The sequence below is a fragment of the Streptomyces sp. NPDC055966 genome, assembly GCF_042269865.1.
In the GTDB taxonomy this organism is placed as follows: domain Bacteria; phylum Actinomycetota; class Actinomycetes; order Streptomycetales; family Streptomycetaceae; genus Streptomyces.
Genome location: NZ_JBHJYK010000020.1, coordinates 115,344 through 172,052 on the forward strand (window position 1 = coordinate 115,344; position 56,709 = coordinate 172,052).

48 protein-coding genes and 1 pseudogene are annotated in these 56,709 nt (G+C 73.3%); 26 read left to right on the top strand and 23 right to left on the bottom strand.

The window, feature by feature from the left end; all coding sequences use genetic code 11:
* Window positions 1–181 precede the first annotated feature (181 nt).
* Together ACFC8N_RS35390 and ACFC8N_RS35395 are read left to right on the top strand one after the other, a co-directional pair.
* The gene (locus tag ACFC8N_RS35390; protein ID WP_376292938.1) at window positions 182–607 is read left to right on the top strand and encodes an ATP-binding protein; all 426 of its coding nucleotides are present in this window, start codon (window positions 182–184) and stop codon (window positions 605–607) included.
* A 139-nt stretch (window positions 608–746) separates the two neighbouring features.
* Window positions 747–1,790 (top strand): PP2C family protein-serine/threonine phosphatase, encoded by a 1,044-nt coding sequence (locus tag ACFC8N_RS35395; RefSeq protein WP_376292939.1) that lies wholly within the window; start codon window positions 747–749, stop codon window positions 1,788–1,790.
* Window positions 1,791–2,518: 728 nt separating this feature from the next.
* Here ACFC8N_RS35395 and ACFC8N_RS35400 read toward each other — a convergent pair.
* The 4 genes from ACFC8N_RS35400 to ACFC8N_RS35415 all read right to left on the bottom strand — a co-directional run bounded on the left by ACFC8N_RS35400 (window position 2,519) and on the right by ACFC8N_RS35415 (window position 7,228).
* A complete protein-coding gene (locus ACFC8N_RS35400) occupies window positions 2,519–3,484 on the bottom strand; it encodes a pirin family protein (RefSeq protein ID WP_376292942.1) in 966 nt (321 codons plus the stop codon).
* 479 nt (window positions 3,485–3,963) lie between these two features.
* Entirely contained in the window at window positions 3,964–4,947 is a 984-nt protein-coding gene (locus tag ACFC8N_RS35405) for a pyridoxal-phosphate dependent enzyme (RefSeq protein ID WP_356032936.1), read from the bottom strand.
* Between the two features lie 68 nt (window positions 4,948–5,015).
* Window positions 5,016–6,317, bottom strand: coding sequence for a VWA domain-containing protein (locus ACFC8N_RS35410; protein WP_376293049.1), 1,302 nt, complete (start codon window positions 6,315–6,317; stop codon window positions 5,016–5,018).
* Window positions 6,318–6,370: 53 nt separating this feature from the next.
* Window positions 6,371–7,228, bottom strand: a complete 858-nt coding sequence (locus ACFC8N_RS35415) for a MoxR family ATPase (protein ID WP_356032934.1) — start codon at window positions 7,226–7,228, stop codon at window positions 6,371–6,373.
* A 121-nt stretch (window positions 7,229–7,349) separates the two neighbouring features.
* On the opposite strand from ACFC8N_RS35415, the gene ACFC8N_RS35420 reads away from it, so the two are divergent.
* From ACFC8N_RS35420 to ACFC8N_RS35435, 4 genes are all read left to right on the top strand, one after another.
* A complete protein-coding gene (locus ACFC8N_RS35420) occupies window positions 7,350–7,925 on the top strand; it encodes a TetR/AcrR family transcriptional regulator (protein ID WP_356032932.1) in 576 nt (191 codons plus the stop codon).
* A 109-nt stretch (window positions 7,926–8,034) separates the two neighbouring features.
* Complete coding sequence (locus tag ACFC8N_RS35425) at window positions 8,035–8,778, top strand: ABC transporter permease (RefSeq protein WP_376292947.1); 744 nt, start codon at window positions 8,035–8,037, stop codon at window positions 8,776–8,778.
* 22 nt (window positions 8,779–8,800) lie between these two features.
* Window positions 8,801–9,472 (top strand): ABC transporter permease, encoded by a 672-nt coding sequence (locus tag ACFC8N_RS35430; RefSeq protein ID WP_356032928.1) that lies wholly within the window; start codon window positions 8,801–8,803, stop codon window positions 9,470–9,472.
* Window positions 9,469–10,404, top strand: coding sequence for an ABC transporter substrate-binding protein (locus ACFC8N_RS35435; protein WP_376292949.1), 936 nt, complete (start codon window positions 9,469–9,471; stop codon window positions 10,402–10,404). Before ACFC8N_RS35430 ends, ACFC8N_RS35435 begins: the two co-directional genes overlap by 4 nt.
* A gap of 38 nt (window positions 10,405–10,442) precedes the next feature.
* Here ACFC8N_RS35435 and ACFC8N_RS35440 read toward each other — a convergent pair whose 3' ends face one another.
* From ACFC8N_RS35440 to rhaI, 7 genes are all read right to left on the bottom strand, one after another.
* A complete protein-coding gene (locus ACFC8N_RS35440; RefSeq protein WP_376292951.1) occupies window positions 10,443–11,597 on the bottom strand; it encodes an ABC transporter ATP-binding protein in 1,155 nt (384 codons plus the stop codon).
* Between the two features lie 61 nt (window positions 11,598–11,658).
* Window positions 11,659–12,300, bottom strand: a complete 642-nt coding sequence (locus ACFC8N_RS35445; protein ID WP_376292954.1) for a lactate utilization protein C — start codon at window positions 12,298–12,300, stop codon at window positions 11,659–11,661.
* The gene (locus ACFC8N_RS35450; protein WP_376292956.1) at window positions 12,297–13,808 is read right to left on the bottom strand and encodes a LutB/LldF family L-lactate oxidation iron-sulfur protein; all 1,512 of its coding nucleotides are present in this window, start codon (window positions 13,806–13,808) and stop codon (window positions 12,297–12,299) included. The genes ACFC8N_RS35445 and ACFC8N_RS35450 overlap by 4 nt, the downstream gene beginning before the upstream one ends.
* Window positions 13,805–14,560 carry a (Fe-S)-binding protein gene (locus ACFC8N_RS35455; RefSeq protein ID WP_356032919.1) on the bottom strand — a complete coding sequence of 252 codons (756 nt, stop codon included), beginning with the start codon at window positions 14,558–14,560 and terminating at the stop codon, window positions 13,805–13,807. Before ACFC8N_RS35455 ends, ACFC8N_RS35450 begins: the two co-directional genes overlap by 4 nt.
* A 118-nt stretch (window positions 14,561–14,678) precedes the next feature.
* On the bottom strand, window positions 14,679–16,127 hold the full coding sequence (locus tag ACFC8N_RS35460; RefSeq protein ID WP_376292958.1) for a rhamnulokinase family protein: 1,449 nt from the start codon (window positions 16,125–16,127) through the stop codon (window positions 14,679–14,681).
* Window positions 16,124–18,163: a bifunctional aldolase/short-chain dehydrogenase gene (locus tag ACFC8N_RS35465; protein ID WP_376292960.1), complete on the bottom strand. Its 2,040-nt coding sequence runs from the start codon at window positions 18,161–18,163 to the stop codon at window positions 16,124–16,126. The genes ACFC8N_RS35460 and ACFC8N_RS35465 overlap by 4 nt, the downstream gene beginning before the upstream one ends.
* A 134-nt stretch (window positions 18,164–18,297) precedes the next feature.
* Complete coding sequence (rhaI, locus tag ACFC8N_RS35470) at window positions 18,298–19,464, bottom strand: L-rhamnose isomerase (RefSeq protein WP_376292962.1); 1,167 nt, start codon at window positions 19,462–19,464, stop codon at window positions 18,298–18,300.
* 275 nt (window positions 19,465–19,739) lie between these two features.
* On the opposite strand from rhaI, the gene ACFC8N_RS35475 reads away from it, so the two are divergent.
* The 9 genes from ACFC8N_RS35475 (at window position 19,740) to ACFC8N_RS35515 (ending at window position 29,511) form a co-directional block, all read left to right on the top strand.
* A complete protein-coding gene (locus ACFC8N_RS35475) occupies window positions 19,740–21,257 on the top strand; it encodes a sugar ABC transporter ATP-binding protein (RefSeq protein WP_376292964.1) in 1,518 nt (505 codons plus the stop codon).
* On the top strand, window positions 21,254–22,324 hold the full coding sequence (locus ACFC8N_RS35480; RefSeq protein ID WP_376292966.1) for an ABC transporter permease: 1,071 nt from the start codon (window positions 21,254–21,256) through the stop codon (window positions 22,322–22,324). Before ACFC8N_RS35475 ends, ACFC8N_RS35480 begins: the two co-directional genes overlap by 4 nt.
* Complete coding sequence (locus ACFC8N_RS35485; RefSeq protein WP_356032907.1) at window positions 22,317–23,306, top strand: ABC transporter permease; 990 nt, start codon at window positions 22,317–22,319, stop codon at window positions 23,304–23,306. The genes ACFC8N_RS35480 and ACFC8N_RS35485 overlap by 8 nt, the downstream gene beginning before the upstream one ends.
* Window positions 23,307–23,343: 37 nt before the next feature.
* Window positions 23,344–24,420 carry a rhamnose ABC transporter substrate-binding protein gene (rhaS, locus tag ACFC8N_RS35490; RefSeq protein ID WP_376292968.1) on the top strand — a complete coding sequence of 359 codons (1,077 nt, stop codon included), beginning with the start codon at window positions 23,344–23,346 and terminating at the stop codon, window positions 24,418–24,420.
* Window positions 24,421–24,437: 17 nt separating this feature from the next.
* On the top strand, window positions 24,438–24,758 hold the full coding sequence (locus ACFC8N_RS35495; protein WP_356032903.1) for an L-rhamnose mutarotase: 321 nt from the start codon (window positions 24,438–24,440) through the stop codon (window positions 24,756–24,758).
* Window positions 24,755–26,116, top strand: coding sequence for a BNR repeat-containing protein (locus ACFC8N_RS35500; RefSeq protein WP_376292970.1), 1,362 nt, complete (start codon window positions 24,755–24,757; stop codon window positions 26,114–26,116). The genes ACFC8N_RS35495 and ACFC8N_RS35500 overlap by 4 nt, the downstream gene beginning before the upstream one ends.
* Before the next feature lie 57 nt (window positions 26,117–26,173).
* Window positions 26,174–27,199 (top strand): LacI family DNA-binding transcriptional regulator, encoded by a 1,026-nt coding sequence (locus ACFC8N_RS35505; protein WP_356032897.1) that lies wholly within the window; start codon window positions 26,174–26,176, stop codon window positions 27,197–27,199.
* Between the two features lie 98 nt (window positions 27,200–27,297).
* The gene (locus ACFC8N_RS35510; protein ID WP_376292972.1) at window positions 27,298–28,599 is read left to right on the top strand and encodes an alpha/beta fold hydrolase; all 1,302 of its coding nucleotides are present in this window, start codon (window positions 27,298–27,300) and stop codon (window positions 28,597–28,599) included.
* A 36-nt stretch (window positions 28,600–28,635) separates the two neighbouring features.
* Entirely contained in the window at window positions 28,636–29,511 is an 876-nt protein-coding gene (locus ACFC8N_RS35515) for a pentapeptide repeat-containing protein (RefSeq protein WP_356032892.1), read from the top strand.
* On the opposite strand, the gene ACFC8N_RS35520 is transcribed toward ACFC8N_RS35515, so the two are convergent.
* A complete protein-coding gene (locus ACFC8N_RS35520; RefSeq protein ID WP_356032889.1) occupies window positions 29,473–31,071 on the bottom strand; it encodes a cytochrome P450 in 1,599 nt (532 codons plus the stop codon). The two genes, ACFC8N_RS35515 and ACFC8N_RS35520, sit on opposite strands and share 39 nt — an antisense overlap.
* Before the next feature lie 142 nt (window positions 31,072–31,213).
* On the opposite strand from ACFC8N_RS35520, the gene ACFC8N_RS35525 reads away from it, so the two are divergent.
* Window positions 31,214–31,819, top strand: coding sequence for a TetR/AcrR family transcriptional regulator (locus ACFC8N_RS35525; protein ID WP_356032887.1), 606 nt, complete (start codon window positions 31,214–31,216; stop codon window positions 31,817–31,819).
* Window positions 31,820–31,900: 81 nt separating this feature from the next.
* Complete coding sequence (locus ACFC8N_RS35530; RefSeq protein WP_376292975.1) at window positions 31,901–32,626, top strand: DUF2470 domain-containing protein; 726 nt, start codon at window positions 31,901–31,903, stop codon at window positions 32,624–32,626.
* On the opposite strand, the gene ACFC8N_RS35535 is transcribed toward ACFC8N_RS35530, so the two are convergent.
* The 4 genes from ACFC8N_RS35535 to ACFC8N_RS35550 all read right to left on the bottom strand — a co-directional run bounded on the left by ACFC8N_RS35535 (window position 32,594) and on the right by ACFC8N_RS35550 (window position 36,826).
* The gene (locus tag ACFC8N_RS35535) at window positions 32,594–33,796 is read right to left on the bottom strand and encodes a lactonase family protein (RefSeq protein WP_376292977.1); all 1,203 of its coding nucleotides are present in this window, start codon (window positions 33,794–33,796) and stop codon (window positions 32,594–32,596) included. The genes ACFC8N_RS35530 and ACFC8N_RS35535 overlap by 33 nt on opposite strands.
* A 109-nt stretch (window positions 33,797–33,905) precedes the next feature.
* Window positions 33,906–34,931, bottom strand: a complete 1,026-nt coding sequence (locus tag ACFC8N_RS35540) for a hypothetical protein (RefSeq protein ID WP_376292980.1) — start codon at window positions 34,929–34,931, stop codon at window positions 33,906–33,908.
* A 71-nt stretch (window positions 34,932–35,002) separates the two neighbouring features.
* Window positions 35,003–36,256 (bottom strand): aromatic acid exporter family protein, encoded by a 1,254-nt coding sequence (locus ACFC8N_RS35545; protein ID WP_356032876.1) that lies wholly within the window; start codon window positions 36,254–36,256, stop codon window positions 35,003–35,005.
* Between the two features lie 75 nt (window positions 36,257–36,331).
* On the bottom strand, window positions 36,332–36,826 hold the full coding sequence (locus tag ACFC8N_RS35550) for an FBP domain-containing protein (RefSeq protein WP_356032873.1): 495 nt from the start codon (window positions 36,824–36,826) through the stop codon (window positions 36,332–36,334).
* 81 nt (window positions 36,827–36,907) lie between these two features.
* On the opposite strand from ACFC8N_RS35550, the gene ACFC8N_RS35555 reads away from it, so the two are divergent.
* Window positions 36,908–37,711, top strand: a complete 804-nt coding sequence (locus ACFC8N_RS35555; RefSeq protein ID WP_376292982.1) for a DUF3626 domain-containing protein — start codon at window positions 36,908–36,910, stop codon at window positions 37,709–37,711.
* Here the strand turns inward: ACFC8N_RS35555 and ACFC8N_RS35560 are convergent.
* On the bottom strand, window positions 37,671–38,303 hold the full coding sequence (locus tag ACFC8N_RS35560) for a PAS domain-containing protein (RefSeq protein WP_376292984.1): 633 nt from the start codon (window positions 38,301–38,303) through the stop codon (window positions 37,671–37,673). The two genes, ACFC8N_RS35555 and ACFC8N_RS35560, sit on opposite strands and share 41 nt — an antisense overlap.
* A 260-nt stretch (window positions 38,304–38,563) precedes the next feature.
* Here ACFC8N_RS35560 and ACFC8N_RS35565 point away from each other — a divergent pair, with 260 nt between their 5' ends.
* The 4 genes from ACFC8N_RS35565 to ACFC8N_RS35580 all read left to right on the top strand — a co-directional run bounded on the left by ACFC8N_RS35565 (window position 38,564) and on the right by ACFC8N_RS35580 (window position 44,749).
* The gene (locus ACFC8N_RS35565; RefSeq protein WP_376292987.1) at window positions 38,564–41,743 is read left to right on the top strand and encodes a cytochrome P450; all 3,180 of its coding nucleotides are present in this window, start codon (window positions 38,564–38,566) and stop codon (window positions 41,741–41,743) included.
* Between the two features lie 66 nt (window positions 41,744–41,809).
* The gene (locus tag ACFC8N_RS35570; protein WP_376292989.1) at window positions 41,810–42,361 is read left to right on the top strand and encodes a hypothetical protein; all 552 of its coding nucleotides are present in this window, start codon (window positions 41,810–41,812) and stop codon (window positions 42,359–42,361) included.
* A gap of 75 nt (window positions 42,362–42,436) precedes the next feature.
* Entirely contained in the window at window positions 42,437–43,726 is a 1,290-nt protein-coding gene (locus tag ACFC8N_RS35575) for an ROK family protein (protein WP_376292991.1), read from the top strand.
* A 141-nt stretch (window positions 43,727–43,867) separates the two neighbouring features.
* On the top strand, window positions 43,868–44,749 hold the full coding sequence (locus ACFC8N_RS35580; protein WP_356029414.1) for an alpha/beta hydrolase: 882 nt from the start codon (window positions 43,868–43,870) through the stop codon (window positions 44,747–44,749).
* Between the two features lie 160 nt (window positions 44,750–44,909).
* On the opposite strand, the gene ACFC8N_RS35585 is transcribed toward ACFC8N_RS35580, so the two are convergent.
* On the bottom strand, window positions 44,910–45,944 hold the full coding sequence (locus ACFC8N_RS35585; RefSeq protein ID WP_376292995.1) for a PHP domain-containing protein: 1,035 nt from the start codon (window positions 45,942–45,944) through the stop codon (window positions 44,910–44,912).
* 125 nt (window positions 45,945–46,069) lie between these two features.
* On the opposite strand from ACFC8N_RS35585, the gene ACFC8N_RS35590 reads away from it, so the two are divergent.
* Window positions 46,070–46,315, top strand: coding sequence for a hypothetical protein (locus tag ACFC8N_RS35590; protein ID WP_356029418.1), 246 nt, complete (start codon window positions 46,070–46,072; stop codon window positions 46,313–46,315).
* An 18-nt stretch (window positions 46,316–46,333) separates the two neighbouring features.
* Here the strand turns inward: ACFC8N_RS35590 and ACFC8N_RS35595 are convergent.
* A pseudogene (locus ACFC8N_RS35595) lies at window positions 46,334–47,182 on the bottom strand (family 16 glycosylhydrolase); the annotation flags it as partial.
* Window positions 47,183–47,442: 260 nt separating this feature from the next.
* Between ACFC8N_RS35595 and ACFC8N_RS35600 the strand changes: the two are divergent.
* Window positions 47,443–49,899, top strand: a complete 2,457-nt coding sequence (locus ACFC8N_RS35600; RefSeq protein ID WP_376292997.1) for an ArnT family glycosyltransferase — start codon at window positions 47,443–47,445, stop codon at window positions 49,897–49,899.
* A 42-nt stretch (window positions 49,900–49,941) separates the two neighbouring features.
* Window positions 49,942–50,886 carry a ribose-phosphate pyrophosphokinase gene (locus tag ACFC8N_RS35605; RefSeq protein WP_362819453.1) on the top strand — a complete coding sequence of 315 codons (945 nt, stop codon included), beginning with the start codon at window positions 49,942–49,944 and terminating at the stop codon, window positions 50,884–50,886.
* Window positions 50,887–50,919: 33 nt separating this feature from the next.
* On the opposite strand, the gene ACFC8N_RS35610 is transcribed toward ACFC8N_RS35605, so the two are convergent.
* Both ACFC8N_RS35610 and ACFC8N_RS35615 read right to left on the bottom strand, forming a co-directional pair.
* Window positions 50,920–51,300 carry an anti-sigma factor antagonist gene (locus tag ACFC8N_RS35610; protein ID WP_356029426.1) on the bottom strand — a complete coding sequence of 127 codons (381 nt, stop codon included), beginning with the start codon at window positions 51,298–51,300 and terminating at the stop codon, window positions 50,920–50,922.
* Window positions 51,301–51,457: 157 nt separating this feature from the next.
* On the bottom strand, window positions 51,458–52,408 hold the full coding sequence (locus ACFC8N_RS35615) for an NADP-dependent oxidoreductase (RefSeq protein WP_376293000.1): 951 nt from the start codon (window positions 52,406–52,408) through the stop codon (window positions 51,458–51,460).
* Between the two features lie 71 nt (window positions 52,409–52,479).
* Here ACFC8N_RS35615 and ACFC8N_RS35620 point away from each other — a divergent pair, with 71 nt between their 5' ends.
* Window positions 52,480–53,448, top strand: a complete 969-nt coding sequence (locus ACFC8N_RS35620; RefSeq protein ID WP_376293002.1) for a GlxA family transcriptional regulator — start codon at window positions 52,480–52,482, stop codon at window positions 53,446–53,448.
* Window position 53,449: 1 nt separating this feature from the next.
* Here ACFC8N_RS35620 and ACFC8N_RS35625 read toward each other — a convergent pair whose 3' ends face one another.
* On the bottom strand, window positions 53,450–55,075 hold the full coding sequence (locus ACFC8N_RS35625; RefSeq protein ID WP_376293005.1) for an amidohydrolase: 1,626 nt from the start codon (window positions 55,073–55,075) through the stop codon (window positions 53,450–53,452).
* A gap of 33 nt (window positions 55,076–55,108) precedes the next feature.
* Complete coding sequence (locus ACFC8N_RS35630; RefSeq protein ID WP_356029436.1) at window positions 55,109–56,620, bottom strand: APC family permease; 1,512 nt, start codon at window positions 56,618–56,620, stop codon at window positions 55,109–55,111.
* Window positions 56,621–56,709: the final 89 nt, after the last annotated feature.

The following is a 56,709-nucleotide window of genomic DNA, read 5'->3' on the forward strand; positions in this document are numbered from 1 at the left end:
TTACCGCTTCGGGGGCTTCGCCGTACGGGCGGGCCGGGCCCCGTAGGCCCCGGGAGATCCGCGTTCGGTAATGCCGACCGCCGTTCATTGACCTGTCCGAATTGTCTCCGTAACTTGCTGCTCAGCCGGTATGCGCCGGGACACGGCGTCGCACCGGTCGCTCACATCACCGGGAGAGACCATGGCGGCACAGCTCAACACGCTGCTTCGGGCGGCCTACCACCACGTGTGTCCGGTACCGCCCGTCGCCGGCGCCGTCACCGCCGTACGCCGGTCCACGGCGGCGGTCCTCGCCGACTGGAGCCTGCCCCCGGGCGTCGTCGAGGACGCGCTCCTCGTGGTGTCCGAGCTGGTCACCAACGCGATCATCCACGCCCGCCCGCCGGCCGTGCTGCGGGTGTCCTGGAGCCCGGACGACGGCGACCGCACGATGAGCATCGCGGTCACCGACGCGGGACCCGACCTCGCGACGGGCCGTTCCCTCGCCGGGGTCGATCCGGACGAGCACGGCCGGGGCGAGACGATCGTCCACGCCCTCGCCACGCGGCACGGCATACGCGTCCATCCCGGCGGGGTCACCCGCTGGGCCGATCTCGCGACCGGTTAGAACGGGGCCTCCGCAGGCCGCGGCCGGGGGCTGTCGCTGATCCGTCGGAGCGCTATGCCCGGAATGCGTAGATATTCTGTGGGGTGTGATCGAGCTTGGGCGGCCGCGGCCCCGCCACCGCCGCGGCCGGGGGAGTTTTGTGCGGCTGTCGCCGGTCGTCCTGACCGTCGTCATCGCAAGCCTGGCCTATTCCACCCCTCCGGACATGGCCTTCAGCCGCCTCCTGCCCGCGGCGCCGGCCCTCGCCGCCTCCATGTGGCCGGTGCTCCCCACCGTCCTGCTGGGCACCGTCTGCCTCTTTCTGATGATCGGGCTCAGTCTGGTGTTCCCCGGACTGGGGACGTGGTGGACGGCCGCGGGGATCATCGCGGTCACCGTGGCGGCCGCGTACGGCAGCCACGTCCGGCTCCAGCGGGAGCGGACCCTCTTCCAGGTGCGGCTCGTCGCCGACGCGGCCCAGCAGGTGGTGCTCAGCCCCATGCCGCACCGCCTCGGAGGCGTCGAGATCGAGTCGCTGTATCTCGCGGCCGCGGCGGAGGCCCGCATCGGCGGGGACTTCTACGAGGTGGTCGACACGCGCTTCGGGGTCAGGCTGCTCATCGGTGACGTCCGGGGCAAGGGCCTGCCGGCGGTGGGGGCGGCCGCGGCGATCGTCAACGCGTTCCGGGAGGCAGCCTACGGCGAGGCCGACATGGTCGGCGTCGCGCGCCGGCTGGACGCCAGCAGCACCCGGTACAACGCCGCCTTTCCCTCCGAGGGGCCGACCGAGCGCTTCGCCACCGCCCTGCTCGTCGAGATCCCGCACGGGGGCGGGCGCATCGGGATCCTCAACTGCGGACACCCCCCGCCGCTGCTCCTGAACCACGGCGAACTCCGCGCCCTCGAACCCACCGCCCCCTCGCCGCTGCTCAACCTCGCGGACCTGATCGGCGATCACTACCACGTCGACACGTACGACTTCGTCCCCGGCGACCTGCTGCTCCTCTACACCGACGGGGTCGCCGAGGCCCGCGCCCACGACGGCGAGTTCTTCCCGCTGGCGGCCTGGATGAGCCGGCAGCCCCCGACACCGCCGCACGAACTGCTCACGGCGCTGCACCGCGACCTCCTGCGCTACAGCAGAGGACGCCTCGACGACGACATCGCCGCCCTCGCCGTGCGCCTGTGCGAACCCTCGGAGTGAGCCCGGTCCCCGGCTCGCGGTCTCGGCGGTGAAGGTCACCGGGGCCGGGAATCGGCGATACCGGCGTCAGGAACCAGGCGACCAGGCAGTCGTCGAAGAACGCACGCCGAACCGCGCCGAGTTGTAGGTGTCGACCAGATTGAGGCTCAGGTCGGCGAGCGGCGCCGTCACATCCCGCGTGGCGCGACCGGTCCCGGCTCCGGACACACGGCGCCGGGACCCGGGCGGCGAGGCGACGTCACGCCGGGCCCCGCTTGGGCCGACGGCATCGACGTGCACGGGATCGGGGCCGCGCCGGATATGGATCACAGACCTGCCGCGGCGCTGTGGGGGTTCCTGGCGGCCAGGGCGAGCCCCTCGCTCCGGGGTCGATCTCGGCGAGGGCGCACGTCGACGGCGGCCAGGACGTCATCGCCACGGCCCGGCGCCGCGGTTACCGCGCCGCCATGCGCCGGGACGGAATGGCCGACCGCGTCCGAGTCCTCGCCGGGGACAGGACCGAGGCGGCCGGCGAACGCGCCGCCCGTGATCTCCTCGACGGCCCCGGCTGCCCAGCGCGGTCGTCGCCTTCAACGACCGGTGCGCCATCGGTGTCCCGGCCGCGCTGACCCGCGCCGGGGTCGCCGTCCCGGGCGAGGTGTCCGTGGCCGGCTATGACGACGACACGCTGTCCCGGCTGAGCTGCTTCGCTACAGTCAACAGAGGTACGTGTCAGCCGAGTTGGAGGGTCAACGCACCCTTCCACGCGGCTTCAGCGGTGTCGCCGGCAGTTCCGGTGCGGGCAGTGGGCCTCCGTCGTAGCCCCGCACCTCGCCGAAGCGGGCCCCCTTCATCCAGTCCTCGCGGGCCTCCACGATCTCTTCCTGGGACCGTCCGACGAAGTTCCACCACATGACGAGTTCCTCCGCGAACGGCTCGCCGCCCAGCAGCATGATTCCCGCGTCCGACTCGGCGTGCAGCGGCAGTTCGGTGCGGCCGCAGCCGAGGTAGAGCATCGAGCCGGGGAGCACCGGCACGCCGTCCACGCGTACCTCGCCGGACATCGCGAGCACGCCGTACTCGAAGTCCGGCTCCAGGGGGAGGCGGACATCGGCGCCCCGGGTCAGGGCGAGGTCCGCGCCGATGATCGGGGTGTACGTCGTACCGGGGGAGGCCGAGCCGTCGAGGCCGCCCAGGATCACCGTGGCGGTCAGGCCCGGAGCGGTGACCGTCGGCAGGTCCGGGTGGAACTCGAACTCCGGGGCGGTGTGCCGGTGTTCGTCCGGCAGGGCGACCCAGAGCTGGGCGCCGTGCAGGAAGCGGGCGTGCGGCCGCGGGCTCTCCTCGGAGTGGCTGATCCCGTGGCCCGAGGTCATCAGGCCCAGCTGCCTGGGGCGGATCGTCTGCAGGCTGCCGGTCGAGTCGCGGTGCAGTACCTCGCCGTCGTGCAGCCAGCTCACCGTCTGAAGGCCGATGTGCGGATGCGGCGGGACCTGCATGCCGGGCTCGTCGGCGATGTCGTCCGGGCCGTAGTGGTCGACGAAGGCCCACGCGCCGATCATGCGCCGGCCCAGGTTGGGCAGCAGCCGGCGCACCTCGGTCGACTCGCCCAGCTTCACATGACGGGGGCTCAGCAGCTCGCGCACGGGTTCGGCGACGACGAACCCACGGCCGCCGCAGACACTGGGCACGGGCGCGCGGTCAAGGTTGCTCATGCCGCCCAACCTAGCGGCCGGCGCCCCGCGCCGCCGGGCGGACGGGCCACCCGACCCGCGAATGGAGTCCGAGCGGTGCCGTCGGGCCGGGGATCACGGAGTCTCGCCGGTTCAGGGGTCCGGGCCGGGTCACCGAGTCCGTGCGCCGGCGGGGCCGGGATTTCGGCGGGTACGGCGTCGGCACGCCGAGCGAGGGGACGTACGTGCCCGCCCGCCTCCGCCGACGGCCGCGCGCCGGCACGGTCGTCGTCGGCGCGCAGCCGGTCGCGTACGACGTGCTGCGCGCTGGCAACGGCGGGCCGGCCGGCGTGGTGCGGGGGCGCGGGTCGCGGGGGGATCGGCACCGATGTGCGCGCAGAGGTGCCGATGACGCAACGCACCGACGGGCCGGTCGAGTTCGCCGCGCCGTGGTCGTGCCCGGCGCGGGCGAACTCGCGATGGGCGCGCCGAATTTTTCCGCGGTCCCTCCCCGGTCCCGCTCAGCCCGCGTGACCGGCGAACTCCGTCGCCCCCTCCTCCGCGAACGCCACCGCGTCCGCGTGCCCGAACAGGCCGGGCAGCCCGCCGGTGTGCACGAAGACCGTCTTCTCGCCCGGCCGGATGCCGCCGTCGGCGACGGCCGCGCGCAGGCCGGCCAGGGCGCGGCCGGTGTAGACGGGATCGAGGACGAGGCCCTCGGTACGGGCGGCCAGCCGCAGCGCCTCGGCGGCCGGGCCGGTCAGCGTCGCGTACCCGCCGCCCACCTGGTCCCGGCGCACCCGCAGCTCTTCGGCCGTGACCTGCCGCGCCGTCAGCGGCGTCGCGAACGCCGCGACCGCCGCGGCCGGGTCGGCCAGCGCGCCCACGTCGACACCGAGCACCGCGCCCGCGCCCAGGGCCGCGACCAGCCCGGCCATGGTGCCGCCCGAGCCGAGCGCGACCACCACCGTGCGCAGCTCGGGCAGTTGCTCGTCCAGCTCCTCGCCGCAGCGCACGTAACCCCGGGCGCCGAGCACGCCCGACCCGCCGAACGGGATCAGTGCGGGCCGGGCACCCTCGGCCCGCAGCCGCGCGCACACGTCGGCCGCCGCCGCGTCCAGCCCCGCCTGGTCGACCTCGCCCGCCCAGGCGATCCGCGCCCCGAACAGCCCGTCCAGGGCCAGGTTCCCGGACCGTGCGGCGCCGGGCGTGCCGCGCAGCACGAGCACGGCGGCCAGGCCCAGCCGGGCGGCCGCGGCGGCGGTCAGCCGGGCGTGGTTGCTCTGCGGGGCGCCGGTGGTCACGAGCGTGTCGGCGCCCTCGGCGAGCGCCGCGCCCGCCGTCCACTCCAGCTTGCGGATCTTGTTCCCGCCGCCGCCCAGACCGGTCAGGTCGTCCCGTTTGATCCACAGGTCCTCCGGGCCGAGCCCGAGCGCGGCGGCGAGCCGGGGCGCGGGTTCGACGGGGGTGGGAAAGGTGCCGAGCGAGACGGGGGAGGCGTTCATGGCGTACGTCCTTCGGCGCCGGTCGGGCGCGGTTCAGATACGGATCGCGGTCGTCGCGTACCAGTCGATCACACCGGCAGCAGCCGCGCGATCAATGCGCTGAGCTGACGGGCCGTACGGCACTCGTGCATCCCGACCAGCTCCGCGTAGGCGGGCGCGGCCGAGTCGCCGGTGCCCCAGCGGTCCCGGGGCTCCGGGTTCAGCCAGTACACCCGCCGGGCCCGCCGCGCGACCTCGCGCACGGCGGCCAGGTTCGGATCGCTCATGTTGGTGCGCGCGTCCCCGAGGACGAACACCGTCGTGCGCGGGCCGACCGCGGCGCCGTACCGCTCGGCGAACTCGCCCAGCGCCACGCCGTAGTCGCTGCTGCCGTGCCAGCCGGTCAGCGTGGCCTCGGCGCGGATGCGGGCGCTCAGCCCGTCCGGGTCGGCCCGGCCGTGGTCGAGCAGTGCGGTCACCTCGTCCAGCCGGTTGACGAAGGCGAACACCCGGATCTTGCTGAACTGGTCGTGCAGCGCCTGCACCAGCAGCATCGTGAAGTCCGAGAATCCCGACACCGAGCCGGACACGTCGCACAGCAGGACCAGTTCGGGGCGGACCGGGCGGCGCCGGCGCAGCACCGGCCGCATCGGCACCCCGCCCGTGGACAGCGAGGAGCGCAGCGTGCGGCGCAGGTCGACCGAGCCACGCGCGGCCCGGCGCCGGCGCGCGGCCAGTCGGGTGGCGAGCTTGCGCGCGAGCGGCCGAACCGCCCTGCGCAGCTCGGCCAGTTGGTCCCGGCCCGCGAACAGGAAGTCCACCCGGTCCGCGGTCGGTACGACACCGCGCCGGGCGATCTCGTCCCGCCCGCGCCGCTCGGCCACCCGGCGCCGCGCCTCCGCGCCGACCATCCGCCGGAACTGCTCGATCCGGCCGCGGATCTCGTCGTCCAGCAGCCGGTCCGCGAAGCCGTCGCCGCTGCCGTCACCGCTCCCGCCCCGGATGTCCGCACGCACGCGTGCCAACAGGGTCTGCGGGCGCAGCCGGTCCAGGGTCTGGTACGCCGAGAAGCCGTCGGAGCCGGGTGAACCGCCGTATCCGCCCATGCCGTCGACGGCCTCGGCCGCCAGCCGGGCCATCGACACCCGGTCGCCCGCGGCCAGCGCCTCGGCCAGGCGGTCGCGCAGCTCGTCCCGGCCGGATCCGGCGCCGTCCGGGCCGCCCACCGCGCGCGGGAAGTACAGGTCGAAGACGGGGTCGAACACCGCCCGCTGCCCGGGCGCGTGCAGCAGCGTCGCGGCCAGCCCCTCCCGCAGCAACTCCCGGTCCGCGAACCCGAGTTCGCGCGCGGCGCGGGCCGCGTCCACGCTCTCGCCGGTGCCGATCCGCATCCCGTGCGCGCGCAGCGCCCCGACCAGGCCGGTGATCCGCTCGGCGACCTCGGTCACAGGGCGTCCAGGTCGAGCTTCGCCGCCGCCTTCTGGATGTCGTCCTGGTGCTTGAGGATCACCCCGAGGCTGTCCCGGACGACCGTCTCGTCCAGCGCCTGCGCGCCCAGGGCCAGCAGGGTGCGCGCCCAGTCGACGGTCTCGGCGACGGACGGCGCCTTGCGCAGGTCCATCGCCCGCAGCGCGCCGACCACCCGGACCACCGACCCGGCCAGCGCCTCGGTCAGGCCCGGCACCTTCAGCCGGACGATCCGCCGCTCCAGCTCCTCCTCGGGGAAACCGATGTGCAGGAACAGGCAGCGCCGGCGCAGCGCCTCGGACAGCTCCCGGCCGGCGTTGGAGGTGAGGACGACGAACGGGCGGCGGGTCGCGGTGACCGTGCCCAGTTCCGGGACCGTGATCTGGAAGTCGCTGAGCACCTCCAGCAGCAGCCCCTCCATCTCGACGTCGGCCTTGTCGGTCTCGTCGATCAAGAGCACCGTCGGCTCGTCCCCGCGGATGGCGGTGAGCAGGGGGCGGGGGAGCAGGAACTCCTCGCTGAAGATGTCGGTGCGGGTCTCGTCCCAGTTCTCGTCGCGGCCCGCGCTGATGCGCAGCAGCTGCTTGGCGTGGTTCCACTCGTACAGCGCCCGGGACTCGTCCACGCCCTCGTAGCACTGGAGCCGGACCAGCCGGGCCCCGGCCACCTGGGCGACGGCCTTGGCCAGCTCGGTCTTGCCCACCCCGGCGGGGCCCTCGACCAGCAGCGGCTTGCCCAGCCGGTCGGCGAGGAACACGGTCGTCGCGACGGCGGGCGAGGCGAGGTAGCCGGTCTCGGCGAGGCGGGCGGAGACGTCGTCGACGGACGTGAACAACGGGGCCTCCGGCGGGTCGGGAGCGGGGTCCAGCTCCTATCTAAGCGCTTGTTCAGTGTCCGTGTCACGTAAATACACCGATCGGTTTCCGCCTGGCCCGTCGCCCGGGTAACCTCGCCGTATGGCCACCACCCCCGACAAGGCGTCCTCCCGCGACCGGCTGCTCGACGCGGCCGCGCGGCTCTCCTACCGTGACGGCGTCGGCATCGGCATCGAGGCCCTGTGCCGGGAGGCCGGCGTCTCCAAGCGGTCCATGTACCAGCTCTTCGACAGCAAGGACGCGATGCTGGCCGCGAGCCTGGAGCGGCGGATCCCGCGGTACGAGGCCCGCCTCGCGCACCCCGACCCGGACCACGCGACCCCGCGCGAGCGCATCCGCCACGTCTTCGAACAGGTCACCGAGGCCGCCGCGGACCCCGACTACCACGGCTGCCCCTACCTGGCCGTCCTGGTCGAGCTGAAGGACCCCGAGCACCCGGCGAGCGTGGTCGCCCGCGCCGTCAAACAGCGGCTGACCGAGAGCTTCCGTGCCGAGGCCGAGCGCGGCGGCGCCCGCGATCCCGAACTGCTCGCCCGCCAGCTCGTCCTGGTCTTCGACGGCGCCAGCGCGCGGGCCGGCGCGCGGGTGGAACACCTGGCGGACGGACTGGCCGTGACGACGGTGACCGCGCTGATGGACGCGGCCGGGATGGACTGACCGGCCGTCGGCGGCCCGCGTCCGTCGCAGCCGCAGGCCGACACGGCCCCGCGCCCCGTACGGGCCAGCACAACGCGCCCCGCGCTCGCCCACCCGGTCCAATGAGACGGTGACCACCCCGCCGCACGACTGCCTCGCACGCAACGCCTGGATCTGCGGCGCCTATCTGCGCACCCGCCGGCACATCCTGCTCGACGCGACTGCCCAGCACCTCCGCCTGACCGCCCTGTCGGTGCTCATCGGGCTCGTCATCGCCCTGCCGCTCGCGGTGCTGGCCCGCCGCTGGGGCTGGGCCGCGGGACCGGTCCTCGCCGCGACGACGATCCTCTACACGATCCCGTCGCTCGCCATGTTCTCCCTGCTCCTGCCGGTGTACGGCCTGTCCGCCACCCTCGTCGTCGCCGGACTCGTGCTGTACTCCCTCACCCTCCTCGTCCGGAACATCCTCGCGGGTCTGCGCGCGGTCCCCGAGGAGACCCGGCAGGCCGCGCGGGGCCTCGGCTACGGCCCGGTCCGCCTCCTGCTCACCGTCGAGCTGCCGCTCGCCCTGCCCGCCGCGATGGCCGGGCTGCGCATCGCCACCGTGTCGGCGGTCTCGCTGGTCACGGTCGGCGCGATCGTCGGCTTCGGCGGCCTCGGGAACCTCATCTACGCGGGCATGAACACCTACTTCAAGGCACAGGTGCTCACCGCGTCCGTGCTGTGCGTGCTGATCGCCGTCGCCGCCGACCTGCTCCTGCTCGGCGTGCAGCGGCTCGTCACACCGTGGACGAGGGCCGGCCGGGCCCGCACGCCCGCCGCACGCGGGCGGCCGCGCACCCGGCTCCCCGGTACGCGGGCGGGCCGCACATGAACGACCGGACGGCGGCCCGGCGATGAACACGCTCACCGCGGCCTGGCACTGGCTCACCGACCCCGCGCACTGGTCGGGCGACGACGGCATCCGGCACCGGCTGCTCCAGCACCTCGTCCTCACCGTCGTCTGCCTCGCCGTCAGCTGCGCCGTCGCACTCCCGGTCGCCCTGGTCCTCGGCCACCTCGGCCGGGGCGGCGCGCTCGCCGTGAACGTCTCCAACATCGGCCGTGCCGTGCCCACCTTCGCCGTCCTGGTGCTGCTGCTCCTCACCCCGGTCGGCCGGTGGGGCGAGGGGCCCACCGTGGTGGCACTGGTGCTGTTCGCCGTCCCGCCGCTGCTCACCAACGCCTACGTCGGCATGCGCGAGGTCGACCGCGGCGTCGTCCGGGCGGCCCGGGGCATGGGGATGACCGGAGCGCAGATGCTGCTGCGCGTGGAGCTGCCCCTCGCGCTCCCGCTGGTCATGACCGGGGTGCGGATCGCCGCCGTCCAGCTCGTCGCCACCGCCACCATCGCCGCGCTCGCGGGCGGCGGCGGCCTCGGCCGCATCATCACCGCCGGGTTCAACCTGGCCAGCACCCCCCAGGTGGTGGCAGGCGCGATCCTGGTCGCCGCGTTCGCGCTCGTCGTCGAGGGCGTCTTCGAGACCGCCGAACGGCTGGCACCGGTGTGGGCCCGGGGCGGCCGATGAGAAGAGCCCTGCCCGCCGCCCTCCTCCTCGCCCTCACCGGCTGCGCCACCGGCCCCTCCCTGGAGAACCGCGGCGAGGTCACCGCACCGCCCGGCGACAGCCACCACCTCACGATCGGCTCCGCCGGCTTCACCGAGAGCGACCTGCTCGCCCAGCTGTACGCCCAGCTCCTGAACCGGGCCGGCTACAAGACCTCGATGATCACGGTCGCCAACCGGGAGCTGTACGAACCGGCGCTGGAGTCCGGCCAGATCGACGTCGTGCCCGAGTACGCGGCCACCCTCGCCGACTGGCTGAACGCCAAGACCCACGGCGCCGACGCCACCCCCGTCGGCTCACCCGACCTCGACGCGACGATGCGGGCCCTGCGCCGGCTCGCCACCCCACGCGGCCTCACCGTCCTGCCGCCCGGCCGAGCCGTCGACCAGAACGCCTTCGCCGTACGCGCCGACTACGCTCGCGAACACCGCCTCAAGAGCCTCAGCGACCTGGGCGCCTCGGGGCTGAAGGTGCGCCTCGCGGCGGGCGACGAGTGCGTCCAACGGCCGTACTGCGAACCGGGGTTGAAGAAGGTCTACGGCATCGACATCACCGGCGTCGACCCCAAGGGCGTCGGCACCACCCAGGCCAAGCGCGCCGTGCAGGCGGGCCGCGACCAGATGGTGCTGACCACCACCACGGACGCCACCCTGGACCAGTTCGGCCTGGTGCTCCTCGCCGACGACAAGCACCTCCAGAACGCCGACTACGTCGTCCCGGTCGTCAACCGCTCCCGCGCGGGCGGCGAGGGCGTGACCAAGGCGCTCGGCACGCTGGGTGACGTCCTGACAACGGCCGACCTGGCGTCCATGAACCAGCAGGTCGACAGCTGGCGCCGGCTGCCCGCCGACGTCGCCCGCACCTATCTCACGGACAAGGGCCTGCTGAACTAGGGGGTGCCGTTTGGATCATCCCGGCGGCCCGGTCCGGCTCAGGCGTCCGACACCGAGTCGAACGGCACCTGCCCCCGCGCCACGCCCCGCGCGTCCGCGTCCACCGAGCGGCGCAGCGCCTCGTGCAGCTTCGCCGGGGTGAGCACGCCGAGGAAACGCGCGCCGTCCAGCACCGCGACCCACCCGGCGTCGTACTGGAGCATCACCCCGAACGCCTGCTTCAGCGGCGCGCCCACCGGTACCCACGCGGTCATCCGGTGCGTGTGCGCGCCGACCGTGCCGCCCGCCGCCAGCGCGTCGAGGCCGACCCAGCCGTGCAGATCGCCGTCCGGGTCGAGGACGACCGCCCAGCGCGCGCCCCCGGCCCGCAGCCGCTCCCGGGCCCGCTCGGCGGGCTCGTCCGGCCGGGCCACGAGCGGCTGCTCCAGGTCGTCCGGCTCGATCTCGGTGACCGACAGCCGCTTCAGGCCGCGGTCGGCGCCCACGAAGGAGGCGACGTACGGCGTGGCGGGCGCCCCCAGCACCGCCCCCGGCGTGTCGAACTGCTCGATCCGCCCCTGCCCGTACACCGCGATCCGGTCACCGAGCCGGACCGCCTCCTCGATGTCGTGCGTGACCAGCAGCACCGTCTTGCGCACCGCGGCCTGCATGCGCAGGAACTCGTCCTGCAACTGCTCGCGCACCACCGGGTCGACCGCGCCGAACGGCTCGTCCATCAGCAGCACCGGCGGATCCGCGGCGAGCGCCCGCGCCACCCCGACCCGCTGCCGCTGCCCGCCGGACAGCTGCTCCGGGTAGCGCGGGCCGTACGTCGCCGGGTCGAGCCCGACCAGATCGAGCAGCTCCGCGGCCCGCGCCCGGGCCTTCGCCCGCTTCCAGCCGAGCAGCGCGGGCACCGTCGCGGTGTTGTCCAGGACGGTGCGGTGTGGGAAGAGGCCCACCTGCTGGATGACGTACCCGATCCGCCGGCGCAGCCGCACCGGGTCGACGCGGCCGACGTCCTCGCCCTCGACGAGGATCCGGCCGGAGGTGGGTTCGATGAGCCGGTTCACCATCATCATGGTCGTCGTCTTGCCGCAGCCGGACGGCCCGACGAGGGTGACCAGCTCACCCTCGCCGACCTCGAAGGAGAGGTCGTCCACGGCCGTCGTACCGTCCGGATACCGCTTGCTGACCTGCTCGAACCGGATCATTCCCCCACGCTAACGGCGCCGTCCGCGCCCTGCGCGCCGGCGTGGTGAAACGGGGCACCGGTCAGCCGAGCAGGATCACCTCCAGCGTGCGCGGGCCGTGCACGCCCTCGACCCGGTCCAGCTCGATGTCGCTCGTCGCCGAGGGACCCGAGATCCACGTCAACGGCCGTGCCGCATCGAGGCGTTCGAGGGCTTCGGGCACGGAGGAGACGACCTGGTCCGGAACCCGGACGACACAGATGTGGTGGTCCGGGATCAGCGAGATGCGGCGGCGGCCCTGGTCGGGGGAGCCGTCCAGGACGATCGTGCCGGTCTCGGCGATCGCCACCGCACACCCCGTCACCACACTGCCGACCCGGTCCAGCCGCTGCGGGGTGCTCACCGCCCTGTCGTGGATCCGTACCGGGTCCGCGGCGGACATCCACTCCGGCGGCAGCCCCGGCGGCACCAGCACCTCTTGCGAGCCGCGCTCGGCCAGCAGCCGCATGACCAGGTACGGCAGCTCCTCGTCGTCGGCGCGGTGCACGAGCGCCCGGTAGTCCGCCAGGTTCTGTGCCAGCAGGTCCACCGTCTGCGCGGTGGTGCGCCGCCCGTGCGCGCGCAGATAGTCCCGGCCCACGACCTCCTCGTACGGCCGCTGGTCCGGACCCACGTCGGCGAGCGCGCGCCGCACCCGGCCCAACACCCGTTCCCTGCTGCTCACTTGGCCCCGTCCTCTCCGCCGCGGGTGCGCTGCCACCAGTCCCGGAACGGCTCCGCCGGCACCGGTGGCAGATCCCGGGTGCCGGTCCAGGCCCGCCCCGGGCCGGGCAGCGTGCGGGGGTGCAGGCGACGGGTGCGGGAGGCGAGCCGTTGTCCGGTGCGCAGGGCGCCGGGGTGGGTCAGCGCCCAGCGGGCCGCGCGCACGGCGGCCCGCTCGGCCGCGTGTCCCTTGGCGGGCCTCAGCAGCACCCGGTTGCCCTCCCGCACGGCCGGACCGCCCTCGGCCACCCGCTCCCGCAGGTGCACCAGCACCTCCGGGATGTCGATGGCGACGGGGCAGACCTCGTAGCAGGCCCCGCACAGGCTCGACGCGTACGGCAGCGAGGCGTCGATCTCGCTTGCGGTGCCCCTCAGTTGAGGGCTGAGGATGGCGCCGATCGGGCCCGGGTAGACCGAGCCGTAGGCGTGTCCGCCCGCGCGTTCGTAGACCGGGCAGACGTTGAGGCAGGCCGAGCAGCGGATGCAGCGCAGGGCCTGGCGGCCGACCCGGTCGGCGAGGGTGTCGGTGCGGCCGTTGTCGAGCAGGATCAGGTGGAAGGCGCTCGGACCGTCGCCGTCGGTGGTGCCGGTCCACGTCGAGGTGTACGGGTTCATGCGCTCGGCGGTGGCGGAGCGGGGCAGCGTCTGGAGGAAGACCTCCAGGTCGCGCCAGGTCGGCACCACCTTCTCGATGCCGACGACGGAGATCAGCGTCTCGGGGAGGGTGAGGCACATACGGCCGTTGCCCTCGGACTCGACGACCACCAGGGTGCCGGTCTCGGCGACCATGAAGTTGGCGCCGGAGATGCCGACCTTGGCGCGCAGGAACTTCTCCCGCAGATGCAGCCGGGCCGCCTCGGCGAGTTCGGCGGGCGTGTCGGTCAGGCCCTCGGGGGCCGGGCGGCCCCACGCGCCCATCTCCTTCGCGAAGATGTCCCGGATCTCGCCCCGGTTGCGGTGGATGGCCGGGACGAGGATGTGCGAGGGCCGGTCCCTGCCCAACTGCACGATCAGCTCGGCGAGATCGGTCTCGTAGGCGTGGATGCCCTCTTCGAGAAGGGCTTCGTTGAGCCCGATCTCCTGCGTGGCCATCGACTTGACCTTCACGACCTCCGACTCGCCCGTCTCCTTGACGAGTCGGGTGACGATCCGGTTGGCCTCGTCGGCGTCCGCGGCCCAGTGGACCGTGCCGCCCGCCACGGTGACCGACTCCTCCAACTGCACCAGATAGCGGTCGAGATGGCGCAGCGTGTGGTCCTTGATGCGCCGGCCCGCCTCCCGCAGCTCGGCCCAGTCGGACACCTCCGCCACCGCCCTGGCCCGCTTGGCGCGGATGGTGTGGGTGGCGTGCCGCAGATTGCCGCGCAGGGTCGCGTCGCCGACGGCCTCTGCGGCCGCCTCCGGGAACGGGGGAGACGCCGGGTGGGTGGGTCGGGGAAATGCAGGCATGCCGACGAACGTCCCGCTCATACGGCCGGTTCCTCCTCCGTGCTCGCCAGGATCTCCGCGATGTGCACCGGCCGCATGTCCGTGTGCAGCCGGCTCATCGTGCCGCCGATGTGCATCAGACACGAGTTGTCGGCCGCGCACAGCACCGACGCGCCCGTGGACTCGGCGGCGCGCACCTTGTCCGCGCCCATCGCCGCCGACACCGCGGCGTTCTTCACCGCGAACGTGCCGCCGAACCCGCAGCACTCCTCGGCCCCCGGCAGCTCCACCAGTTCGAGCCCCTTGACCGCTCGCAGCAGCCGGTGCGGCCGGTCGCCCAGTCCGAGGCCGCGCAGCCCGTGACAGGTCGGGTGGTAGGTGACCTGGTGCGGGTAGTACGCGCCCACGTCAGTGACCTTCAGGACGTCGACCAGGAACTCGGTCAGTTCGTACGTCTTCGGCACCACCGGCGCCAGCGTGCGGGCCAGGGTGTCCCCGCGCCCCTCGGCGCGCGCCCGTTCGCCCATCCTCGGGTACAGCTCCCGCACCATCGCCGCGCACGACCCGGACGGCGTGACGATCGCCTCGTACCCGCCGAAGACATCGGAGAAGTGCCGGGCCAGAGGCTCCGTCTCATGGCGGTAGCCGGTGTTGTAGTGGGCCTGCCCGCAACACGTCTGGTCCATCGGGAAGTCGACGTCGACGCCCAGTCTGGTCAGCAGTTTCACCACGGCCCGGCCGGTGTCGGGATAGAGCGTGTCGTTGACACAGGTCAGGAACAGGGCGACACGCATCGCGGCTCCTCGGGGTCGGTCATCGGACGAGTGCAGATTAGTGGGCGGGTACCGCCGGGGCGAGAGGGCGACTCCGTGCGCCGCGTTCATGGTGCGCCGCGTTGACCGTGCGGCGGGTTCATTTCCGGTCGAGCCGCGCCTCGGCGGCGTGCCAGCGGGCGTCGTCGCCGCGCGGCGTGTACCGGGTCAGCGGCTGGGTCCGGGTGAGCAGCCCGCGCAGCGCGGCGAGGTCACCGGCGAGCCCGTGGGCGCGGGCCTGCACGAGCACGTTGCCGAGGGCGGCCGCCTCCGTCGGCCCCGCCACCACGGGCAGCCCGCAGGCGTCGGCCGTCAGCTGGCACAGCAGCGCGTTGCGGGTGCCGCCGCCGACGAGGTGCACCACGTCCACCGGGTGGTCGGCGAGGCGCCGCGCGTCCGCGACGGCCCGCCGGTGGGCGAGGGCCAGCGAGTCGAGGACGCACCGGGTGACCTCGCCCCGTGTCCCGGGCACCGGCTGCCCCGATGCCCGGCAGGCCGCGGCGATCCGCTGCGGCATCCGTCCCGGCGCGAGGAACGCCTCGTCCCCGGCGTCCACCACCGAGCGCAGGCCCGGCGCGGTGCCGGCCTCGCGCAGCAGCAAACCCAAGTCCGGCTCGCCCCAGGCGCGTTGGCACTCCTGGAGCAGCCACAGCCCCATGATGTTGCGCAGGTAGCGGACGGTGCCGTCCAGCCCCAGTTCGTTGGTGAAGTTCGCGGCCCGGCTCTCCTCGGTGAGCACGGGGGCGGCCAGCTCCAGCCCGGCCAGGGACCACGTGCCGGTGCAGATGTACGCGAAGTTCCTCCCGGTCGCCGGGACGGCGGCCACCGCGGAGGCGGTGTCGTGCGAGCCGACGGCCGTCACCGGCACGGGTCCGGCCAGCCCGGTCTCCTCCAGCACCTCGGGCCGCAGCACTCCGGCCGGATCCCCCGGCTGCCGCAGCGGCGCGAACAGCCCGAGGTCGATGCCGAGCCGCTCGGCGATCCCGTACGCCCACGTCCGCGTCCGGGGATCGATGAGCTGGGTGGTGGAGGCGTTGGTCAGCTCGGTGCCCTGCTCACCGGTGAGCCAGTGGCTGAGCAGATCGGGGATGAGCAACAGCCGTTCCGCATGGGCGAGTTGACGTGACGACCGGGCGGCGGTGAGCTGGAGGAGGGTGTTGAACGGCGCGTACTGGATACCGGTCGCGCCGTACAGCTCCCCGGCGGGCACCGTCGCCCACACCTTCTCGGCGGCGCCCTCGGTGCGGGCGTCGCGGTAGTGCACCGGGTTGCCCAGCAGGGCCCCGTCGGCGTCCAGCAGACCGTAGTCGACGGCCCAGCCGTCGATGCCGACGGACGCCACCTGCCCGGCCGCCCGCAGCCCGTCCAGGACACCGCCGTACAGCGCGAGCACGTCCCAGCGCAGCCCCTCCGGGACGCGCACCGGCCGGTTGGGGAACCGGTGCGCCTCACCCAGCTCCAGCGCGTCGGCCCCCACGCGGCCGACCATCACCCGCCCGCTGGACGCGCCCAGATCGACCGCGGCGTACGACCTCACTCCCGCGCTCATCGCAGGAACGCGGCCGCCACGCCCGCGTCGACCGGGATGTGCAGCCCGGTGGTGTGCGTCAGGTCCCCGCCGGTGAGCGCGAAGACCGCAGCGGCCACGTGCTCGGGCAGCACCTCCCGCTTGAGGAGGGTCCGCTGTGCGTAGAACTCGCCCAGCTTCTCCTCCGGCACCCCGTACACGGCGGCCCGCTGCGCGCCCCAGCCGCCGGCGAAGATCCCGGACCCGCGCACCACCCCGTCCGGGTTGACCCCGTTGACCCGGATCCCGTGCTCACCCAACTCGGCTGCCAGCAGCCGCACTTGATGGGCCTGGTCGGCCTTTGTCGCCGAGTAGGCGATGTTGTGAGGCCCGGCGAGGACGGCGTTCTTGGACGCGATGTAGACGATGTCACCGCCCATCTGCTGCGCGATCATCACCCTGGCCGCCTCCCGCGACACGAGGAAGGAGCCCCGGGCCATGATGTCGTGCTGGAGGTCCCAGTCCTCGGCGGTGGTCTCCAGCAGCGGCTTGGAGATGGAGATCCCGGCGTTGTTCACGACGAGGTCGACCCCGCCGAAGGCGAGCACGGCGGCCCGGAACGCGGCGGCGATCTGCTCCTCGTCCGTCACATCGACGCTGACGGCGACGGCCCGGTCGGACCCGCCCAGCTCCTGCGCGACGGCGGCGGCGCTGTCCGCGTTCAGATCGGCGACGACGACGCACGCCCCCTCGGCGACGAGCCGCCGCGCGACGGCCCGCCCGATCCCGCTGCCGGCGCCCGTGACGAGCGCGACCCGGGTGGCCAGCGGCTTCGGCCTCGGCATCCGCCGGAGCTTGGCCTCCTCCAGCGCCCAGTACTCGATACGGAACTTCTCGGACTCCTCGATCGGCGCGTACGCCGACACGGCCTCCGCGCCCCGCATGACATGGACGGCGTTGACGTAGAACTCGCCTGCCACGCGCGCGGTCTGCTTGTCCTTGCCGAAGGAGAACATCCCCACGCCCGGGATCAGCACGATCGCCGGGTCGGCACCGCGCATGGCGGGGGAGTCGGGCAGCGCGTGCCGCTCGTAGTAGGCGGCGTACTCCTCCCGGTAGGCGGCGTGCAGGTCCCTCAGCCGCGCGACCGCCTCCGCCAGGGGCGCGGCCGGCGGCAGGTCGAGCACCAGCGGCCGTACCTTGGTGCGCAGGAAGTGGTCCGGGCACGACGTCCCCAGCGCGGCCAGCCGGGGATGCTCGGCCCGCGCCAGGAAGTCCAGCACCACGCCGGCGTCGTCGAAGTGCCCGACCTGCGGCTTGTCCTGGGAGGCGAGGGCCCGTACGTACGGCGCGAGCGCCGCCGCCCGCTCCCTGCGCTCGGCCTCGGGCAGGGCGCCGTACCCCTTGACGAGCGGCCCGAAGGGCTCCGCCTTCCCCCGCTCGGCGAGGAACTCCTCGGCGGTGCGGATGATGTGCAGCGAGTTGCGCTCGCACTCCCCGGAGGTGTCGCCCCAGGCGGTGATGCCGTGCCCGCCGAGGACGCATCCGACGGCCTGCGGGTGGGCGGCCCTGACCGCGGCGATGTCCAGCCCCAGCTGGAACCCCGGCCGCCGCCACGGCACCCACACCACGCTGTCCCCGAAGCACTCGGCGGTCAGTTTCTCCCCGTCGGCCGCACAGGCGAGCGCGATTCCCGAGTCCGGATGCAGATGATCGACGTGCGGGGCGTCCACCAGAGCGTGCATGGCGGTGTCGATGGACGGCGCCGCCCCGCCGCTGCCGTGCAGGCAGTAGTCGAACGCGGCGACCATCTCGTCCTCCCGCTCGACCCCGGGATACACGTCCGCGAGCGCCCGCAGCCGATCCAGCCGCAACACCGCGAGCCCGGCCTCGGTGAGGGTGCCGAGGTCCCCTCCGGACCCCTTGACCCACATCAGCTCGACGTCACCACCGGTCACGGGATCGGTCCCGGTGCCCTTCGCGGACGCGTTGCCGCCGGCGTAGTTGGTGTTACGGGGGTCGGAGCCGAGCCGACGGGAGCGGGAGAGGAGGGCGGCGGCTTCGGGGTGGGAAGTCATGAGAAACGGTTCCTTTCAAGCAGGGGGTGCGTAAACCAGGGGCGCGGGGCTGCATCGATGTGCGGCTCCGCCGCGTGGGCACGACCAGCCACATACGACCCGCACCCCGCAACGGCGCTCAACCGGGCAGACGCTCACGCCCCCCAGCCAGCCTGCTGCCCCCCGACTCGCTCAGCGGCAGTCCTCTCCGCCCAGCCCGAGAGGGCATACGCCGCGATCGGCTCGGGATCCACCTCCATCTCCCCCCGCACCTCCCGCAACAACGCCCGCACATCGGTGTTGTACGCATCCATCAACACCCCATGGGCGCCGAGCACATCACCGGCGGCCTGAGCCTGCGCCAACGCCGCCCGGTCGACCAGCAGAGCCTTCGCCGTGGCCTCCTGCACGTTCATCACGGACCGGATGATCGCCGGAATCTTCGCCTCGATGTTGTGACACTGATCGAGCATGAACGCGATCCCGGCCTCCGCCGCGAACCCACCCCCGCGCACCACCTCGTACATGATCCGGAACAGCTGGAACGGGTCGGCGGCCCCCACCATGAGGTCGTCGTCGGCGTAGAACCGCGAGTTGAAGTCGAACCCGCCGAGCCTCCCCTCCCGCAGCAGCGTGGCGACGATGAACTCGATGTTGGTCCCCGGCGCGTGGTGCCCGGTGTCGACCACGACCTGCGCCTTCGGCCCGAGCTTCAGACAGTGCGCGTACGCCGTGCCCCAGTCCGGCACGTCCGTCGCGTAGAACGCCGGCTCGAAGAGCTTGTACTCCAGCAGCATCCGCTGCCCCTCGCCGAGCCGCTCGTACACCTCGGCCAGCCCCTCGGCCAGCCGGTCCTGCCGGGCGCGGACGTCGTCCTGGCCGGGGTAGTTCGTGCCGTCGGCGAACCACAGCTTGAGATCGGCGGAGCCGGTCGCGTCCATGATGTCGACGCACTCCAGCAGATGATCGAGCGCCTTGCGCCGCACCGCCGCGTCCGGATGGCAGATGCTGCCCAGCCTGTAGTCGTCGTCCTGGAAGGTGTTGGAGTTGATCGCGCCCAGCCTCAGCCCGCGCTCCTCGGCGTACTTGGCCAACGCCGCATAGTCCTCGACCTTGTCCCAGGGGATGTGCAGGGCCACGGTCGGGGCCACGCCGGTGAACTCGTGCACCTTCGCCGCGTCCTGGAGTTTCTCCCAGGGATCGCGGGGCACGCCGGCCTGGGCGAACACCTTGAAACGGGTTCCCGAGTTTCCGTACGCCCACGACGGTGTCTCGACGGCCTGGGTCTTGAGCGCGGCCTTCACCGCGGCGAGGTCGGTCACTGCGGGCTCCTGGTGGTGTGGTCGGAACAACGAGGTATGTGAAACGATTCAGAACCGCAAGCTAGGGGCCCCTCGGAAGGGTGTCAAGGACTCCGGTCGAGCCGGTTTTCCGTGACTCCGCCGTGACCTTGGGCTATCGAAATTTTTTCGATACGGACCCATTGACGTGACATGGCCGCGGTGCCTACGGTCCCGGCAATCCAGTTGAAACCTTTCATGATGCTGTGGGTGCGGGCCTCGCGGCCGTTTCCGCCGGTGTCGTCGAGGAGCCTGCCATGACCCACCCGCCCGACACGGGACCGGCGCCGGTGCTGGCGCTGAGGGGCGTCTCCAAGTCCTTCGGCGCCGTACGTGCCCTCAGGGGCGTCTCCCTGGAGCTGCTGCCCGGCGAGGTGCACGCCCTCGCCGGAGAGAACGGCGCGGGCAAGTCGACGCTGATCAAGACCCTCGCCGGGGTGCACCGGCCGGACACCGGCCAGGTGCTGCTCGATGGCGAGAGCGTCGTCTTCCACGGCCCCGGCGACGCCCGCGACGCGGGGATCGCCGTCATCTACCAGGAGCCCACGCTCTTTCCCGACCTGTCGATCGCCGAGAACATCTTCATGGGCCGCCAGCCCCGGCGGGCCCTGCGCCGGATCGACCACAGGGCCACCCGCGCGGCCACGGCCGCCCTGATGAAACGGCTCGGCGTCGGCCTCGACCCCGACCGGCCCGCCCGCGGACTGTCGATCGCCGACCAGCAGATCGTCGAGATCGCCAAGGCGCTCTCCTTCGACGCCCGGGTCCTGATCATGGACGAGCCGACGGCCGCCCTGACCGGCAGCGAGGTCGCCCGGCTCTTCGGCGTCGTGCGCACCCTGAGCGAGCAGGGCGCCGCCGTCCTGTTCATCTCCCACCGCCTGGAGGAGATCTTCCGCATCTGCCACCGGGTGACCACGCTGCGGGACGGCGCCCGGATCGCCTGCGAGCCGCTCGACGGCATGACCGAGGACGACCTGGTCCGCCGGATGGTCGGCCGCGAGCTGGCCGAGCTGTATCCGAAGCAGGAGGTGGAGCCCGGCCAAGTGGCCCTCAGCGTACGGCGGTTGACCCGCGAGGGCGTCTTCACCGACGTGTCGTTCGAGGTGCGGCGCGGCGAGATCGTCGGTCTCGCCGGGCTGGTGGGCGCCGGTCGTACGGAAGTGGCCCGCGCCGTGTTCGGCGTCGACCGGTGGGACGCGGGCGAGGTCGAGATCGACGGGCGCCGGCTCACGGGCGGCGCGCCCTCCACGGCGATGGCCGCCGGCCTCGCCCTCGTCCCCGAGGACCGGCGCGCCCAGGGCCTGGTGATGGACATGTCCATCGAGCGGAACATCGGGCTGACCGGGCTGCGTGCGACCGTGCGCGCCGGGCTGATGGACCGCGGCGCCGAGCGCAGCCGTTCCCTGGACTGGGCGGTGAGGCTCCAGGTGAAGTACGCCCGGATCGCGGATGCCGTCGGCACCCTCTCGGGCGGCAACCAGCAGAAGGTCGTCCTCGCCAAGTGGCTCGCGACCGGCCCGAAGGTGCTCATCGTGGACGAGCCGACACGGGGCATCGACGTCGGCACGAAGGCGGAGGTGCACCGGCTGCTGTCGCAACTCGCCGCCGAGGGGGTGGCGGTGCTGATGATCTCCTCCGACCTGCCCGAGATCCTCGGCATGGCCGACCGGGTGCTGGTGATGCACGAGGGCCGGATCACCGCCGAGATCCCCCGCTCCAGAGCCACCGAGGAGACCGTGATGGCCGCAGCCACCGGGAGGGCCGCCGCATGACGGTGACCACCCCCGGCTCCACCCCCGTCGCCGAAGCAACCCGGTCGCAAGGGACCCGGTTGGCCGACCGCGTCTTCACGATGCGCGAACTCGCCATCCTCGTCGTCTTCCTGGTGATGATCGCGGTCACCCAGGCCGGTAACAGCCAGTTCCTGTCGGAGCAGGGCATCAAGGACCTGCTGCTCAACGCGACCATCCTGGTGCTGGTCGCCACCGGCCAGTCCCTGGTGGTGATCACAAGGAACGTCGACCTGTCGGTGGGCTCCACTCTCGGCATCAGCGCCTTCGCCGCGGGCACGTACCTCCACGGAGGCGGGAACCCTGTCCTCGCGATCGTCCTGGCCGTCCTGCTCGGCGCCGGCTTCGGCGTCCTCAACGGCCTGCTCGTCAGCCTCGGCCAGGTGCCGGCCCTCGTCGTCACCCTCGGCACCCTTTACATCATCCGCGGCATCGACTCCATCTGGGTCGGCTCACGCCAGATCACCGCGGCCGACCTCCCTGGTGGCTTCGTCGACTTCGGCTCCGGCGGCGTCGCAGCTATCCCCTGGCTCGCCGTGATCGCGCTCGCCGTCCTCGTCGCCACCGCCTACTACCTCAAACACTTCGGCGGCGGCCGGGAGTTGTACGCCCTCGGCTCCAACCCGGAGGCCGCCCGGCTGGCCGGCATCCCGGTGCGCCGGCGGATCCTCACCGCCTACACCGTCTGCGGAGCGCTCGCCGGACTTGCCGGGGCGATGTACCTGGCCCGCTTCGGCAACGTCGACTCGGGCACCGGCAACGGCTACGAACTCACCGTCGTCAGCGCGGTCGTGGTCGGCGGCGTCGTCTTCACCGGCGGCTCGGGCAGCGTCTACGGCGCCGCGCTCGGCGCCCTGCTGCTCACCTCCGTGAACAGTGTGCTGCCCGCGCTCGGCGTCAGCTCCGTGTGGGTGCTCGCGATCAACGGGGTCCTGCTGCTCCTCGCCATCGCCGTCGACCGGATCGTCGCGCTGAGGGTGGCCGCCGCCCTGAAGAAGAAGTCGGTCCGGCCGGGGACCGCCCTGCCGAAGGAGAACGCCGGTGCCTGAGTCACTGACCCGCGCCGTCCGCTGGGACACCGTCGTCGGCGCGCTCCTGATCGTTCTGTTGCTTCTGTCGTTCGGTTTCGTGGACGGTTTCGACAACGCGCTGAACCTGTCCTTCCTGATCGGTAACACGCTTCCGATCGCATTGATCGCCCTGCCGATGACCCTGCTCGTGGTCTGCGGCGAGATCGACCTGTCGGTGGCGTCCACGGCCGGGCTGTCCGGGGCGGTGCTGGGCAAGCTCTGGAACGAGGGCATGGCGATCGAGACGATCATCCCGCTGTGCCTGCTGCTGGGCGTGGTGTGCGGACTGGTCAACGGCCTGCTCGTGACCCGGCTCGGCCTGCCCTCGCTCGCCGTCACCATCGGCACCCTCGCCGCCTACCGGGGCCTCGCCCAGATCGTGCTCGGCTCCGACGCGGTCACCGACTTCCCGTCCCAGTACCTGGACTTCGGGTCCGGCCGGCTCGGCGGCACGTTCCTGCCGCAGGCGTTCCTGCCCTTCCTCGCCCTGCTCGCCATCGCCGTGCTCGTGCTGCACGCCACGCCGTTCGGGCGCTCGCTGTTCGCGGTCGGCGCGAGCGAGGAAGCGGCGCGCTTCGCCGGGATCCGGGTGAAGCGGACCAAGCTGCTGCTCTTCGTCGCCACCGGCTTCATGTCGGCGCTCACCGGTGTCTTCTGGGTGCTGCACTACGCCAGCGCGCGCTACGACAACGCCACCGGGCTCGAACTCTCCGTCGTGGCAGCCGTGTTGCTCGGCGGGATCGACTTCGACGGGGGCCGCGGGACGCTGGGCGGTGCGATCGCCGGGGTGTTTCTGCTCGGTGCGCTGCAGAACGTGATGAGCCTGCTGAACGTCTCCGCGCAGTCCCAGATCGTCGTCACCGGTGTGCTGCTGGTCGTCTCCGTGCTCGGCCCCCGGGTCGCGCGCCAGATCGCCGTCGCGCGGGTGAGCCGCAGAGCCGCCTCGGCTCCGGCCCCGTAGCCCGTCCCCAGCCCTCCCTCACAAAGGACCCTCCGCCATGCGCAAGCCGTCCCTCCGCCGTACCTGCGCCGCCCTCGCCGCCGGAACCTCCCTCGCCCTCGCCCTCACCGCCTGCGGCGGCACCACCAAGAACGACGTCAGGAACAACGACTCCGTCGCCCCCACGGGCAAGGCCGATCCCCATGCGGCCCTCAAGAAGGGGCTCACCGTCGGCTTCCTGCCCAAGCAGGTGAACAACCCGTACTTCACCACCGCCGACAAGGGCGGCGAGAAGGCACTCGCCGAACTCGGCTCGACCTACAAGGAGGTGGGCCCCTCCAGCGCCACCGACACCGCGGGGCAGGTGAGTTACGTCAACACGCTCACCCAGCAGCAGGTGAACGGGATCGCCGTGTCCGCGCAGGACCCCGGGGCGCTGTGCACCGCGCTGAAGCAGGCCATGGGCAACGGCATCAAGGTCGTCACCTACGACTCCGACACCGACCCCGGCTGCCGCGACGCCTTCGTCTCGCAGGCGTCCGCCGAGGACCTGGGTCGTACCGAGGTGCAGCTGCTCGCGCGGCAGATCGGGTACAAGGGCGAGATCGCGATCCTGTCGGCCGCGCAGACCGCGACGAACCAGAACACCTGGATCGGCTACATGAAGGACGAGCTGAAGGACCCCAAGTACAAGGACGTCAGGCTCGTCAAGATCGCTTACGGCAACGACGACGCCCAGCAGTCCTTCCAGCAGACCCAGGGACTGCTCCAGGAGCACCCGGACCTGAAGGGGATCATCTCCCCGACCACCGTCGGCATCAAGGCCGCCGCCCAGTACCTGTCCGGCTCGAAGTACAGGGGCAAGGTCAAGCTCACCGGTCTCGGCACGCCGAACGACATGCGCACGTACGTCAAGAACGGCACCGTCGACGCCTTCGAGCTGTGGGACCCGGCGGCGCTCGGCGACCTGGCCGCGCGGGCCGCGGTCGCGCTGGCCTCGGGGCAGATCACCGGCAAGGAGGGGGAGACCTTCAAGGCCGGCGCCACGACGTACACCCTCGGCAAGGACGGCGTCATCACCCTCGGCAAGCCGACCGTGTTCGACGCGAAGAACGTCGACCGGTTCAACTTCTAGTGAAGCGAGGGGCGTTGATGCAGCGCGTGTGTTTCCTGCTGAAGGTCAGGGCGGACCGCCTCGACGAGTACCGGGAGCGGCATGCCGCCGTCTGGCCGGAGATGCTCGACGCCCTGAGGGCGACCGGCTGGCACAACTACTCGCTCTTCCTGCGTGAGGACGGCCTGCTCGTCGGCTATCTGGAGACCGAGGACTTCGCCGCCGCCCGGGCCGGCATGGCGGCCACCGGCGTCAACGCCCGCTGGCAGGCGGAGATGGCGCCGTTCTTCGAGTCGCCGGACGGTGCCCGGCCCGACGAGGCCATGAGACCGCTCACGGAGGTGTTCCACCTGTCATGACCGCCGCCGGAAGCGGGCTCGCGGCACCCCGGGTCACCCCCCTCGGCCGCACCCTCCTCGATCACCGGGCCCTGTACTTCGTCTCGTACGACGGGCTCGTCAACAACAACTCCTTCCAGAAGAGCGGCCTGTTCACCTACCGGGGCCGACAGTACGCGGCCTGGTACGCGGAAGACCGCCGCGCGACCGTCGCCCGCCGCACCGCGGGCCGGGCGGACTGGGCGGCGGTGCCGCTGGACCACCGGCTGGGGAGCGACGACTCGCACAACGTGATCTCGATGGGCGTCTCGCGGCGTGACGGCCGGCTGCACCTGGTCATGGACGCGCACAGCAGCGGCTTCCGGTACGTGAAGTCCGTCGCCGGGCTGCTCGACCGCCCCGCCGACACGCCCTGGGACCCGTCCGTCTTCGGCGCCGTACGGACCACCCTCGACGGGCTCGCCCTCACCACCCGCTTCACCTACCCGCAGTTCCTCACGACGCCCGAGGGCGACCTCCAGCTCAGCTACCGCGTCGGCATCTCCGGCGACGGCCGCAACGCCCTTGCCGAGTACGGCCGTTCGGGCTGGACGGTGCTGGGGGAGTGGACCGCGTCGACGGGCACGTACACGAGCGCGCACGGCTCCAGCACCGCGCGGAACATGTATCTGCACGGCATCGACTACGACGTCCACGGCCGGCTGCACGCCCTGTTCACCTGGCGCGAGCAGGACGGCGCCGTGATGTGCGGCGGTGGCGGACTGACCAATCACGACACCGGCTACGTCCACTCCACCGACCGGGGCCGGACCTGGCGCAACGACGCGGGGGCGGTCGTCGCCACCACCGGCGGCCCGGATCCGGTCGCCGTCACCGATCCCGGTCTCGTCGTGGACCCGCTCGGCCCCGACCACTGCCTGATGAACCAGGAGAGCCAGGCCACCGACTCCGCCGGGCTGCCGCACGCGATCATCAGCCACGTACCGGGCCGCCTCGGGCCGTGCACCACGGACTACGTCGCCGGCCGCATCGCCCACGGACGCGCCTTCCACCTCCGCAAGAGCCCGGACGGGACGTGGCGGAAGACCGAGATCCCCGTCCCCCTGAACTCCAGCCAGCGCACCAAGCTCGTCCTCGACCGGTACGACAACGCCTACGCGGTCCTTCCCCACGGCCGCATCGCCGCCGCCTCGAAGGCCTCCGGGTACACCGACTGGACGGCGCTGTACGACGGCGGCGAGCTGAACGCCTTCGGCGAGGTGGTGATCGACGAGACGCGGGCCGTGGCGGAGGGCGTCCTGTCCTTCCTGTACCAGGAGAGGTCCACCGGCCAGGTGCCCTCGCCCCTCTACGTGGCCGATTTCGCCCTGCCCGCATGACGGTAATGTGAAGGCCGCCCGCCGTCCGTCCCTTTCGTCCCTGGAGGTCCTCGCCCGATGACCCAGTCGGTGGGTATCAAGGACGTCGCCCGCGCCGCCGGAGTCTCGGTGGGCACGGTGTCGAACGTCATCAACCGCCCGGACACCGTCGCGAGCGAGACCCGGGCCCGGGTGCTGTCCGCGATCGACCGGCTCGGCTACGTCCGCAGCGAGTCCGCGCGCCAGCTGCGCGCGGGCCGCAGCCGGATCATGGGCCTGCTCGTGCTCGACATGGGCAACCCCTTCTTCGTGGACGTGGCACGCGGTGCCGAGCGGGCGGCCCGGGAGGCGGGGCTCGGCGTGATGGTCTGCAACAGCGCGCAGAACGCCGCCGAAGAGGCCGAGTACCTGTCCCTGTTCGCCGAACAGCGGGTGCGGGGCGTGCTGCTGACCCCGGCCGACGCCACCGGCCGCAACATCGAGGCCTTCCGCCGCCACGGCATCCCGTTCGTGCTGGTCGACCGGGTCGCCGAGGGCACCACGGAGTGCTCGGTCTCCATGGACGACGTCGCGGGCGGCGCCCTCGCGGTGCGTCACCTGGTGGACGCCGGGCACCGCTCGATCGCCTACGTCAGCGGACCGCCCGGCCTCAACCAGGTCCGCGACCGCCGTACCGGCGCGCTGAGCGCGCTCGCCGAGGCCGGGCTCGGCCAGGGCGCACTGCGGGAACTGCCCACCGAGCGTCTCGACGTGGCCGCCGGCCGGGACGCGGGCGCCCGTCTGCTGGGCCTCGCCGACCGCCCCACCGCCGTCTTCTGCGCCAACGACCTGCTCGCCCTCGGCGTGCTCCAGGCCATGTACGCGGCGGGCGTGCGCGTCCCGGACGACCTGGCGATCGTCGGCTACGACGACATCGAGTTCGCAGCGGCGGCCGCCGTACCGCTGACCTCCGTACGGCAGCCGGCCGTCACCATGGGCGCGCTCGCCGCCGAGCTGCTGCTGGAGGAGACCGAGCAGGGCGAGGGACGGCGGCCGCACGAGCACCGCCGGGTGGTGCTCCAGCCGGAGTTGGTGGTGCGCCGCTCCAGCCTGGCCGCCCGCTGACTCGAAGTTCAGTAGAAAACCATGATCCCCGGGGTCGGCCGACGGCCGGTCGTGTGCTGAACTGGGTCCCGTCCGTACCGTCCGCCCCGGGAGCCCCGTTGAGCCTCAGCTACCGCCAGCCCGGTGTCGTCCTCACCGACCGCCGCTTCGCCGTGCCCCTCGACCACGCCGACCCGGGCGGCGAGACCATCGAGCTGTACGCCCGCGAGGTGGTCGCGAGCGACAAGGCCGGGCAGGACCTGCCCTGGCTGCTGTATCTCCAGGGCGGGCCCGGCTTCGGGGCGAATCGTTTCGTCGGACGTCAGGCCTGGCTCGACCGGGCCCTGAAGGACTACCGCGTCCTCCTTCTCGACCAGCGCGGCACCGGCAGCTCCACGCCCGCCACCCGGCAGACGCTCCCGCTGCTCGGCGGGCCCGCCGAGCAGGCCGACTACCTCGCCCGCTTCCGCGCCGACTCCATCGTCCGGGACTGCGAGGCCATCCGCCCCGAGGTCACCGGCGGCGCCCCCTGGACCGTGCTCGGCCAGAGCTTCGGCGGCTTCTGCACGGTGTCGTACCTCTCCCTCGCGCCCGAGGGCCTCTCCGCCGCTCTCGTCACCGGCGGTCTGCCGTCCCTGCACGCCCACGCCGACGACGTCTACCGCGCCGCCTACCCGCGCGTCGAGCGCAAGGTCACCGCGCACTACGCCCGCTACCCGCAGGACGTCGAGCGGGCCCGTCGCATCGCCGACCACCTCCTCACCCACGACGTGGTCCTCCCGAGCGGCTACCGCTTCACCGCCGAGGCCTTCCAGTCCCTCGGCCTGATGCTCGGCATGAGCGACGGCAGCCACCGTCTGCACCTGCTCCTGGAGGACGCCTTCGTCCGCACCCCGGCCGGCCCGGAGCTGGCGGACGCCTTCCTGGAACAGGTCATGAGCCTGCTGTCGTACGCCAGTTACCCGCTGTATGCCCTCGTCCACGAGACGATCTACGGCCAGGGCGCCCGGCCCACGGCCTGGGCCGCCGAACGGATCCGGGCCGAGTTCCCGCAGTTCGACGCGGCCAAGGCCCTCGCGGGCGACGCCCCGGTGCTCTTCACCGGCGAGACGGTCCACCCCTGGATGTTCGACGCCGACCCCGCCCTGCGCCCGCTGCGCGAGACGGCCGAACTCCTCGCCGCACGCACCGACTGGACCCCGCTGTACGACCCGGCCCGCCTCGCCGCGAACGAGGTGCCGGTCGCCGCGGCCGTCTACCACGACGACATGTACGTCGACGCGACCCACTCCCTGGAGACCGCACGCGCGGTGCGCGGCCTGCGGACCTGGGTGACGGACGAGTTCGAGCACGACGGGCTGCGGACGGGGGCGCCGCGGGTGCTGGACCGGCTGCTGGCGCTGACGAGGGACGAGGTGTAGCGCGCGGCACTCCCGCAGGTCAGTAGGGTGGAGCCCATGCCGGAACAGATAGCTGACCTCTCCGACCTGCGCGGCGACTGCGCCCAGTGCTTCGGGCTGTGCTGTGTCGCCCTGCCCTTCGCCAGGTCCGCCGACTTCGCGCTGAACAAGCCCGCCGGCACACCGTGCGCGAACCTCCGGCGCGATCACCGCTGCGGCATCCACGCGGACCTGCGCACCAAGGGCTTCACCGGCTGCACGGTCTACGACTGCTTCGGCGCCGGGCAGAAGGTCGCGCAGGTCACCTTCGGCGGGCAGGACTGGCGTACCGGGTCCGAGGAGCACGCCCGCCGGATGTTCGACGTGTTCCCGGTCGTACGGCAGCTGCACGAGCTGCTGTGGTACCTGACCGAGGCGCTCGGCCTGCCCGCCGCCCGGCCCGTCCACGCCGATCTGCGCCGGACGCTGGAGGAGACCGAACGGCTGACCCGGCAGAGCCCCGAGGAACTGGCCGCCCTGGACGTGGCCGCGCACCGGCAGCGGGTCAACGTGCTCCTGCTGCGCACCAGCGAGCTGGCCCGGGCGGACGTCGGCGACGGGAAAAGCGGAAAGAGCGGTAAGAGCGGAAAGAAGGGCAAGGGCGGTGGCAAGGACCGGCGGGGCGCGGATCTCGTCGGGGCCCGGCTGCGCGGCGCCGACCTGCGCGGGGCGACTCTGCGGGGCGCCCTGCTCATCGCCGCGGACCTCACCGGGGCGGATCTGCGGGGCGCGGACATGATCGGTGCCGATCTGCGTGACGCGGACCTGACCGACGCCGACCTGACCGGTGCCTTCTTCCTCACCCAGCCGCAGGTGAACGCCGCGCGGGGCAGTGCCGGTACTCGGTTGCCGGAGTCAGTCCGCCGGCCGGTGCACTGGGCAACCAGCGGCTGAGTGCCGGGACGTGTCGTCGTTCGGCCGCGGCGTCGTCGTGGTTGATCGCGCGCACGCGGCGGTAGCGGCATGTTCAGCGCAGCCCCGCGCCCCTTCAGGGCGTCTGGCCAACCCCAACCGCAACCCCTCCGGCATCACCGTCAGCCGCTCGATCACCTTCAGCCGGTAGGCGGGGTCGGCCCGCAGGTCGTAGCGGCGCAGCAGCAGGCCGAGGACCAGGGTGGCCTCGTGCAGGGCGAACTGGCGGCCGATGCAGGCCCGGGCGCCGGTGCCGAACGGCTTGAAGGTGTGCGGCGGGCGGGCCCGTACGGCCGCCGCCTCGAAGCGGTCCGGGTCGAAGCGCTCGGCGTCCTCGCCCCACACCTCAGGGTCGCGGTGCAGCATCGGCGTCAGCACCATCGCCCACGCGCCCCGGCGCATCGGATGGTCGCCGCCGAGCACCGTGTCCCGCACGGCCTCGCGGGCGTAGGCCGGCGCGGTGGGCCACAGGCGCAGTGACTCGTCCAGCACCCGGCGGACGTAGCGCAACTTGGCGACCTGCTCGTACGCGGGTCGTTCGGTGTCGCCCCAGACGCGGTCCACCTCGGCGCGGGCGCGGGCGGCGATCTCCGGGTGGCGGGCGAGGTAGTACAGGGCGAAGGAGAGCGCGCCCGAGGTGGTCTCGTGGCCCGCCACCAGGAACGTGATCACCTGCTTGCGGACGTTCTCGGCCGACAGCTTCTCGCCGGTCTCCGGGTGCGCCGTCCGAAGCATACGGTCGAGCAGGTCGCCCTCCCCGCGGCCGCCCCGGCGCCGGGCCGCGACCAGGTCGTCCACCGTGCGGTTGAGGTAGGTCATGTCGGCCGCGTTGCGCCGGGCGGCGGAGCGCAGCAGCAGCGGGGCGAGCGGCCCGGGCACGCTGTTCAGGCGCTGGGCGTAGGTGAGCGTGCCGACCATCGCGGTGACGAAGGGGTGCGGCCGGTCCCGCTCGAAGGAGCCGAAGTCGTGCCCGAACCCGGTGCGCGCGATCGTCTCCAGGGTCAGCTTGGTCATGTCCCCGGGCACGTCCACCGTGCGCCCGGCCGCGCTCTCCCGGTCCCAGTGGCCGGTCAGCCGCTCGGCGACCGCCAGCATCATGCCGTGGTAGCCCTCCATGGCCTCCCGGCTGAAGCCGGGCGCCAGGACGTCGTGCGCCAGCTGCCAGTTGGGCTCGTGGTTGTAGGCGGTGAACAACCCGTCGCCGGCGACCGGCCGCAGATTGGCCACCCCGAGTCCGACGTGCTTGGCGAACCGGGTCTCGTCGGCGAGGTCGGCGGCGAGCGCCGCGCCCCACACGAACACGAACTCCTTGCCGAAGGCGCGGCGCCGGAAGACGGGGCCGAGCTCGCGTGCGAGGCGCATCGAGTCCTGGACGGGCGTGCGCCGGTTCACGCCGAGGACGTCACCGAGCAGCGGCACCCGGCGCGGCGGGTGCGGGATGCGGTCCAGCTCGGGCCAGCCCAGCTCGGCACTGCGGAAACCCCTCGGCAGCTCGGTTTCCCTGCTCTCCGCCGTCTCCGCCGTCTTCGTCGTCCGCGCCATGACGCCGATCTCCCTTGATCCAGCGAGCTGTTGAGCCGGTGCCGCCCGTGTTGTACGTGAGTTCAATAACGCGGCCCCAGTGTGATCCGTCCCTCGAACCGGCGTCAAGGCTTGTTGAACCGGCGTCCAGTAAAGTGACGGCATGGCCGCGAACCAGGGGGAGCGCGCCCGGCGCCGACTGAGCACCGGGGAGCGCCGCGAGCAGCTGCTGTCGGTCGGCGCGAAGCTGTTCTCGGACAGTCCCTACGACGAGGTGTGGATCGAGCAGGTCGCTGAGATCGCCGGGGTCTCGCGCGGGCTGCTGTACCACTACTTCCCGACCAAGCGGGACTTCTTCGCGGCGGTCGTGGAGCGCGAGAGCGAGCGGATGCTGCGCATGACGGCGGCCGTGCCCGGTGTGCCGGTGCGCGAGCAGCTCGCCGCCGGACTCGACACCTACCTCGGCTATGTCCGCGCCCACGCCCACGGCTTCCGCGCCTTCCATCGCGCCGACGCGGCCGGGGACCAGGCCGTGCGCCGGGTCTACCGGCGGGCGCTGGCCGCCCAGGAGGAGCAGATCCTCGCCGCGCTCGCCGCCGACCCCGAGTTCGGGTCCGCCTCCGAGACCGTTCCCCAGGTGCGGCTGGCGGTGCGCGGCTGGCTCGCCTTCACCACCGCCGTGTGCCTGGAGTGGCTGCGCGAAGGGGAGTTGAGCCAGGAGCAGGTGCGCGATCTGTGCGCCCGGGCGCTGCTGGGCGTCCTCGGCTGACCTCTCGTGTCATCGAGGCGTGGTTGGCGCACGCCCCGTTCTTCGGTAGGTTAGGCAAGGCTTACCTAAGGAGGTCTCGGGATGGGTGACACACAGGACTGGACGGCCGCACCCGGCGCGGCGGAACGGGCGCGGTCGGTGCTCGCCGCCGCATGGTCGTGCGCGGTGACCGCGGACGGCGTCCGCGAGGAGTACGTCGGTGCGCACACCGTGCCCGACGACGGCGCGGTTCGGCTCGCGGTGCCCGACGACAGCGGCCTGCTCACCGCGGCGATCTGCGCCCCGCGCCAGGAGCCGTCCGCCGTGCTGGAGTTCGCCGACGTCGCCCCCGTACCGGTGCGCGGCCGGATCCGGGCCCGGCTCCACCTCGCCGGCTGGTTCGCCGCCGACGGCGGCGAGCTGCTGTTCCGGCCCACCCGGGTGGTGCTGCGGCAGTCGGGCGGTGCCGTGGTCGTCGACCTCGGCGAGTTCGCCGCCGCCCGGCCCGACCCCCTGGCCAGCGCCGAGGCCCATCTGCTGACGCACCTCGCCGACGCCCACCCGGACGCCGTCGAGCGGCTCACCCGGCTGGTGCGGCCCGAGAGCCTGCACGCCGCGACCCGTGTGCTGCCCCTCGCCGTCGACCGGCACGGACTGACCCTGCGCATCGAGCGCACCCGTGCCCACGGCGACGTACGCCTGCCCTTCCACGCACCCGCCGACGACGTCACCCAACTCACCGAGCGCGTCCACGCCCTGCTCGCCCAGGCCGCGACCGCGGGCTGCCCCCGCGCGCTACAGCGGCAGCGCGCAGACGGCGACGGGTGAGGCGAACGGCTCACCGGCCGGGCGGAGTTCACCGCTGTCCCGGTCCACCTGGAAGACGGTGACCGTGCCCGAGCGCTGGTTCGCCGCGAACAGCAGCGTGCCGTCGGGCGAGAACGCGATCTGCCGCGGGAAGTCCCCGCCCACCGGCACCGTGCCGAGCAGCCGCAGCCGGGCGCCGTCGGCCTCGACCGCGTACCGCGCGAGGGTGTTGTCGCCCCGGTTGGCCAGGAACGCGTACCGGCCGTTCGCCGTCACCAGGAACTGCGCCGGGTAGTTGGTGGTGCCGCCGGCCGACCCCGTGGACTGCGGCGCGCCGATCGTCAGCCGGCCGGAGGCCGGGTCGTAGGCGCAGACGGCGACGGTGTCGTCCACCTCGTCGGCCAGGTACGCGTACCGCCCGCCCGGGTGGAAGGTGAGATGGCGCGGGCCCGCCCCGGGCCGGGTGTGCGCCTGCGACACCTCCGTGAGCGTGCCCTCGGCCTCGTCCAGGCGGTAGGTGTAGACGGTGTCGGTGCCGAGGTCGACCGCGAGGACGTGGCCGCCGTCCGGGCTCGTGATGAACTGGTGCGCGTGCGGCCCCTGTTGACCTGGTCCCGGGGCCGGAGAGGTGTGCGTGACCAGGGCGGTGCGTTCGCCGAGGGCGCCCGAGGCGTCGATCGGGTGCACGGCGACGCTGCCCGAGCCGTAGTCGGCGCTCAGCAGCCAGCGCCCGGACGGATGCACCGACACATGGCAGGGGCCCGCACCGCCGGTCGCGCGCGTGCCGAGGACGTGCCGGTCCGCGAGCCGTACGGCCGTCACCCCGCCGTCCTCGCGCTCGTCCACCGCGTACAGCGTGCGCCCGTCCGGGTGCACCGTGAGGTACGACGGATCGGGGACGCCGGTGAGCGTGTCCGCGCCGGAGATCCGGCCGGTCACCGGGTCGTACGAGGCCAGCCCGATGCCCGTGCCGCCGCCGACGACGGAGGTGTACGTGCCGATGAACAGCGGGCGGGGGCCGGACGGGTCTCCGGGTGGTGCGGCGGACCGCGGATTCCCGGCCGGGAGCGCGCCGGCGGCCGGCGGGGCCGCCGGGGACGGCACCGCCACCACGGCAGCCGTCCCCGCCACGGCCCCGACGAACCGGCGCCTGCTCCAGCGCCCGCTCTCCGCCGTTTCCTCCGTGTCCATGCCGCACCTCAGGTCGTCGCTCGCCCCGGTCGTGACAGCAGCCACCTTGGCCCCATCGGCCGTCAACGGCAAGTAGGGCAACGGGGATTGCGCACCATGCAACGCGAGGTCACCACTCGCCGTCCTCGACCGGCTTGCCCGGCGGGGCGTCCTTCAGCGGCGTCACCTGGCCGGCCGACGGCTCCTGCCAGGGGTCGAGATCGTCGCCGAGCCACTCGCCGACCGGCTTGACCTCCTGGAGGGCGTCCGCCGGGGCCAGATCCTCGGCATCGGCGTCGTAGTAGTCGAACCAGGGCAGGCCCGCGCGGGTGTACGCCGCCCGGTCCACCGGTGACGGCGGAGGCGCCTCGCCGGTGATGTGCCGCCACTGCGGCGGCGTGACCAGGTGAACGAACACGCGCCCGGCGGGCTCCTCGGACCAGTCGGTGAGCGGCCGGTCGTCCCGGTACACCTCCTGGCGCATCGAGCCGCCGACGCCGAGCCCCATGGCGGCGGGCGCCGCCGCCCCGGGCGCGGCCGGCATCATCGCCGCGCCGTATCCGCCGACCGGCGGACCGGCCGTCCGGGCGCGGTTCGCGGCCGCCTGCCTCTCCTGCTCGCGGCGCCGCCACTCGGCGAGCGGGTCCGCGCGCAGCGCGAAGGACCGCAGCTGCACCCCGCCCCACACCTCCTCGCCGGTGACCTGCCCCTCCACCGTCGCGCCGAGGCCCAGCGGCACGGCGACGAACTGCCGGACCGTCCCCTCGCCGGAGTTGACGCCGTCCAGCCAGGGCTGGCGGGGCAGTACCACGTAGTTCTGCGGATCCCGGGCGAGCCGCTCGCTCCAGGGCTTGCCGGAGACCGCGCACACCTTGCCGACGCCGACCTGGAGCGCGGCCGGTTCCGTCGTGCCCGCGAAGCTCAGCCACATCGCCTCGCGCAGATACACCGGCAACAGCACGCCCCCGCGGGCCCGCCACCGCTCGGGCACCCGGTCCGCGTGGTCGGCGACCGGCCGGACCGGGAACTCGCCGAGCCCCGGCGGCAGCCCGTGCGTGCCCGTCTCGGGCAGCCGCAGCGTGCGCACGAACCGCACGGTCGCCCCGCCCGGCAGCCGCAGCGTGTTCCCGGTGATCCGTACCCCGGCCCCGGTCATCCGGTGACCCCCCTCCCGTCGCGCTGTCCGCTCCGCCGCAGAACGTGCGCCTCGGCCGAGAACGTCCGTCCTCACCGAGAACGCTCGCCGAACCCCGTACGGTTCCGCCACAGCTCGTCCTGCACACCCAGGCGCTCGCGCAGCCGGGTGGTGCGCGGCAGCTTGGCCCGCTGCTCGCGGGAGACCCGGTCGAGCTCCTCCAGCAGGCGGCGGGTGCGGTGCTCGGTGTCCAGTTCGTCGATGATCCGGTTCGCCTCGGTGAGCACGGCACCCAGCAGCTGCCAGTTCTCCCAGTTCCCGGCGACCTCTTCCCGCAGCAGCACGGCCAGCCGGTCCCGGGTGCCGGCGGCCGTGTGCAGCTCGGCCGTCAGCCGGGCCTCCGCCGACTCGGCGTCCTCGCTGAGATGGGTGGTGACCAGCACCGCGAAGCTGACCACCGCGTCGCCCATCTCGGACAGCAGCTGCTCCACGGTCGCCCCGACCCGGGGCGGGAACAGCTCCTCGGACCCGCGGGCCTTCGCCAGGTCCGTGAAGGAACGGGCCAGCACCCGCAGGACCACCGTGCAGATCTCCAGCGTGTCGAGGCCCGTGCGCAGCACCACCCGGTGCAGCAGTCCCTCCTTGACGCGCGGGTTGAGCCGCAGGCTGTCCTCGGCCTGCCGCAGCGACGCGTCCACGTGGGCGATGTGCTGGTCCAGCCGCCGGGCCTCGTGCAGCCGCTCGGCCGCCCGCTGCCAGGGGATCCCGCCGGCCGCCTCCTCGCCCATGCGCAGCATCAACTGCCGCAGCCGGCGCGCCAGGTCCTCGATCGAGCGGCCCGCCTCGTCCACCCACACCGGGGGCGGCAGCAGCAGGTTGCAGGCCGTGCCGACGACCGCGCCGATCAGCGTCTCCACGATGCGTGCCCACGCCGTGAACCCGATCGTGGTGACCCCGAGCACGAGCATGGCGCTGATCGCCACCTCGGCCACGTACTCCTCGACCCGCACCAGATGTCCGACGGCCAGCGCGGCCACGATCAGCAGCGCGAGGCTCCACCAGGTCAGGCCCACCAGCACGCTGAAGGCGATGGCGACCAGCACCCCGGCCACCACGGCGTTCACCCGGCGGATGCCGTTGGTGAGGGTGGCGTAGAAGGTCACCTGGACCACCAGCAACGCGGTCAGGGGCGCGGTGAGCGGGGCCGGCTCGGGGCTCAACCGCAGGGCGATGACATAGGCGATCGTCGCCGCCGTCGCCGAGCGCAGCGTCTGGACGACCACCGGCTCCCGGCGGCGCTCCACCAGGCGCAGCAGTCCCCGGCGCCACTTCGGTACGTCGTGCATCCCTTGGCCTGTTCCCGTTCCCCGGACGCCTCGAACGCCCCCGGTCGAGGGCCGCGCCCCGGCGGGCGGGCCGGATCAGGCGTACAGCTTGTCGAGGAAGGCGTGCAGATGGCCCCGGGCGCGGGCGATCTGCTCCGCCACGCTCAGGCTCTCCTCGATCCGGATGCCGGACTCCGGCACCTTCCTGCCCCGCACGTACAGGGAACACGCCAGGTCGGTGCACATGTACAGGCCGACCGAGTTGCCCTCGCGGCCCGCCGGTCCCGCCTTGCGCGCGGTCATGAGCGTCACCCCGCCGCGCGGATGCGTCGTCAGGCACACCGAGCACATGCTGCGGTGCAGGAACCCGCGCTGCGCGGCCTGGAAGCGCAGGGCGACGCCCACGAGCCGGCCGTCCCGTTCGGCGACCACATAGCTGCGGTCGGGCGCGCCCGGATCCCGCCAGCCGAGGAAGTCCAGGTCGTCCCACGGACGTTCGTCGAGGTCGCGCGGGACCGCCAGCCGCTTGGCCTCCCCCTTCGAGCAGTTGACGAAGGAGGTGCGGATGTCCTGCTCGGTGAGCGATTTCATGGGGGAGTCCTTCTGGGTGCGCAGGCGATGGTCAGCCTAGGATGCCTAGGTTTTCGACTAGCTTATGTAGCCAAAAGGAGAGTGGCCAATGGATTTTCCCGGATCTCCGCCGGACAGGCCCTGGCCCGGGACGGCGCCTCCCACTCGCAGTACGTCACCGGCACCAGCGACGGCGGGCTCACCGCGCACCCGGGCGGCGCGCACGCCGGGAGAGCCGGATCTTCGGGGGTGCGTACGACGACGCGCCCGCGGCGGAGCGCCCGCTGTACGGCGCCCTGGACTTCCGCCGGCAGGTGGTCGGCGCGGCCCCCCCGCTTCGGCTCCTCGCGCCTGAGGCTCACCGGCGCGGTCCTGCGACGCGCCACCGTCTGCTACCCCGACAGCGCGGCCGAGCCCACCGACTTCGGGGTGGCCGCCGCGATGCCGCTGATCGCGCTCGTCGAGCGGGACGAGCAGGACCCGCTCAACGACTACGTCGAGAGCCATGTGCACGCCGGTGTGCTCCTGGACACCGACGTCGAGGCACTCGTCCTCGACGCGGGCTACCGGGGCACCGAGGTCGAGACGGCGGCCCGGCGCCTGCCCTGCCCCGTCGAATGGCGCCCCGGCCACCGGCTCACCGTCACCGCGCTGCCCCGCCACGCCGACTACCGGGGGCCGCGGTACGCCGACCTCGGCGCCCCGATCGCCGAGCGCGGCCTGCTCACCCCGCGTGTCATCGGCGACGCGGTGCGCACCGGCCGCCACGAACTCCAGCACCTGAAGACGGTCTGGCACACCCTGGCCCGCTTCGGCGCGCCGGAGGGCGCGGGCACGGCCCGGGCGCCCGCGGGACAGGCACGCCCTACTCCGTCCGCGCCTGGGGCGGCCACACCCCCGGCCTGAGGACGCCCGACGCGTAGGCGCGGGCGACCAGTTCGGTACGGTTCGCCGCGTTCCAGCGGGCCGACAGCCGGCGCAGGTGGTAGGTGACGCCGTCCTTGCTGAGGCCCAGTTCGCGGGCGGCCTCGGCCGTGCTCGCGCCGCCCGCCAGCAGGGCCAGCACCCGCCCCTCCACCGTGGTGACCGGGGCCGGTTCCGGCTCGGGCGGCGCGCACTCGCCCTGCACCCGGAGCATCACCAGCAGGGCCGGGGTCTCGTCCACGGTGTCGCTCACCGGGTCCGCCGTCAGCTCCCCGAACCGCTCCGCCCCGCCGGGCGCGCGCCAGCGCACCGACACCTGGTAGCGCGAGCGGTGCCGCAGGCGCAGCGCCTGGGCGATCCGCTCCACCTGCCCGGCCTCCTGCGGCCGGAACAGCTCCAGCACGTCCCGGCCGCGCAGCCGCCCCGGCGTCGTACCGCACTCCGCCGCCATCGCGGGATTCGCCAGCACCACCTGGCCGTACACGTCGCACACCGCGACCGGCACCGACACCCGGTCGAAGACCAGCAGGGCCCGGTTGCGCCAGACCACCGCGTCGGCCTGCCCCAGGTCCATGTCCACCTCCCGATGCGCCGAGCCGTCCCTCGGTCCGTGCTCGTCGATCGCCGCTCGTCGGTCCCCGCACATCCAAGACGAGAATCCAGGTCAGCGGCAAACCGCACGCCTCCCGCGGGCCGGCGCAAGCCCCGCGGCCGAGTTTTGACTGCGCGATCGTGTAGTGCCACGGCGCCGGCACGTGCCACCGGTCGCCCACGCTGGATCCAGTGCTCCGTTACCGCGAGTACTCCGTTACGGCGAAAGGCAGTTGTCGCGTCATGCCCCCCACCGCACCGCACCCCGACCCGGCCGCGGCCCTGCCCGGCGTCCCCGTCGTCGACATCACCGCCACCGGTCCCGGCCGTACCCCGATCCAGCAGGTCATGGAGCTGATGCGCGCCCACGGCCCGGTGCTGGTGCGCCGGCTGCACGGCCGCGACGTGATGTTCGTCGCCGACGCCGATCTCGTCGCGGACCTCGCCGACGAGGACCGGTTCGCCAAGCACATCGGCCCCGCCCTGGAGAACGTGCGCGAGTTCGCCGCCGACGGCCTGTTCACGGCGTACAACGACGAGCCCAACTGGGCCAAGGCGCACGACATCCTGATGCCCGCCTTCGCGCTCGGCTCGATGCGCACCTACCACCCGGTCATGCTCAAGGTGGCCCGCCGGCTCATCGACTCCTGGGACCGCGCGGCCCACGGCGACCAGGCCGTGAACGTGCCCGACGACATGACCCGCATGACGCTCGACACCATCGGACTGGCCGGGTTCGACTACGACTTCGGGTCGTTCGAGCGGGCAGAGCCGCACCCCTTCGTGGAGTCGATGGTCCGCTGCCTGGAGTGGAGCATGACCCGCCTGGCCCGCACTCCCGGCCAGGACCACTCCGCCGCCGACGCCGCCTTCCGCCGCGACGCCGACTATCTCGCCCAGGTCGTGGACGACGTCATCGCCTCCCGCGCGGGCACCGACCAGAGCGGCGCCGAGGACCTGCTCGGCCTGATGCTGAGCGCCCCGCACCCCGCCGACGGCACCACCCTGGACCCGGCCAACATCCGCAACCAGGTCATCACCTTCCTCATCGCCGGCCACGAGACGACCTCCGGCGCGATGTCCTTCGCCCTGTACTACCTGGCCAAGCATCCGGCCGTGCTCCGCCTGGTGCAGCGCGAGGCCGACGCGCTGTGGGGCGACGACGCCGACCCGGAGCCGACGTACGACGAGATCGGCCGGCTCACCTACACCCGCCAGGTCCTCAACGAGGCCCTGCGGCTGTGGCCAACGGCCGCCGCCTTCAGCCGCAGGGCCCGCGAGGACACCCTGCTCGGCGGCCGGATCCCGATGCGCGCCGGACAGGCCGTCACCGTCATGGCCCCGATGCTGCACCGGCAGCCGGTGTGGGGCGACAACCCCGAGCACTTCGATCCCGAGCGGTTCACCGCCGAGGCGGAGGCGGCCCGCCCGGTGCACGCCTTCAAGCCCTTCGGTACCGGCGATCGCGCCTGCATCGGGCGGCAGTTCGCGCTGCACGAGGCCACCATGCTGCTCGCCATGCTGGTCCACCGCTACCGGCTGCACGACCACGCCGACTACGAGCTGCACGTCAAGGAGACCCTCACCCTCAAACCCGAGGGCTTCACCCTCACGCTGACCCCGCGCACCGCCGCCGACCGCGTCCACGCCCCGCTGCCCGGCGCCGCGCGCCCGCAGGAGGACGCCGGCCGGACCCCGGACACGCTCCCGGCCCGCGTCCGCCCCGGCACCGGCGCCCTGTTCCTGCACGGCAGCAACTACGGCACCTGCCGCGCCTTCGCCGCCCAGCTCGCCGACGAGGCCGCCGCCGTCGGCTGCGCCACCGAGGTCGCCGCCCTGGACGCGTACGCCGACGGGCTGCCCACCGACCGGCCCGTCGTCATCACCGCCGCCTCCTACAACGGCCGCCCCACCGACGACGCGACCGCCTTCGCCGCGTGGCTGGACGGCACCCCCGACCTGACCGGCGTCACCTACGCCGTCCTCGGCGTCGGCGACCGCAACTGGGCCGCCACCTACCAGCACTTCCCCACCCGTGTCGACACCCGCCTCGCCGAACTCGGCGCGACGAGGCTGACCGAGCGCGCCGCCGCCGACGCCTCCGGCGATCTCGCCGGCGCCGTACGGGAGTTCACCGCCCGGCTGCGCACCACCCTGCTGACCGGGTACGGCGACTCCGACGCCGCGCCGCGGACCACGGACGAGCCCGCCCACGCCTACGAGGTCCGCACCCTGGCCGGTGGCCCGCTGGACGCCCTCGCCGAGCGGCACGACCTGCTCCCGATGACGGTGACCGAGGCCCACGACCTGACCGCGCCCGGCTACCCGCGCACCAAGCGGTTCCTGCGCATCGCCCTGCCCGAGGGCGTCACCTACCGCACCGCCGACCACCTCACCGTGCTCCCCGCCAACGCGCCGGAGCCGGTGGACCGCGCGCTCGCCGCGTTCGGCCTCGACGCCGACACCGTCCTGGACATCCGGGCCACCCGCCCGCGCCGCGACGGCCTCGCCGTCGACCGCCCGCTGACGGTACGCCAACTCCTCACGCACCACGTCGAGTTGCAGGAGCGCCCGACCGCCCGGCAACGGGCCCTGCTCGCCGAGGCCAACCCCTGCCCGCCCGAGCGGGCCGCCCTCGCCGCGCTCGGCGACGACGACCCGCGCACCCTCCTGGAACTCGTCGAGGACCACCCCGCGCTGCGCGGCGCCCTGGGCTGGCCGCTCCTGCTCGACCTGCTGACCCCGCTCAAGCCGCGCCACTACTCGGTGTCCTCCTCCCCGGCGTCCGACGCGCACCACGTCGATCTCATGGTCTCCGTGCTCGACGCCCCCGCCCGCTCGGGCCGCGGCCGCTACCGGGGCACCGGCTCCGGCCATCTCGCCGCCCTGAAGCCCGGCGACACCGTGTACGCCCGGGTCCAGCCCTGCCGCGAGGTCTTCCGGATCGACGGCTCGGCGCCGGTCGTCATGATCGCCGCCGGTACCGGTCTCGCCCCGTTCCGCGGCGCCGTCGCCGACCGTGCCGCGGCCCGCGCCGCGGGCACCGAACTCCCGCCCGCCCTGTTGTACTTCGGCTGCGACGCCCCCGACGCCGACTACCTGCACGCGGACGAGCTGGCCGCCGCCGAGGCCGCCGGCGCCGTCTCGCTGCGCCCTGCCTTCAGCGCGGCGCCCGAGAACGGCGCCCTGTTCGTCCAGCACCGCATCGCCGCCGAGGCCGACGAGGTCTGGGACCTGCTCGACGCGGGCGCCCGGGTCTACGTCTGCGGCGACGGTTCCCGCATGGCCCCCGGCGTACGCGAGGCGTTCCGTACCCTGTACCGGGAACGCTCCCACGACGCCGACGGGTCCGCGGCCGACGACTGGCTGAACTCGCTGGTGGCGGACGGGCGTTACGTCGAGGACGTGTACGCGGCGGGCTGAGCCGAGGGGGAGGGGCACGCGGTGGGGGACGCAGGAGCGGGCAACTCCCCGGCGGCGAACTCACCGGTGACGAATCCGCCGGCCACTGAATCGCCGGCGGACCCGGCGACGCCCGGGCCTGTGGTGGCCGGTTCGGCGGCGCAGGATCCGGTGGCGACCGGGTCTGCGCTGGCCGATTTGGTGGCGGCCGATTCGGTGGTGACCGGGTGTGTCGTGGCCGGTTCGGTGGCGGCGGATCGGGTGATAGCGGATCCGGTGGTGACCGGCGTTGCGGCGACCGGCGAGGCGGCGGCGGAACTGGTGGTGGCTGGTCCTGCGGTGGCGGACTTGATGGCGCAGGATTCGGTGCCGACCGGGTTTGTGGTGGCTGGATCGGTGGCGGTGGATCGGGTGGTGGCGGATGCGGCAGCGGCCGGTGTCGCGGCGATCGGCCGGGCGGTGGCGGATCCGGTGGTGCCCGGCGTTGCGGTGGCGGGCTCGGTGGCGGCGGATCGGGGAGGCCGATGCCCGCCGGGTGCGGGAGACGGTCTCGCCGCACCTCGTGGCCGTGCTGGGCGAGATCACGCGGCCCACGGGACACGCGCAGCGGAACCCCTCTTAGCTCATAGCGTGAACTAAGACGGTGGGAAAGTCGCGTTCCGGCTGCCCGAAGGGGTATGTTGCAGGTCGGGCAGGGTTTGTGAAGGGAGCGGCATGGCGGGGCGGAACGGGCGCACGGTACGCGACCTCAGGCGGGGCAACCGCACGGCCGTATTGCAGAAGCTGTACTTCGACGGCCCGCTCAGCCGGTTCGAGCTGGGCCCCGCGACGGGCCTGAGCTCCGGCTCGGTGAGCAACGTCGTCGCGGATCTGGTCGCCGACGGCCTGGTCGAGGAGGCGGGCAGCGTCGACTCCGACGGCGGCCGGCCGCGCACCCTGCTGCGCGTCAGTCCGCGCAGCGGACAGATGATCGGCGTCGACGTCGGCGAGACCCGGGTCCGGGTCGAACTGTTCGACCTGGCCCTGACCGAACTCGCGCGCACAGAACGCCCGTTGACGCCGCAGGGCTACGACGTCGAGGTGATCGCCGGCCACATCCGCGACGGCATCGCCGAGGTCCTCGGTGCCGAACAGGCCGTTCCCGAGCGGCTGCTCGGCGTCGGTGTCGGCGTCCCCGGCATCGTCGAGCACACCCCGGACCGGGGCGCCGTCGTGCACGGCCAGACCATCGGCTGGGACGCCGTACCGCTGGAGCGGCTGCTCCGCTCGGCCTCCCGACTCCCGGACGAGATCCCGTACTTCATCGACAACGGCGCCAAGACCCTGGGCCAGGCCGAGATGTGGTTCGGCGCCGGACGAGGGGCCCGCAACGCCGTCGTCGTGCTCTTCGGCTCCGGCGTCGGCGCCTGCCTGGTCACCCCGGAGGTGGAGCACGGGCGCGCCGTGGAGTGGGGGCATCTGACGGTCCGGGTGCGCGGGCGCCGCTGCCGGTGCGGTGCGCCCGGCTGCCTGGAGGCCTACGCGGGCGCCGAGTCGCTGCTCGCCCGCTGGCGCGAGGAGGGCGGCCGGCCGCCCGAGCGCGCCGACGAGGAGACCGCGCTCACCGCGATGCTCGTCGCCGCCTACCCGCCCGAGGGCACCGCGCCCGACCCGGTGGCCCTCGCCGTCCTGGAGGAGACCGCCGAGTACCTCGGCGCGGGCCTGTCCGACCTGATCAACCTCTTCCAGCCCGAGCGGATCATCGTCGGCGGCTGGGCCGGGCTCCAGCTCGGCACCCGCTTCCTGCCCGCCGTACGCCGGCACGCGGCGACGTACGCGCTGCGCCACCCGGCCGACCGGGTCACCATCGACCTCGGCCGGCTCGGCCCCGACGCGGTCACCGTCGGCGCCGCGATCCTCCCCCTGGCCGACTTCTTCGCGAGCGGCGGCCGCCGTCCCGAACCCCTCGCCGAGGACCGCCTGCCGGCCTGGCGCGCCGCCCTGCGCGAACGCGCACCGCGCTGAGCGGCGCCGCGGCCCGGCCAAGGGGGATGACGTCGCGGGTAATCGACCCGTGCGCGGGATCCGGGGAGCATCGGTGATGTCAGGGCGACCGAGCAGCGTCGCACCTGGTCCCGACGGCCCCACACCCTGCGGAGGCACCCCATGCCGTACTTCGAGAGCCCCGTCGACGGAACCCGGCTGCACTACACCGACCACGGCCCCGCGACCGGCCCCGTCGCCGTCTTCGTCGCCAGCGCCTACCTCGGCCACGAGATGTGGGAGTACCAGACCCTGCCGCTCGCGGAGGCCGGATTCCGCTGCGTGGCCCTGGACCGGCGCGGCCACGGACGCTCCGACGACACGTGGTCCGGTTACGACCTCGACACCCTCGCCGACGACCTGCACGGCCTGCTCGACCACCTCGACCTCGGCGAGGTCACCCTGGTCGGGCACTCCGTCGGCACCGCCGAGGTGGTCCGCTGCGTGACCCGGCACGGCACCGGTCGCGTGCACCGGGTCGCCCTCGTCGCCGGGGTCTGCCCCGGGATCGTCCGCTGCCCGAACCTCCCCGAGGGCGTCGATCCCGCGGACATCCGCGCCGACGAGGAGCTGTTCCGGCGCGACCGGCCCGCCTACTACACGCTCCTCGCGGACGACTTCTTCGCCGTCCGGTTCCCCGGCAACGACGTCTCGCCGGCCTACGTCCGCCATCTGATCGACCTCTGTCTGACCGCCGGGCCGCGCGCCTCGACCGGGGTCCGGGCGGTGGTCGCCGGTCTGGACATCGCCGACGAGCTGCCCGGCCTCGACCTCCCGGTGCTGGTCGTGCACGGCACCCACGACGCCTCCGCGCCCCTGGCCCTCACCGGCGAGCGTGCGGCCCGGCTGGTGCCGGACGGCACCCTGAAGGTGTACGAACGGGCCGGTCACGGCCTGTTCGCCACCCACGCGGACCGGCTCACGGCCGACCTGCGGGAATTCATCGAGGCGGGGGCCGTGCGGCAGACCGCCGAACTGGCCGGGGCGGGCGCCGGCGCACGGTGACGCGGCTCACGTACGGCTCCGGAACACCCGGGGATGGTTGCCCGTTGAATCACATGTGGGTGCGGGCGAGGCCTTCACTGGGAGGCGTCTGCCCTGCGTGCCCACCGCCAGACCGCCCCGGTCGTGATTCCCCCGTCGCGACCGGGGCTTTCCACGTCGCTCACGCCCTCGCCGGGACCCGGCCCTCACGGGTCCAGGCCAGCAGTTCCCCGGCCGACCAGGTGGTGACCACCCGTTCGGCCCGCACCCCGCACTCCTCGGCCCGGGCACAGCCGAGGATCTGCCAGTCCAGCTGGCCCGGAGCGTGCGCGTCGGTGTCGACCGAGAACAGCACCCCCGCCGCCACGGCCCGGCGCAGCAGCCGTCGGGGCGGGTCCAGCCGCTCGGGCCGGCTGTTGATCTCCACGGCCGTACCGGACTCGGCACAGGCGGCGAACACCGCGTCCGCGTCGAACTCCGACTCCGGCCGTCCCCGCCCCGTGATCAGGCGCCCGGTGCAGTGCCCGAGCACGTCCGCGTGCGGATTGCGTACGGCGGCCGCCATCCGCCGGGTCATCGAGCGGGCGTCCATCCGCAGCTTGGAGTGCACGGACACCACGACCACGTCCAGCAGTCGCAGCAGCTCCGGCTCCTGGTCCAGGGAGCCGTCCTCCAGGATGTCGCACTCGATGCCGGTGAGCAGCCGGAACGGCGCCCAGCGCGCGTTCAGCCCCGCCACCACGTCCAACTGCTCGCGCAGCCGCTGCGGCGACAGGCCCCGGGCCACGGTCAGCCGGGGGGAGTGGTCGGTCAGCGCCGTCCATTCATGGCCGAGCGCGGCCGCCGTCCGCCCCATCTCCTCGATCGGGCTGCCGCCGTCGGACCAGTCCGAGTGGGTGTGGCAGTCCCCTCGGATCAGCGCCCGCAGCCCGGCCCCGGCGCCCTCCGCGGGCACGCCGCCCCCGCCCTCGTCCTCCAGCCCGCGCAGATACCCGGGCACCTGGCCGGCCAGTGCCTCCCGCACCACCTGCGCGGTCTTCGGCCCGACCCCCTTCAGCGCCTCCAGCGTCCCCGCCGCCGCACGCTCGGCGACCTCGCCCTCGGGCAGCGCGGCCAGCGTCCGGGCGGCCGTACGGAAGGCCTTCACCCGATAGGCGGGTGCCAGTGACCGCTCCAGGAGGAAGGCGATGCGTTCGAGCGCGGCGACGGGTTCCACGCAACCAAGGCTGCCTCAGGCGCGCCGGGGAGGCGCGGGGAGCGGCGCGACCGACCGCATGCGGTCCACGCTGTCGAAAACGCTCCGGATCACCCCGGACCCGGATGCGTTCTAGGCTGATGTGCATGACCGAACAAGCAGCTCCCCACATCTCCCATCCGCGGGTCCTGGTGCTCGGGGTGTGCCCGGGCAAGCCGGGCGAGCCGCCCTTCCGGATCATGGAGATCGACGGTCAGGTGATCGGTGCGGTCCGCAACGTCACCGACGTACTGGAGACCGCCGCGTCGCACGGCATCACCATCCACGACCTGGACGACCCCGACGCGGTCCGCTGGGTCGGCGGGGGCAAGTACACCTGGTCGCTGCACTGAGCCCGGCGCCGCTCAGCCGTTGCTCGTCGTCACCGACACCGAGTCCACCACCAGTTGCTGCGGGAACCGGGTGGAGCCGTCGGGGTCGCCGGGCCAGTAGCCGCCGACGGCGAGGTTCAGGATCAGGAAGAAGGGTTTGTTGTCGAACACCCATGTCCGGCCGCCCAGGTCGGCGGGCGTGCGCCGCTCGTAGACCGTCCCGTCCACCGACCAGGTGACCGAGCCGGGCGCCCAGTCCACGGCGAAGGTGTGGAAGGCGTCCGCGAAGGCCTGGCCGTTCGGCAGGGTGTAGCCGGCTCCGATGCCGCCGGAACCCGAGTAGCCGGGCCCGTGGATGGTGCCGTGCACGGTCGAGGGCTCGAAGCCGACGTTCTCCATCACGTCGATCTCGCCCGAGTCCGGCCAGTTGACCGGCGTGCCGAGCATCCAGAAGGCCGGCCACATCCCCTGCCCGCGCGGGATCTTCATGCGCGCCTCGACGTGACCGTACCGGGCGTCGAACTTCCCGGCCGTGTTCAGCCGGGCCGAGGTGTACTGGCAGGTGCCGTACCAGCACTGGTAGCCGGCCGGGTTCTCCTTGCGGGCCGTGATCACCAGATGCCCCTGGCCGTCCAGAGCCGCGTTGTCCGTCCCGGACGTGTAGTACTCCCGCTCGTGGTTGTTGACGTTGTCGCCGGTCTCCAGCGTCCACTTCGAGGAGTCGACCGCGGCGCCCGCGGGCCCGTCGAAGGTGTCGGAGAAGGTGTTGACGGCTGCCGCCCGCGGAGCGGCGGTCTGGGCCCGTGCCGGTCCGACGGCGGCGGTGCCGACCAGGGCGGCGGACAGGGCGGCGAAGAGGCAACTGCGGAGCAGGCGTGGGGAAGCCATGACTCTCCGTTCACTGTGGGGGGGGTGCGAGTCGCCTCTTGATTTAAGGGGTGAGATAAGAGGCCGTCAACACCCTGGTCCGGACCTGTTTCTGACGTGATGTCAGATGAAAACGCGTTACTTCGCTGGTAAGGGATTCGCTTGACCGGCGTAATTGCGATGTCATGCGGTTAAAGAATTACCCTTGGGGCGGTGAGAGTTTCCTTGAAAAGGGGCCGCATCGTCGTTGCGGGCACACGGCGTGCCGAAGACTGCTGCGCATGGCCACGAACGTCCTCGACGCAACCGTCCCCACCGGTGCCGATCGCCGCCCGCCCTGGCGATCACCACAGGGCGATCCCCCGTACGCACGCCCTGTGCTGCTGGTTCTCGTCGTACTCGCCGCCGTGCTCTACGCCTGGGGCATCGACCGCAGCGAGTACCACACGTTCTACGCGAGTGCCGCCCGCAGCATGACGGAGAGCTGGAAGGCTTTCTTCTACGGCTCTTTCGATCCCGGTAATTCCATCACTCTCGACAAATTGCCGGGATTCCTGTGGCCGCAGGCGCTGTCCGCGCGGCTCTTCGGATTCCATCCGTGGTCGCTGACCCTGCCCCAGGTCCTGGAGGGCGTGGCGAGCCTGCTGGTGCTCCACCGCATCGTGCGCCGCTGGGCCGGGGCGCACGCGGCGCTGATCGCCGGCGCGGTGTTCCTGGTGACCCCCGTCGCGGTCGGGCTGTTCCGCACCTCGGTCGAGGATCCCATGTTCACGCTGTGTGTGCTGCTCGCGGCCGAGGCCACCCAGCGGGCCGCCCTCGCCGGCCGGCTGCGCCCGCTGATCATGGCCGGCGTCTGGGTCGGCGTCGGCTTCCAGGCCAAGATGCTGGAAGCGTGGGCCGTGCTGCCCGCGCTCGCCCTGGTCTACCTGATCTCGGCGCCGCTCACACTGCGCCGGCGGCTGGCCCACCTCGGCATCTCCGCCGTGGTGATGACGGCCGTGTCGGCGTCGTGGATGCTCGCCGTCACCCTCACCCCGGCCAAGGACCGGCCCTATGTGGACGGCACCACCAACAACTCCGCGTTCAGCATGGTGGTCGGCTACAACTTCCTCACCCGCTTCTCCTCGCTCGGCATCAGCGCGGCCTCGACGGGCAGCGTCACCTCGACCCAGGGCGGCGGAGGCGGCCACGCCCGCACCGGGCAGGGCCCCGGCCAGGCGGCGGGGTTCGGGGCCGGGCCGGGATCCGGCCGGGTGGCGGGCACGGGCGCCGCGGGTACCGGCTCCGGCGGCGCGGGCGCGTACGGCGGAGCCGCTGCGTTCGGCGGAGACCTCGCCCGCACCGGTCACCGTGCGCACAGCGGTGACCGTGCCTTCGGCGGTGCCGGTGCCCTCGGCGCGGGCGGTGCGCAGGGCACCGGCGCGGCAGCCGCGCGGACAGGTGGTGGCGGCGGTTTCGGCGGTGACCAGAACGGCTGGTCGAAGATGTTCGGCACGTCGCTCGCCTCCCAGACCGGCTGGTTCTACCCGATCGCCGCCGTCGCCGCGGTGTGCGGACTGCTGTGGTCCCGGGGGCGGCCGCGCACCGACCGGCTGCGCGCCGGGTACGTCCTGTGGAGCACCTGGCTCGCCCTGTACTTCCTGGTCTTCAGCGCCGGCAGCGTCGCCGGGCACACCTACTACATGGGAGTGATCGCCGTACCGCTCGCCGCGCTCACCGGGGCCGGGACCGTGCTGATGTGGCGCGCCTACCGGGCCGGCGGGCCCCGCGCCTGGGCGCTGCCGGGCGCGGTGGCGGCGACGGCGGCCTGGGCCGCCTATCTCGCCGGGCAGTTCACGTCCTTCGCGGCGTGGCTGGCGCCCACCGTGGGCGTGCTCGCCGTCTCCGGTCTGGTGCTGCTCTTCCTGGCCCGGCCGGGCGGGCGGAGCGCCGGCGGCCGGCTCGCGCTCGGCGGGCTCGCCGCCGCGCTGGCCGCCCTCCTCATCGCCCCCAGCGCCTGGGCGGTGCAGGTCTTCGCCCCGTCCTACCGCACCAACACCATGGGCGCGGTCGGCCCGTCCGCCTCCGGGCGCGGCTTCGGCACGACGCGGTCCGGGACCGGACGGCTCGGGCAGACGGCCTGGACCGGCGCCGGCGCCTTCGGGCGGGCGAGCCGGGGCAGCAGGCGCGGCATGACCGGGACCGGAGCCGCCGGGGGCATGGGCGGCATGGGCGGATTCGGCGGCGCCTCCGGGAGCGGCGCGCTGACCGCGGCGCAGCAGCGGCTGCTCGACTACACCCGCGCCCACCAGGGCACCGCGGCCTATGTGTTCGCCACCACCAGCTGGAGCACGGCATCGCCGTACATCCTGGCGGACGGCGCCCACGTGCTGTCCATCGGCGGCTTCAGCGGCCGGGTGCCGTTCCCGACCGAGGGCCGGTTCCAGCAGCTCGTCGACAGCGGCGAGGTGCGGTACGTGGTGCTCGGCGGCGGACGCGGCATGGGCGGCATGTTCGGGGGCGCCGCGCAGCCCGGCACCGGTGCGAAGACGGCCACCGGCACCGCGGAGGGTGCCACGGCGGCCACGGGACGGACGGCCGTCACGCAGATCACCGCCTGGGTCCAGGCCACCTGCACCAAGGTCCCGGCCTCGGCCTACGGCGGCACGGACTCCGCCGCCGCGCCGCCGTCCCTGGCGGGCCGTATCGGGGCGACGGCCAGCGCACAGACGCTCTACCTGTGCGGACGGGGCCAGTAGCATGAGCCCGGCAGCTGGTGCCGATCATGCGAGGAGCGGATCGTGCGGGACATCTCCGTCTTCAGCGGCAGCGCGCATCCCGACCTGGCCCGGGAGGTCTGCGCCCACCTCGGAGTGCCGCTCAGCCCGACCCGGGTCAGCCGGTTCGCCAACGACTGTCTGGAGGTGCAGCTTCAGGCCAACTGCCGGGAGCGGGACGTCTTCCTGATCCAGCCGCTCGTCCGGCCGGTGCAGGAGCACCTGGTGGAGCTGCTGCTGATGTGCGACGCCGCCCGGGGCGCCTCGGCGGCCCGGATCACGGTCGTCATGCCGCACTACTCCTACGCCCGCTCCGACAAGAAGGACGCGCCGCGCATCTCACTGGGCGGGCGCCTGGTCGCCGACCTGCTGGTCGCGGCCGGCGCCCGCCGGGTGCTCGCCATGACCCTGCACGCCCCGCAGGTGCACGGCTTCTTCTCGGTGCCGGTGGACCATCTGCACGCGCTGCGCGAACTGGCCGCGCACTTCAGGCAGTACGACCTGACGCGCACCACGGTCGTCTCGCCGGACCTCGGCAACGCCAAGCAGGCCGCCGCCTTCGCCCGGCTGATCGGGGCGCAGGTGGCGGCCGGCGCCAAACAGCGCTACGCCGACGACCGGGTGAGCATCAGCTCCGTCATCGGCGACGTCACCGGCCGCGATGTCATCGTGCTGGACGACGAGATCGCCAAGGGCAGCACGGTACTCGAACTCCTCGACAAGCTCCGTGAGTCGGGGCCCCGCTCGATCCGGGTGGCGTGCACGCACGGGGTGTTCGCGGGCGGCGCGGCCAAACGGCTGAGCGAGCAGCCGGACGTCCTGGAGATCGTCTGCACCAACACCGTGCCGGTGCCGGAGGACGAACACACCGGGAAACTCCGGGTGTTGTCCATCGCCCCCGCCCTGGCCGAGGCGGTACGGCGCATCCACAACGGCGAGTCGGTGAGCGCCCTGTTCGAGCACGCCTAGCGGCCCTGGAAGGGATCCGGCGGCAGATGACGGTCACAGCGAGCCGGACGCGGCTCCGGGCCGGGCCAGGGCCGCGTCCAGGCTCGGATGCGCGGGCAGCAACCGGGACAGCCCGGTGGCCTCCAGGACGCGCAGGACCAGTGGCTGCGCGCACACCAGGTACAACTGCCCGCCGCCGTCCAGCACCCGGGTGCGGGCCCGGTGCAGCAGCCGCAGCCCCGAGCAGTCGAAGAACTCCACCGGGCCCAGGTCGATCACGAGCCGGGCGCCGGGCCGGCCGGTGAACCGGTCCAGCAGCGGACCGATCTCCGTCGCCGAGACGAGGTCGATCTCGCCCCGCAGCTCCAGCACCGTGTGCGCCCGGTGCTCGTAGACCCGCAGATGGCGGTGGAAGGGTGCGCGCTCGTCCCGCACGACCGTCTCACCTCCCGCCCGCGCCCGGCCGTTCCGGGTCGGTCCCCGACCGTCAAGTTACCCTCCGCGGAAGGAATTTGAGCATGTTCGATTGACATATGTCGACGGGTTTCGACGCCTGTCGATCGGATGTCCGACGAACGCCGGGCGCGCGTGCTCAGTCGGCCAGCAGCACCAGCTTCCCCGTCGTCCGGCCGGTCTCGCCCAGGGCGTGCGCCTTCGCCGCGTCGGCCAGCGGGAACGTCCCGGCGATCGTCGCCGTCAGCTTCCCGGACACGGCCAGCTCGGCGATGGCCTCCATCCCGGCGCGGTCGGCGTCCACCAGCATGCGCACGGCCCGTACGCCGAGCCGCTCGGCCTCCTCGTAGAGCTCCCGGGAGCCCACGGGCAGGATCGACACGAGGACACCGCCGGGCCGCAGCGTCCGCAGCGAGGTGACGGAGGTGTCCCCGCCGAGGGTGTCCAGGACGACGTCGACGTCCCGCACGGTCTCGCTGACGTCGGTCGTCCGGTAGTCGATCGGCTCGTCCACGCCGATCTCCCGCAGGAAGTCGTGCTTGCCCGCGCTCGCCGTCCCGATCACGTACGCGCCCCGCGCCTTGGCGATCTGCACGGCCACGTGCCCGACCCCGCCGGCCGCCGCGTGGATCAGCACGCGCTGCCCGGGCCGGACGTCCGCGTGCTCGGTCAGCGCCTGCCAGGCGGTCAGGGACACCAGCGGCAGCGCGCCCGCCTGCACATGGTCGAGGGAGGCCGGCTTGCGGGTGAGGGCACGCACCGGTGCGAGGACGTACTCGGCGTGCGAGCCGGCGCCGTAGGGGTAGGGCAGCATGCCGAAGACCTCGTCGCCCGGCGCGAAGGCGGCCACGCCGATCCCGGTCTCGGCGACCTCGCCGGACACGTCCCAGCCCAGCACGAACGGCGGCTCGCCCAGGAAGACGCCGAGGGCCCGGTGCTTCCAGTCGGTGGGGTTGACCCCGGCGGCCCGTACCCGGACCAGCACCTGGTTCGGTCCCGGCTTCGGCCGCTCCAGCTCCACTTCCCGCAGCACCTCGGGACCGCCGAGGACGTCCTGGCTGATGGCTCGCATCGTGTTCACATCGCTCATGGTCACCCAGCCTGCCCGGGTTCGCGCGGCCGGGAAATGGCATGACAGTCACCTTTCGATAGGATCCTGCCATGGCTGATGTACCGCCGCGCACCCGGCGCCCCGAGCGGGTGGCCGTCCTCGCCCTGGACGGTGTCTACCCCTTCGAGCTGGGCATCCCCAGCCGGATCCTCGGCGCGGCCGACGGCCGCTACGAGGTGCTGACCTGCTCGGTCGACGGCCGGCCGGTGCGCAGCAGCGCCGACTTCACGATCGGCGTCCAGCACGGCCCCGAGATCCTGGACACGGCGGACACGGTGGTCGTCACCTCGATGCCCCCGGCCTGCATCCCCGACGAACTGCCCGCCGAGGTCACCGCCGCCCTCGCCCGCATCCGCCCGGACGCACGGATCGTCTCGATCTGCACGGCCGCGTTCGTCCTCGCCGAGGCCGGCCTGCTCGACGGCCGCAGCGCCACCACCCACTGGCACATGACGGAGACGTTCCGGCGCCGCTTCCCGCAGGTCGACCTCGACCCGGACGTCCTCTTCGTCGCCGACGGGCGCATTCTCACCTCGGCCGGCGCCGCCGCCGGGGTCGACATCTGCCTGCACATGGTGCGCACCGACCACGGCAGCGAGCTGGCCAACTTCGTCGCCCGCTGCTGTGTCGTCCCGCCGTTCCGGGACGGCGGCCAGGCCCAGTACATCGAGCAGCCCGTCCCGCAGAGCGGCGCGGCCAGCACGGCCGGGACCCGCCTGTGGGCCCTGGAGCGCCTCGGCGAGCCGCTCACCCTGACCGACCTCGCCGGCCACGCCCGGATGAGCCTGCGCACCTTCGCCCGCCGCTTCCACGACGAGGTCGGCCTCAGCCCCGGCCGCTGGCTGATCCAGCAACGCGTCGCCCGCGCCCGCCATCTCCTGGAATCCAGCGACCTGCCGGTGGACCGGATCGCCGCCGAGGTCGGCTTCGCCACCGGCGCCTCGCTGCGCCAGCACCTGCACGCGGCGATCGGGGTGTCCCCGCAGGCCTACCGCAGGACGTTCCAGCAGGCCCGCTGAATCACGGCGCGGCGTACACCAGTTCCCCGCCCACATAGGTGAGCGCCACGGCCGCCTCGGCGATCGCCTCCGGCGGCCCGGCGAACGGATCCCGGTCGAGGACCACCAGGTCGGCGAGCGCCCCTACGGCCACCCGGCCGGTGTCGTCCAGGTGGTTCACGTACGCCGACCCGGCCGTGTACGCGGTCAGCGCGTCCGCGAGGTCCAGCCGCTGCCCGGGCAGGAACACCGGTCCGCCGCCGCCCGGCTCGACCCGGTTGACCGCGACATGGATGCCCTGGAGCGGATCGGGGCTGCTCACCGGCCAGTCGCTGCCCGCCGCGAGCCGCGCCCCGGACCGCAGCAGCGCCCCGAACGGGTACTGCCAGGCGGCCCGTTCGGCCCCGAGGAAGGGGATCGTCAGCTCGTCCATCTGCGGCTCGTGCGCGGCCCACAGCGGCTGGATGTTCGCGGTGGCGCCGAGCCGGGCGAACCGCGGTACGTCGTCCGGATGCACGACCTGGAGGTGGGCGAGATGCGGCCGGGTGTCGCCCGGCCCGTTCGCGGCCCGCGCCGCCTCGACGGCGTCCAGCGCGTCCCGTACGGCCCGGTCGCCGAGCGCGTGGAAGTGGCACTGGAAGCCGAGGGCGTCCAACTCGGTGACGAACCTGGGCAGTCGATCAGGATCGACGAAGCTCTTGCCCCGGTTGGCGGTCACGCACCCGCACCGGTCCAGATAGGGGTCGAGCAGCGCGGCCGTACCGTTCTCGGCGACCCCGTCCAGCATCAGCTTCACGGCGGTCGCCCGGAATCGCCCATGGCTCAACTCCCGGCGCTTTTCGACCAGTTCGGGAATCTGCTCGGCGCCGCGCTCCCGGTCCCACCACAGGGCGCCTCGCACCCGCGCCGTGAGGGAACCGTCCCGGGCCGCGGCGAGATACGCCCCGGCCGGGTCGTCCATGCCGAGGAAGTCGCCGACCAGCGCGTCCTGCCACGCGGTGATGCCGAGCGCGTGCAGATGCGCCTGCGCGTGCAGCAGCGCGGCCAGCCGGTCGGCGGGGGTCGCGGGCGGAGCCAGCCGGCCGACCAGCTGCATCGCCCCCTCCTGGAGGGTGCCGCTCGGCTCGCCGGAGGCGTCCCGCTCGATCCGTCCGTCGGCCGGGTCGGGGGTGTCCCGGCCGATGCCGGCCAGCTGGAGCGCCCGGCTGTTGACCCAGGCGCCGTGATGGTCCCGGTTGGGCAGGTACACCGGCCGGTCCGGTACGACCGCGTCGAGCAGTTCCCTGGCCGGCGTACCGCCCGCGAACGCCTCCATCGACCAGCCGCCGCCGAGGATCCACGTCCGCTCGGGGCGGGCCTCGGCGTAGGCGCGCACGGCGGCCACGGACTCCTCGGCCGTCCTCGCCCCCGTCAGGTCGCACTGGCTCAGCTCCAGCCCGGCCGGCACCGGATGGACGTGCGCGTCCTGGAAGCCGGGCAGCAGCAGCCGTCCGGCGAGGTCCACCACCTCGGTGCGCGGCCCGGCGAGCGCGCGCACCTCGTCGTGCCCGACGGCGGTGATCCGGTCACCGGTGACGGCCACGGCGCTCGCCGTGCGGCCCGTCGGGGTGAACACGGGGCCGCCGGTGAAGAGAAGATCAGCGTGCATGATGCCTTTCCCTGAAATCACGTGCTCGACAGGTCAGTTGGAGGTGGGGGCGGAGGGGAGCAGCTCGGGTGCGTCGGCGTCGGTGCCCGCGCCCGTGCGGAAGTACGGCGATCTGCGCGCCCACTTGGCCCACGCGGCCGCCCCGAACCCGGAGGCGATCATCGCCACCGGCATCAGCAGCAGGAACCAGCCGTTGTCCGCGCGCAGTTCCAGATGGTCGGCCGAGCGGTAGAAGGACCAGCCGAGATAGCCGCCGAGTCCCAGCAGCGCGAGCGCGCTCAGCGCGGGCAGCACCACCGCGCGCAGGCCCAGCCGCCAGTCCTTTCGCAGCGCGGCGCGGAAGCGCACGGCGGCGGCGAGCGCGGTCAGCGCGTACGACAGCGCGACCACGATCCCGACCGCGTTCACCGTCGCGTCGATCATGTCGGCGAGGCGCGGGATCACCAGCGCGAGCAGCGCCACCGCCACTGACAGCCCCCCGATCAGCAGCGTCCCGGCCGCCGGGGTGCCGTACCGGCGGCTGACCCGGGACCACACCGGCCCGAGCGTACGGTCCCGGCTCATCGCGAACATCCCCCGGGCCGTCGGGATGACGCCCGCCTGGAGCGAGGCCACGGCCGAGAACATCAGCGCCACGAGCGGCAGCGCGGCCAGCGGCTGCTGGGCCAGCCGGTCCCCGAAGTACGCCAGCCCCTCGGCGCCGTGCCCGGCCAACTCCCCCTCGGAGAGCACCCGTTGGAAGGCGATCGAGCCGAGCAGGAACAACCCGAGCATGGTCACCAGGGTGATCGTCCCGGCCCGGGAGGCGTCCCGCGGGTCGCGCACCTCCTCGTTGACGGTGAACGCGGCCTCGAACCCCCAGTAGCAGAACACCGACAGCAGCATCCCCTGGGCCAGGGCGGACGCCGAGGGGATCGCGAAGGGGTCGAACCAGGAGAGCCGGAACGGGTGCGGGCCCACGGCGATGCCGTACCCGCAAAAGCCCAGCAGCACGGCGTACTCGAAGACGAGCAGTCCCGTCTGCAGCCGGGCGGCCGTACGCACGCCCGTCACGGCGGTCAGCGTGACCGCGACCAGCACCACGATGCCGACCGCCGTCGTCTGCGCCGTCGACCCCGCATCGAGCGCGAGCGAGCCGATCCGGTGCACTCCCGCCTCCCCGGCCAGCTGGAGCAGCGCCGAGCCGGTGACCGCCGTGGTGTAGGCGAGGAACGCCACGCTCGCCACGCAGTTGACCCAGCCGACCATGAAGCCGAGCCAGGGGCTGAGCGAACGGCCCACCCACACATAGCCGTTGCCGGCGTTCGGCTCCACCCGGTTGAGCCGGGAGTAGGCCCCGGCGATGCCGAGGACCGGCAGGAACGCCAGCAGCATGATGGCCGGCAGGTGCAGGCCGACCACCCCGGCCGTCACCCCGAGACCGATGCCGATGCTCGTGGTCGCGGCCGTACTGGAGGCGGCGACGGCGATCCCGTCCAGCACGCCCAGGGACTTGCGCAGCTCGGGCTGCGCGGGGGGATCCACACCGAGGGGGGTATCGCTCATCGCCGGCTCTCCGCTCGCACCGGGGGGCCTGGTCGGCCCCGGTGACCGCAGATGAAACCGCCGGTGCACTTCACAGGTCAACGGTGTTG

Bases quoted from the DNA above. Each gene is read 5' to 3' on its own strand.
- ACFC8N_RS35390 (WP_376292938.1), top strand. From the start codon at position 182: ATGGCGGCACAGCTCAACACGCTGCTTCGGGCGGCCTACCACCACGTG.
- ACFC8N_RS35400 (WP_376292942.1), bottom strand. From the start codon at position 3,484: ATGAGCAACCTTGACCGCGCGCCCGTGCCCAGTGTCTGCGGCGGCCGT.
- ACFC8N_RS35405 (WP_356032936.1), bottom strand. From the start codon at position 4,947: ATGAACGCCTCCCCCGTCTCGCTCGGCACCTTTCCCACCCCCGTCGAA.
- ACFC8N_RS35410 (WP_376293049.1), bottom strand. From the start codon at position 6,317: ATGCGGATCGGCACCGGCGAGAGCGTGGACGCGGCCCGCGCCGCGCGC.
- ACFC8N_RS35420 (WP_356032932.1), top strand. From the start codon at position 7,350: ATGGCCACCACCCCCGACAAGGCGTCCTCCCGCGACCGGCTGCTCGAC.
- ACFC8N_RS35430 (WP_356032928.1), top strand. From the start codon at position 8,801: ATGAACACGCTCACCGCGGCCTGGCACTGGCTCACCGACCCCGCGCAC.
- ACFC8N_RS35435 (WP_376292949.1), top strand. From the start codon at position 9,469: ATGAGAAGAGCCCTGCCCGCCGCCCTCCTCCTCGCCCTCACCGGCTGC.
- ACFC8N_RS35440 (WP_376292951.1), bottom strand. From the start codon at position 11,597: ATGATCCGGTTCGAGCAGGTCAGCAAGCGGTATCCGGACGGTACGACG.
- ACFC8N_RS35450 (WP_376292956.1), bottom strand. From the start codon at position 13,808: ATGAGCGGGACGTTCGTCGGCATGCCTGCATTTCCCCGACCCACCCAC.
- ACFC8N_RS35455 (WP_356032919.1), bottom strand. From the start codon at position 14,560: ATGCGTGTCGCCCTGTTCCTGACCTGTGTCAACGACACGCTCTATCCC.
- ACFC8N_RS35460 (WP_376292958.1), bottom strand. From the start codon at position 16,127: ATGAGCGCGGGAGTGAGGTCGTACGCCGCGGTCGATCTGGGCGCGTCC.
- ACFC8N_RS35465 (WP_376292960.1), bottom strand. From the start codon at position 18,163: ATGACTTCCCACCCCGAAGCCGCCGCCCTCCTCTCCCGCTCCCGTCGG.
- ACFC8N_RS35475 (WP_376292964.1), top strand. From the start codon at position 19,740: ATGACCCACCCGCCCGACACGGGACCGGCGCCGGTGCTGGCGCTGAGG.
- ACFC8N_RS35480 (WP_376292966.1), top strand. From the start codon at position 21,254: ATGACGGTGACCACCCCCGGCTCCACCCCCGTCGCCGAAGCAACCCGG.
- rhaS (WP_376292968.1), top strand. From the start codon at position 23,344: ATGCGCAAGCCGTCCCTCCGCCGTACCTGCGCCGCCCTCGCCGCCGGA.
- ACFC8N_RS35495 (WP_356032903.1), top strand. From the start codon at position 24,438: ATGCAGCGCGTGTGTTTCCTGCTGAAGGTCAGGGCGGACCGCCTCGAC.
- ACFC8N_RS35500 (WP_376292970.1), top strand. From the start codon at position 24,755: ATGACCGCCGCCGGAAGCGGGCTCGCGGCACCCCGGGTCACCCCCCTC.
- ACFC8N_RS35505 (WP_356032897.1), top strand. From the start codon at position 26,174: ATGACCCAGTCGGTGGGTATCAAGGACGTCGCCCGCGCCGCCGGAGTC.
- ACFC8N_RS35515 (WP_356032892.1), top strand. From the start codon at position 28,636: ATGCCGGAACAGATAGCTGACCTCTCCGACCTGCGCGGCGACTGCGCC.
- ACFC8N_RS35520 (WP_356032889.1), bottom strand. From the start codon at position 31,071: ATGGCGCGGACGACGAAGACGGCGGAGACGGCGGAGAGCAGGGAAACC.
- ACFC8N_RS35525 (WP_356032887.1), top strand. From the start codon at position 31,214: ATGGCCGCGAACCAGGGGGAGCGCGCCCGGCGCCGACTGAGCACCGGG.
- ACFC8N_RS35530 (WP_376292975.1), top strand. From the start codon at position 31,901: ATGGGTGACACACAGGACTGGACGGCCGCACCCGGCGCGGCGGAACGG.
- ACFC8N_RS35535 (WP_376292977.1), bottom strand. From the start codon at position 33,796: ATGGACACGGAGGAAACGGCGGAGAGCGGGCGCTGGAGCAGGCGCCGG.
- ACFC8N_RS35540 (WP_376292980.1), bottom strand. From the start codon at position 34,931: ATGACCGGGGCCGGGGTACGGATCACCGGGAACACGCTGCGGCTGCCG.
- ACFC8N_RS35545 (WP_356032876.1), bottom strand. From the start codon at position 36,256: ATGCACGACGTACCGAAGTGGCGCCGGGGACTGCTGCGCCTGGTGGAG.
- ACFC8N_RS35550 (WP_356032873.1), bottom strand. From the start codon at position 36,826: ATGAAATCGCTCACCGAGCAGGACATCCGCACCTCCTTCGTCAACTGC.
- ACFC8N_RS35560 (WP_376292984.1), bottom strand. From the start codon at position 38,303: ATGGACCTGGGGCAGGCCGACGCGGTGGTCTGGCGCAACCGGGCCCTG.
- ACFC8N_RS35565 (WP_376292987.1), top strand. From the start codon at position 38,564: ATGCCCCCCACCGCACCGCACCCCGACCCGGCCGCGGCCCTGCCCGGC.
- ACFC8N_RS35575 (WP_376292991.1), top strand. From the start codon at position 42,437: ATGGCGGGGCGGAACGGGCGCACGGTACGCGACCTCAGGCGGGGCAAC.
- ACFC8N_RS35580 (WP_356029414.1), top strand. From the start codon at position 43,868: ATGCCGTACTTCGAGAGCCCCGTCGACGGAACCCGGCTGCACTACACC.
- ACFC8N_RS35590 (WP_356029418.1), top strand. From the start codon at position 46,070: ATGACCGAACAAGCAGCTCCCCACATCTCCCATCCGCGGGTCCTGGTG.
- ACFC8N_RS35600 (WP_376292997.1), top strand. From the start codon at position 47,443: ATGGCCACGAACGTCCTCGACGCAACCGTCCCCACCGGTGCCGATCGC.
- ACFC8N_RS35615 (WP_376293000.1), bottom strand. From the start codon at position 52,408: ATGAGCGATGTGAACACGATGCGAGCCATCAGCCAGGACGTCCTCGGC.
- ACFC8N_RS35620 (WP_376293002.1), top strand. From the start codon at position 52,480: ATGGCTGATGTACCGCCGCGCACCCGGCGCCCCGAGCGGGTGGCCGTC.
- ACFC8N_RS35625 (WP_376293005.1), bottom strand. From the start codon at position 55,075: ATGCACGCTGATCTTCTCTTCACCGGCGGCCCCGTGTTCACCCCGACG.
- ACFC8N_RS35630 (WP_356029436.1), bottom strand. From the start codon at position 56,620: ATGAGCGATACCCCCCTCGGTGTGGATCCCCCCGCGCAGCCCGAGCTG.